This window comes from Marinoscillum furvescens DSM 4134 (genome assembly GCF_003386095.1).
Taxonomy (GTDB): Bacteria; Bacteroidota; Bacteroidia; order Cytophagales; family Cyclobacteriaceae; genus Marinoscillum; species Marinoscillum furvescens.
Window position 1 is genome coordinate 340598 of the sequence record NZ_QREG01000002.1, and the last position, 55625, is coordinate 396222.

General features: G+C 46.8%; 26 protein-coding genes (1 of these 26 cut by a window edge). 1 reads left to right on the forward strand and 25 read right to left on the reverse strand.

The genetic code is table 11. The features are described 5' to 3' along the window. The 11 genes in view from C7460_RS03790 to C7460_RS03840 are tightly spaced (at most 58 nt apart) and all read right to left on the reverse strand, a layout consistent with a single transcriptional unit that may run on beyond the window. On the reverse strand, positions 1 to 1292 hold the 5' portion of the coding sequence (locus tag C7460_RS03790; RefSeq protein ID WP_221409438.1) for a sulfatase. Its footprint begins 268 nt before the window's first position; only the first 1292 of its 1560 coding nucleotides appear in the window; its start codon is at positions 1290 to 1292; its stop codon lies beyond the left edge, outside the window. 1 nt (position 1293) lies between these two features. Next, the gene (locus tag C7460_RS03795; RefSeq protein WP_245986167.1) at positions 1294 to 4632 is read right to left on the reverse strand and encodes a DUF5107 domain-containing protein; all 3339 of its coding nucleotides are present in this window, start codon (positions 4630 to 4632) and stop codon (positions 1294 to 1296) included. Positions 4633 to 4676: 44 nt separating this feature from the next. Continuing rightward, positions 4677 to 6077, reverse strand: a complete 1401-nt coding sequence (locus C7460_RS03800; protein ID WP_115866742.1) for a sugar porter family MFS transporter — start codon at positions 6075 to 6077, stop codon at positions 4677 to 4679. An 11-nt stretch (positions 6078 to 6088) separates the two neighbouring features. Beyond that, positions 6089 to 7585 (reverse strand): sulfatase family protein, encoded by a 1497-nt coding sequence (locus tag C7460_RS03805; RefSeq protein ID WP_245986168.1) that lies wholly within the window; start codon positions 7583 to 7585, stop codon positions 6089 to 6091. Next, positions 7578 to 10355, reverse strand: a complete 2778-nt coding sequence (locus C7460_RS03810; RefSeq protein WP_115866744.1) for a sugar-binding domain-containing protein — start codon at positions 10353 to 10355, stop codon at positions 7578 to 7580. Before C7460_RS03810 ends, C7460_RS03805 begins: the two co-directional genes overlap by 8 nt. Positions 10356 to 10358: 3 nt before the next feature. Continuing rightward, a complete protein-coding gene (locus C7460_RS03815) occupies positions 10359 to 11900 on the reverse strand; it encodes a glycoside hydrolase (RefSeq protein WP_115866745.1) in 1542 nt (513 codons plus the stop codon). After that, the gene (locus C7460_RS03820) at positions 11901 to 13550 is read right to left on the reverse strand and encodes a glycoside hydrolase (protein WP_115866746.1); all 1650 of its coding nucleotides are present in this window, start codon (positions 13548 to 13550) and stop codon (positions 11901 to 11903) included. A gap of 6 nt (positions 13551 to 13556) precedes the next feature. Then, a complete protein-coding gene (locus C7460_RS03825; protein ID WP_221409439.1) occupies positions 13557 to 15122 on the reverse strand; it encodes a RagB/SusD family nutrient uptake outer membrane protein in 1566 nt (521 codons plus the stop codon). 58 nt (positions 15123 to 15180) lie between these two features. Then, positions 15181 to 18204 carry a SusC/RagA family TonB-linked outer membrane protein gene (locus C7460_RS03830; protein WP_170147873.1) on the reverse strand — a complete coding sequence of 1008 codons (3024 nt, stop codon included), beginning with the start codon at positions 18202 to 18204 and terminating at the stop codon, positions 15181 to 15183. Between the two features lie 5 nt (positions 18205 to 18209). Further along, on the reverse strand, positions 18210 to 19613 hold the full coding sequence (locus C7460_RS03835; protein WP_147302842.1) for a cadherin repeat domain-containing protein: 1404 nt from the start codon (positions 19611 to 19613) through the stop codon (positions 18210 to 18212). 23 nt (positions 19614 to 19636) lie between these two features. Then, positions 19637 to 21034 (reverse strand): hypothetical protein, encoded by a 1398-nt coding sequence (locus tag C7460_RS03840; RefSeq protein ID WP_147302843.1) that lies wholly within the window; start codon positions 21032 to 21034, stop codon positions 19637 to 19639. Positions 21035 to 21274: 240 nt separating this feature from the next. Between C7460_RS03840 and C7460_RS03845 the strand changes: the two genes are divergently transcribed. Next, the gene (locus C7460_RS03845; RefSeq protein ID WP_115866750.1) at positions 21275 to 22162 is read left to right on the forward strand and encodes an AraC family transcriptional regulator; all 888 of its coding nucleotides are present in this window, start codon (positions 21275 to 21277) and stop codon (positions 22160 to 22162) included. Positions 22163 to 22568: 406 nt separating this feature from the next. Here C7460_RS03845 and C7460_RS03850 read toward each other — a convergent pair whose 3' ends face one another. The 14 genes from C7460_RS03850 to C7460_RS03925 all read right to left on the reverse strand — a co-directional run bounded on the left by C7460_RS03850 (position 22569) and on the right by C7460_RS03925 (position 55030). Beyond that, positions 22569 to 25133 carry an RICIN domain-containing protein gene (locus tag C7460_RS03850; protein ID WP_115866751.1) on the reverse strand — a complete coding sequence of 855 codons (2565 nt, stop codon included), beginning with the start codon at positions 25131 to 25133 and terminating at the stop codon, positions 22569 to 22571. A gap of 1064 nt (positions 25134 to 26197) precedes the next feature. Next, positions 26198 to 27403 carry an McrC family protein gene (locus tag C7460_RS03855; protein WP_115866752.1) on the reverse strand — a complete coding sequence of 402 codons (1206 nt, stop codon included), beginning with the start codon at positions 27401 to 27403 and terminating at the stop codon, positions 26198 to 26200. A gap of 2 nt (positions 27404 to 27405) precedes the next feature. Continuing rightward, positions 27406 to 29529 carry a UvrD-helicase domain-containing protein gene (locus tag C7460_RS03860; RefSeq protein WP_245986169.1) on the reverse strand — a complete coding sequence of 708 codons (2124 nt, stop codon included), beginning with the start codon at positions 29527 to 29529 and terminating at the stop codon, positions 27406 to 27408. A 16-nt stretch (positions 29530 to 29545) separates the two neighbouring features. After that, entirely contained in the window at positions 29546 to 32128 is a 2583-nt protein-coding gene (locus C7460_RS23960; RefSeq protein ID WP_221409441.1) for an McrB family protein, read from the reverse strand. Between the two features lie 254 nt (positions 32129 to 32382). Further along, positions 32383 to 33942, reverse strand: coding sequence for a sulfatase (locus tag C7460_RS03870; protein ID WP_245986170.1), 1560 nt, complete (start codon positions 33940 to 33942; stop codon positions 32383 to 32385). Positions 33943 to 33987: 45 nt separating this feature from the next. Beyond that, positions 33988 to 35469: an arylsulfatase gene (locus tag C7460_RS03875; RefSeq protein WP_245986171.1), complete on the reverse strand. Its 1482-nt coding sequence runs from the start codon at positions 35467 to 35469 to the stop codon at positions 33988 to 33990. A gap of 103 nt (positions 35470 to 35572) precedes the next feature. After that, positions 35573 to 39625, reverse strand: coding sequence for a hybrid sensor histidine kinase/response regulator transcription factor (locus tag C7460_RS03880; RefSeq protein ID WP_115866755.1), 4053 nt, complete (start codon positions 39623 to 39625; stop codon positions 35573 to 35575). Between the two features lie 413 nt (positions 39626 to 40038). Next, a complete protein-coding gene (locus tag C7460_RS03890; protein ID WP_147302844.1) occupies positions 40039 to 41349 on the reverse strand; it encodes a hypothetical protein in 1311 nt (436 codons plus the stop codon). A gap of 19 nt (positions 41350 to 41368) precedes the next feature. Beyond that, positions 41369 to 42934 carry a RagB/SusD family nutrient uptake outer membrane protein gene (locus C7460_RS03895; RefSeq protein ID WP_170147874.1) on the reverse strand — a complete coding sequence of 522 codons (1566 nt, stop codon included), beginning with the start codon at positions 42932 to 42934 and terminating at the stop codon, positions 41369 to 41371. A gap of 11 nt (positions 42935 to 42945) precedes the next feature. Further along, positions 42946 to 46032, reverse strand: a complete 3087-nt coding sequence (locus C7460_RS03900; protein ID WP_170147875.1) for a SusC/RagA family TonB-linked outer membrane protein — start codon at positions 46030 to 46032, stop codon at positions 42946 to 42948. Between the two features lie 136 nt (positions 46033 to 46168). Then, positions 46169 to 48628, reverse strand: a complete 2460-nt coding sequence (locus C7460_RS03905; RefSeq protein WP_115866760.1) for a sugar-binding domain-containing protein — start codon at positions 48626 to 48628, stop codon at positions 46169 to 46171. A 92-nt stretch (positions 48629 to 48720) separates the two neighbouring features. Then, positions 48721 to 52035: a T9SS type A sorting domain-containing protein gene (locus C7460_RS03910; RefSeq protein WP_115866761.1), complete on the reverse strand. Its 3315-nt coding sequence runs from the start codon at positions 52033 to 52035 to the stop codon at positions 48721 to 48723. Between the two features lie 125 nt (positions 52036 to 52160). After that, positions 52161 to 53285: a glycoside hydrolase family protein gene (locus tag C7460_RS03915; RefSeq protein ID WP_115866762.1), complete on the reverse strand. Its 1125-nt coding sequence runs from the start codon at positions 53283 to 53285 to the stop codon at positions 52161 to 52163. Between the two features lie 1352 nt (positions 53286 to 54637). Further along, entirely contained in the window at positions 54638 to 55030 is a 393-nt protein-coding gene (locus C7460_RS03925) for a GxxExxY protein (protein ID WP_115866779.1), read from the reverse strand. Positions 55031 to 55625: the final 595 nt, after the last annotated feature.

Below are 55625 nucleotides of genomic sequence, written 5' to 3' on the forward strand. Positions count from 1 at the left end.
AAGTCATAAAGCTCCACCTCATCGGTTTCCCAGTAGTAAATAAGTTTATATTGTCCTTTACGCATCATAGAAACCGGATCTCCACCCTGATTGCCATAGTGAGGGTAATGCCAAACCAGTGGTCTATCTGCTATACTTTGCTCTTTCAGCACGGGCTCCAGATTTTCACCATTGAGTACTACCTCCTCAGGAATGGTCAAGCCAGCCAATGCTGCGATTGTGGGATAGAAATCCTGCCCAGAGGCCGGCACACTTGTTTTGCCGGGCTTGGCTCCCGGGGCTTTGATCAGGTAAGGCACGCGAATGCCTCCTTCCCAGTGGTAGCCTTTACCACCGCGGAGCGGTGCATTGCTAGTGGAGTAGGCATCACCGGATGCTACCCCGCCATTGTCTGAAGTGAAGACTACTATTGTGTTTTCCAACAAGCCCTGACGCTTTAGCTCTTCCATTACAATACCCACGGCATCATCCATGTGCTGTATGAGGCCAGCGTAGATGGCATTGTCCTGGATGGTCCGAATGGGAAGCCTGCGCTCCATCTCAAAACCGCTGGAGTCTAGTCCTTGAGCCAGGGCTTTGTCCCTGTACTTCTGCCAGTATTCCTGAGTAGTTTGAATAGGGCCGTGCACTGCATAAAACGACAGCATGGCAAAAAATGGCTCATCTTTCTTCGAGCGAATAAATGCAGCTGTTTCTTCCGCAAGTCGTTCACTTAAGTTTTCACCATCCGGGCCATCTTCAAGGTTCGGGTTTTTGTATGGTGAGAAATACCCTCCACGAGGGTTTCCATAATCCCATCCCCCTTTATTGATCTCAAAGCCATGATCTTCTGGCCATGATCCTTTGGAACCCAGGTGCCACTTTCCTGCAAAGAAAGTAGTGTACCCATTGCGCTGAAATAACTCCGGCAGGGTAAGCGCAGCAGTGTCCAAAGCATGAGCATAATCTGGCGGTAGTATGCGCGTATATGGATGTTTTTCACCCCATTGCTCTCCAGCTAAAGCTCCTATCCAGTCTGTAATCCCATGTACCGGAGTAGTTTGCCCGGTAAGGATACTGGCTCTGGACGGGCTGCAGACCTGTGCTGCGGCATATCCTTGCTCAAACACCATCGCCTGACTAGCTAGCTGATCGATATTCGGAGATTCATAATACGAAGAACCAGCATAACTCAAATCATGTGCGCCCAGGTCATCCGCCAGAATAAAGAGTACATTGGGTGCTTGCTTTTCCTGTGCACAGGAAATGGCCAGCACTGCAATACAAACAAGTACAAATAAGTTTTTCATCATTTCAATTTTGGTTGAGAAGCTGACCCGCAGAAACTTTTCCCTTCAGGTCTTTAGCCCCTACATGTGTAATACTCAATGCTAAAACTTTGTCGAGGTATGCATTGGCCTTTTCGAGGTTTTCCATCCCGATTTGTGCCAAAGCCATCAAATAATACGCATCCATATCACTCCGCTTTTGAATGTCGTCTTCAAAGACTAGCAACAACGGTAGTGAGGTAGCGAAATAATCGATTTTGGCTTCCTGCGAAAGCTTAGCTTTAGCAAATTTGTACATATCCTCAAGAATAGCACGTGCTTCCACACCTTTACCAAGAGCCTCCAGTGACAGTGCCTTATAATAGGTGAGTTCGGAAAAATCGCTGACTGCCATATCTATGAAATCACCCTGCTCCGCAGCACTCGCCGTGAAGCAACGCGTCGCCTCACTTTCATTGCCTAAGGCTCGGTGGGCCATACCCTTCCAGTAGTTGATATGTGCTACGGCCTGGAGCTCGTGGTACTTTTCTCCGAGGTTGTCTGGCGTATCGATCGACTGATTGAAATACTCCAACGCACGAGCAGGATCGTCTGACTGCAGTGCTTGCTGACCAAGGTTTAGGCAAGCATAGGTATACTGTCTTAGTACCTGGCCTTCCCCACCTTCCCATGGGTGAAAAGTCCGGCTCGTCATCAAATCAAGTGCTTTTTCCGACTGATCGGTATAGTTGTACAGTGCGGCTAGCTCTACACTAAAATCATCACGATTCAGCACTACCTCCTTTATTTCTTCTAAAGCTTTTAACCGCTCGGCAGGCTGCTCGTTATTCTTCTTACGCAGCTGATCATACTCAAACTGAATGCGCGCATCATCCGGAGCATAAGTTGCTGCCTGCTGATAATACTGCAGCGCTTTCTTGCCATCTTGATGTGCATTCCAATGAGCGATACCCAGATTTCGGTGCAGCGTAGGATACTTACTCCCGAGTGCCACGGCTTGCTCCCAAACAGTAATGGCATCCTCATGGCGCTTTACGTTGAAGTAAAAATTCCCAAGACCATGGGCCGCCATCGCGCAGCTTGGTTTATTGGATGAGATCCACTCCAGTAGCTGAAGTTCTGCAAGTCTGGATGGGAAAAAGTAATCAAAGGACTCTTTGGCAACTGTACTTAGCAATTCATCTCCTTTGGCCTCCTCACCGATGGCCAGGTAGCACCATGCCAGCACCACACGGGTCATTGCCGACTTGCCCATTGGGTTGGGCACTGCGCACTCCGGCACCTCGTTGGCATGATGAAGCTCCAATAGCTGTATGGCTCTTTCGAAATATCCCGCCTCCGCATATTCAAAGGCCAAATCAATGATGGTCTGTGCATCGTTTCGGCTGGAGCTCAAAAAGGTTTCAAAGCTGCCTTGCAGTACGCCCAACTCAAAGTTGGCCCACTGATCCAGCGGATCAATGACTAACAAATCTTCCAGTACTTGGATAGCGGTATCTTTTTTATCCATTGAAGACAATACCACCGCTTTCAAAATATGAGCACTGTTGTTTTGAGTATTCGTCACCAGGGCAGCATCCAAATGCTCCAGTGCGGTTTCAAAATCTTTTTTACGTGCATCCAGCTTGGCCAACATGTAGTAACTGGACGCCCTCCACTCATAGTTCCAGGTGGCTTTATAGAAGGACTTATAAGCTACTTCAAGTTCATTGAGGTAGTAGCTCGCCATCCCATGGTAGTAGTGTGCTTCGCCAGTAGATGGATTTGGATGATAGGTGGTCAATATTTCCATCGCCTGAGCCGCATATGTCTGCGCCTCCGCAAAAAGTCCCGCTTTAATCTTCACCTTACTCAGTGAAATGTGCGCGTTGTAATTACGTGGGTCTTTTTCAATGGCACGCTCCCAATAAGGTTCTGGATAGCGTGTAGGGTGACGATAAAGCTCCAGATGCTCTCCAATCTGATCCAGCTCCAGCGAGCTTTCCACTTCTTCTGGCTGCAAGGGTTCAAAGGCCTGATTTCTGTCGCGCACCTTTTCTACCTCCTCATGACGGTAGCTAATGAGCGTTTTGCCTGCCTCATTTAAGACGGTTATACTCAATTGCTTCTCCTCGCCCGCCTCGAATGACCTGTTGCTGATCCAGGGTTCGGATGGGCTAGTGGCTATGTTGTTGAGCTCTTCTACTTTGTCACCGATCTGAAGGATCACTTTCAAGCCTTCCAGCGGGCTACTGCTTGCCACACCTAGCTCCACCTGATTGCCCTGGACCGGTACCATTCGTACTGCCACGTCTTTATTGGCATTTTGTACGGGGCCAAGCTTTTTATAGCTCCACCAATACTGTGAGAAGGTTTTGGTTTCGAAAGGCAGCAAATAGGTAAAGTCTGGCTGGTTGTCAGTGTAAACACCCGCCATCAGCTCAAAGTATGGTCCGCCTTCATCGGTAAGCTCACGATCCCAGGCTCTGCCAAACTCATGATCTCCCCATGTCCATTGCTTTTTGCCCGGCGCTATGTGACGATTGGCCACATGGATGAAGCCACCTTCTGTTTTGGCATCATAGCCTCCGAAAAAGTCGTATTTCGTATCACAAACCATGTAGCTAGTCGGTACTGTGATGTTTTCATATTTACGTAAGTCATTTCTCCCCGGACGCTCGTGATAAGGAATGCCATAATAATGATTTTCGGCATAGGGGAAACTACTCATAGCGCGTACCGCGTGATCCGCTACGTAATGCACATCCGGTGGAAAGAAGCTTTGATAGTCCTCATGAACTTCTACGGCCACATTGGCCCACCACAAGAACGTCTGGGTAAGTGGGGTACGGTTAAAAAGTCGCCCTTTGAGCTCCACCAGAGCACTGCCCGGCTTTAGGCGAATGCCGTGCATGCCCTTTAGCCGGTACATGGGGTCGTACTCCGACATCCACACGGTGCTGGCTCCGTCTGCCTCCTTTTCTACATGCACATCGGTGGGTAGGTATGTGCCCGGACGATGGTGCTGTGGCCAGTTAAACTCCACGCCACCACTGATCCATGGGCCCGCCAAGCCTACTAAGGCCGGTTTGATGACCTCCTGTCGGTAGAAAAAGTCGTAATCATTGTTTGCCTTGTCCTGTGCTTCGAAAATGCGGCCACCGATCTCGGGCAACATTTTGAGTCGCACATATTCGTTTTCGAGCGTGGCAGTTTTGTAGGTCTTGGGTGTAGCCTGGTCATATACTTTATCGATAAAAGGCACGGGATAAACTTTGCCAGATGATCCCTGGTACACGCGCTTTTCAAAAAATACGGGATTGATTTCCGACTTACCTAGTTCGTAGGTTGGAATTGTTTGCTTGGAAATTGAGGATTTAACCATAACTATATTTTTCTGATTCTATCAATTCATTTTTTATTGTCGATCTACTTTTCAGTAGAGGCAAACTCATTTTCGATTTCTTCTAAGGATTTCCCTTTGGTCTCAGGCAATCGAGCTCTGATAAACAGAAAGCCTGCTATACAAATGATGCTGTACACCCAGAAAGTACCGAAGGCATTGAGTGCGGAGTTGAGTAAGGGGAAACTAAAAGTGAGCACGAAGGAGGCGATCCATAGGGATAATGTACCTATGGACATGGCTAGCCCCCGGACGCGATTGGGAAAAATCTCTGACAACACCACCCAGGTAACCGGGGCCAGTGACATGGCGTAGACGGCAATGGCTGCTACCACCAGTATAAGGATCGGCAGACCTGTCCAGCCCATGAAGTAGCTCAACCCTAGTACTGCATAAATTACGCCGAGACCGGCAGAGCCAATAAGCATGAGTTTCTTCCGCCCCCATCCATCGATGGTTTGCATGGCAACAAGTGTAAAGACCAGGTTTACGCTGCCTGTAATGACAATATTGAACAGCATGTCGCCTACACTGTAGCCGGCGCTGCTAAAAATTTCTTCTGCGTAATTAAAGATCACGTTGATACCGCACCACTGCTGAAAAACTGCCAGCACGATGCCCAGCACCATGATAGGCTTTACTTTGGGAGAAAACAGCTCGCGCCAGTGTACCGAATCATTTTGCTCTTTATAGGACGACTGAATACGCGCAAGCTCGGTACTGGCATAGTGCTCCCCTCCTACTTTGGTGAGTATGCCTTTGGCCGCCGCATGCTGCTGAAGTTTCACCAAAAAACGAGGGCTTTTCGGCACGGCAAACATGAGGAGAAAGAAAGCTCCTGCAGGCACCAGCTCGGCCCAAAACATCCAGCGCCAGCCAGTAATACCATTCCATGAAGCCAAGATCTCGGCATCCGTAGCTGCAGCCCCTACTGGATCAGCAATGAGGTAATTGGTGATCTGTGCCGCCAATATCCCGATGACAATTGTCAGCTGATTGATGGCTACAAATCGGCCCCGCAGTTCCGCTGGGGAGATCTCGGCGATATACATAGGTGAAAGCGTAGACGCCAGTCCGATACCCACTCCACCGATCAGTCGGTAGATGATAAACATCGTAAAATCATCGGTATATCCACTTCCAAAGGCTGAAACAATAAACAGAAATGCTGCTACAATCAGTGGGTTTTTGCGACCGTATTTATCAGAAACCGAGCCGGACAGCATGGCTCCACCTATACACCCTACGAGCGCACTACTCATAGCCCACCCTTGCAGGCCGGGAGAGTCCTTGATCTGAAAAAACAGTTCGTAGAAGGGCTTTGCCCCACCGATCACTACCCAATCATAACCAAAAAGAAGGCCACCCATCGCAGAGGTAAGGGCTAGCGCCAGAAGGTAGGAGATATTGTATTGCTGTTTTGCCATTCAAATAGTGCTTATTGTTCTGTATTCAGTAGTTCGTTGAGCTTTTTACTTAGTCTGGAAGTGACTTCCGGGTATTTTTCAGCCAGATTATTCGTTTCGTAAGGATCCTTGTCCAGGTCAAAAAGTTGTGCCGTAGGGTAAAATCCCGGATCCACGTATTTTTCACTGATCCAGCCCGGCACTGGACTGGGCTTAGCCTGTATGTACTTCCACTTACCATGACGAAGGCCAAACGTATAGGCCTCTTCCAGCAAGTACTCCCTGCCCCGCTCCGTCTCCCCTAGCCAGGCTGAGAGGTTGTCTTGGCTGTCGGTGGCGTCCTGCACATTTCCAGACACCAGCTTCCCAATTGATGCATAGAGATCCACCTGACTTAACAGTGCGGAGCTCACGCCAGGCTGTACTTTACCCGGCCAGCTCACGATGGTTGGCACTCGCGTGCCTCCTTCATAGACCGAATATTTCGTACCACGAAAAGGTCCTGCCGGCCGATGGTTGCCTACGAGCTCTCGGGCATAATCCAGATAGCCGTCATCGAGAATCGGGCCATTGTCGCTGGTGAAAATCACCATCGTATTTTCTGTCAGTTTTAGACTATCGAGCGTTTGTATGATCTGCCCTACGCACCAGTCCATCTGAGCAATCACATCACCCCGTGGCCCCATGCTACTGCTCTCCACAAACTGAATATTAGGTACTCTGGGCTGGTGAATGTCATGCAAAGAGAAATAGAGGAAAAAAGGCTTTTTGGCGTTTTTAGTGATAAACGCTTTTGACTTTCCAGTCAGAACAAAAGGAAACTGCTCATCTACCCATAATGCGGAGCGCCCTCCGCTTTGATAGCCGATGCGGCTATAGCCATTGATCACCGTACCGAGGTGGTAGCTCTCTGTGTGCTGCTTGAGCAACTCAGGATGCTCGCGTCCTACAGGAAAATCATCCAAAACATCCCGGTAGCTCACCGTAATCGGGTCTTTAGGGTCCAGGCCCACCACTTGTTGGTTTTCCAGGTACACACAAGGCACCCGGTCTCCAGTAGATGGGATCAAAAAGCTATAATCAAAACCGACCTCTTTTGGCCCAGGAGCCACTTTTCCGTTCCAGTCTACCTGACCGTCGCCCAGCCCAAGGTGCCATTTACCTACAACTCCGGTAGTGTAACCGGCTTCCTTCAGCATTTTGGGTAAGGTCCCTTTATCTGTTTCGATAATCAGTGGAGCGTCGCCCTGAAGTATGCCAGCCTTGCGGCGAAAAGAGTAACGGCCCGTCAATAAAGTATATCTGGAGGGCGTGCAGGTAGAAGCGCCGCAGTGCGCATCGGTAAAGTTGATACCGCGAGCAGCAAGGGCATCCACATTGGGGGTTTTCACACCGATGGCTCCATTGACACCAATATCTCCATAGCCCAAATCATCCACATAGATCAATACAATGTTGGGCTTTTGGCCGTAAGCCAGCAAGACTAATGGTGCCAGCAACATCAACAGTATCATTCGTTTACTACTCATCCGCTTCTGATTTCGTTAAGTCTCTTATTTGATCCAGTGTCACCTCCGCTTTTGGCTGAAAAGCCTCACTGCTCATGTATTGCTGCAAACTCCTGAGCAATTGCTTCGAGGACAGTTCTTCAGACTTGATCAGGTCTGCGCCACTCACCAAAAGGCTGCCTTTGCCCACCTTCACTTCAAAAAGGAGGGCCAGATCTCGATTTTCAAACCAGTCATCGATGATTCTAACGATGGGTTGGATATCTGCCTGAAGGGCATCCAAATTGATGGCTGATGCTCCGGTCATGGGGCCCCACCACTGCCAGTCGCTGTGTGGTCTGGTGGGAAATAAGTTCAGTGCTGCATGGTCCGGCTGAGCCAACACGCCCAGGGTATGCGGTTTTTGCCCGCTGGTATAGGCGGTATTCCAAAAGATGCTGGAAAAGCCCACACCTACATTGCCACCTGCCTCAGCACGAAGCATATTTGAAGGTATGCAGTAGAGCACTTTACCGCCTTTGCGTAGACGTTTTTCTACTTGTTTGTCCAGCACATTGGTCGTGTAGATCTTTTGCTCGGTTTCCAGAGCGGGGTACACCCAAAAATTCCATTCATTCGTTTTCTGGCCTATGGTAGCCGTGAGGGTAAGCTGCTGTGGGGATGTTATTTGGGCCAACTCCATTTGAGCACTGCCTACCGGCACCGCTAGCTTGCGATTAAATGGCTCAAGTGCAATGCTGCCCGTTGCCAGGACTTTATCTTGAGACGCCACCTGCCAGGTCACTACTCCTTCGATCGGCTGGCTACCGAAATGAGCCAGTTCCAGCGCTACATCAAACGTATCGGCATTGCTAAAGGTAAATCTCGGAAACCTTGCCAGCAGCACCGTGGTATCACAAAATGACCGAAACGCTGCAGCGGAAACGTAAGGCTTTGGCTCCCAGAAGGCATTGACCACCCCTACTGTGGCCGTACCCTGGCCGCTAAAGTCTTGCAACCCAAGCAACTGAAAACCGGCCATCTCCCGAGTGCGGAATGCTTTTTCCATATCGGCCTTGTATCCCAGCACCTGCAGTGCTCCTGAGGCTTTCAGGTAGTCATCACCAAGGTGACCGAGTCCTTTTGCTTTCAGGTCTTCCTGAAAAATCTCATAATTTTTGGCTTGCAGCACTCCGTCATAAAGCGGTATTTCATTGAAGTCTGGATAGGCACACCACTGGCCCATCTCATGGCTCACATAGGGCATGGCTATCGACTCGATCAGCTCATCGTAATCGTCGGTACTCTTTGGAGGCTGACTATTGATTGGGCTTTTGAGCCCAGCGCCCCAGTGCTGAATCCGTGGACCTGCATGATTATAAAAATCAGCATTGGGCACGAAAGGCCATCCCGCACCGCTGGTATAGAGCTTATCGGGATCATAACTTCTAAAATGATCGATGTAGTCCGCCAAATAGGCTTTTTGGTTTTTGCCACCAGGCTCATTGCCATAGGCCACCAGACAAAGCGATGGGTGATGGCCATAGGTATCCAGAATGTCTTTAGTCTCCTGATAAATGTACGCATCAATCGGAGCACCATCACCTACTGTAGAGGTAGGTGTATTGGCCCAGGAAGACGCCTCTACCTGCAAATACACGCCCATCTCATCTGCTGCCGCAAAGGCCGCCTCTGGCGGACACCACGAGTGGTAACGCACATGGTTGAGACCGTAATCCTGAACGGTCTGAAAAATTCGCTTCCATTCCTTTTTGTCAGTAGGAGGATATCCCGTCTTCGGAAAAATGGCACAATCCAGCGTGCCTCGCAGAAATATCGGCTGCCCATTGAGTGTAAACTGCCGACCTTGCCGGGTGATGCTTCGCATCCCAAAACGCATGGTTTTCGATACTTCGCTCCTAGGCACCGTAACCGTAAGTGTATAGAGATTCCGGCTAAACTCATCCCAAAGCTGAATTGGTTTTGGCAAGTCTATCGATTGCCAGCTGCTATCTGCCTGTAGCCTCTGATTAACCACTGTTTGTCCTGTAGGGTCACTGACGATGACATTCACGGCTGCATTTCCGGTGTTAGCAGCAAGCAGCACGCGTACAGCTCCATTTTTCACGTCGGGCCGCACTGTAGCATAGGTCAGGTGTTCTGCTGGGAGAGCAGTGAGCTCCATGCTTCCCACGATACCGTTCCAGTTGGTTTGTGTATTGTCCGTAAGGCTGTGTGCACTGTTGCCCACGTCCACACTGTCCTGTCGGTTGTCCACTTTGATGGTGATCACATGCGCGCCTTTTTCCAGATCCTTGAGTATAAACTCATGGGGAGTAGCCAGAGAGTTCTGCGCTCCTACTGCACGGTTATCGATCCAGACTTTGGTCTGCCAATGTGGTCTTTCTAAAAACAGTCGATAATCGCCAGCTGATGTCAGCGTGATTTCCCGCTGATACCAGGCAGCACCCACGTAGTGCTTTTTGGGCTGTAGCCAAAAGGGAATTTTAATGTTTTCAGGTGTTCGGTATTTGGCATATTTTGGAGCAAAATACCAGGAGCTATCCAATATCTCTCCTGTCCATTGGGTAGCGATGCCCACCTCATTGCCATAGCCCGACATAGGCAGGGAACCAGGTAAAGCGATGGAATGCGACTCAAAACGAGCGGCCTGCCATTGCTCCTGCTCGCCACGATCCAGCGAATCCAGGCGAACATTCCATGTGCCGGATAAATCATGGCTTTGGCCAAAGGACAGTCCATAAACCAGGCATGCAAAAATCAAAAGGGCGATATGTAAATGCTTATTCATTTATCAGTCAATAGTTCCTACTAATGTCACTACAGATCGGGCTGGAATTTGAAGTCGTTTTCTACCCGGGCGTACACTTTCAAGGTTTCGCTTATCGTCTGTTACATACATAGCTGTAGCCTGAAATCCCTGAGGGGCATCAACCGTGATCGTTGAGGTCTCATGATTGTTGATCACAATGACTGCATCGGAATTATCCTTGTAAGCAGAAACTTGCAAGGAATCGCTTGCACCTTCCAGATTTGCAGCAATGCGGACCATACCCGGACGGATAAAGCGCGCATAGTTGCCCATGGCCCAAAGCAGCTTGGACTCACGCACCTCTCCATCTTGTTTCATTCGGTCACGATTAAATAAATCATCGGGATCACCAGTATCCAGGTAGATCAGCCCGTCTTTGTAATCAAAGGTGGTAAGTGCGGTCCACCACTCCCAGCCCTGTGACTGAGCAACGGTAAGGTCTGAATGAATGACTCGCGCTACATAAAGCGCAGTGTTCATGCCCAGATCACGCTTATGGCCGGATCCTACTTCTGGAGATTCTTCCAGTATGCAAAACTCTGTCTGCAAATAGTTGAGGTCTGGATACTGTGCCAACTTGCTTTTGAGCTGTTCTCTGGTCTTTTGCTGGGTATCCAGCGGCCAGGTGGTAAAGTAGCTATGACCTGTAATGAAAGGACTCACACGTGGCAAATCTGCAAGGTACAAGGGTGAGTCAGGGTTGAAAAATGCATCAATCTGATCGCCACGAGCTTCATCACCATGCTCTTCAAACAAAAAGTCGATTTTGCCTGCTTCTCCAATTAAAAGCTCCGTTTCCAATCTGGATTTCTCCAAAGCTTTGGACAGGTAATTTACAAAGAGGTAAATGTCTTCGTTTGTGGCAGCCGTTCCTTCCTGACGCGGATTGGACCAGTCCCACTGTGGTTCGTTGAATGGGCTGAGGCAGTCAAATGCGATGCCTTGCTGATGGTAGTATTCGAGCACATCCACAAGGTAAGTCGCATAGTCGTCCAATTTTCCTGGCTTGATGTTCATGCGCGGATCTCCTCCTATGGAATACGCTTTTCCATTGATGGACATATGAACGGGCGCTGCTATGGAAAATCCCAGAAATTTTTCTACACCATGTCGTTTGGCCGCACGTAGAAACCAATCCTGACCTTTGTTTTTGGTCCAATCATAAGTGCCATCCGCATTTTGGAAACACTCCGACCGGCGCCATTCGTTTTGGATATCCGAGCTATCCCCCAGTTCGGTACTCCCCGAACCGATGTAATAACGCCATACGGACAAACCGATTCCTTTAGGGTTGCCTTTTGCGTCAAGCTCTTTGCTAAACAACAATTCTGCAATCTGCTCACGCTTATGTTCTGGCCAGTTTTCACCTACAAACTGCGTGCGCCAGGCATCAGATGCTCCAAAGCCATCTATAGGCTGAAACTCCTGAGTGGCGTCAATCACCAGTTGCTTTTGGGCAACGACCCCAAATGAAAGGGCCGTTGCAAAAAGTAACACCAAACCTAACCTCTTGCTTACCATCATTTACTTCAATTTTGCTACCACTGTGACTATTGATTTGGCTGGAACTTTAAGTTCATCTACCGCCACAGTAGCCGGAAACATGTCCTTACTTTGGGTAGTGGTGTAAGTAGTCACCTGATCTCCTTCGAATGCCAGGCCTTCCCCATAGTTCTCAAACTTGGGTGCTTCGTCCTTTTCACCATAGTTGATCATGACCATTACCAGCTCTTTGCTGTCCGGAGACAGGTAAGCGGAGGCCATCAAGTTGCGTGAAGCTTTTGCCTGAGTAGTGTACAAGCTGTTTTTGAGTTCTACACGCTGGTAGCCAGGGCGGATAAACCGGCTAAAATGGCCAAGTGTCCATGTCTGGCGAGAAATCTTAATAGTACCTGATGAAGAAGAGCGGTCTTTCACATCAGAAAGCCAGATAATCAGTCCAAATCGGTTGGCATGATCTCCCCAATCTGAAGCACTGCATGCTGTCCAAAAATTCCATCCCGTGGCATTGGCCAAAGCCACATCCCAGTGGATGATACGTGCCAGCCACAGCATGTAGTCAATCTCCTTCATGTTGTCTGGGTTGCGCCCTTCCTGGTAGGCGGAGCCGAGCAGGCTGTATTCTGTTTGCCAAAAATCTACACCTACTTGCTGAGTGCTTTGTAGTAGTGCAGTACGGTTTTGGATGGCTGCCTCCACCGAGCCATTGGACCAATAGCTATGTCCTACGATCAAAGGTGCTACGCTAGAGAGGCTACCAAGGTATTTGTCACTGGCTGGGTTCCAAAAGACATTGACCTGATCTGATGTAGCTGCATGTTTGGATATATAGCTGTGCATGACGGGAAGATCACCAGCTTCGGTCAGCAGCATTTTGGTACTTTGACCTTCGGCCTGAAACACGTCATTTACTGCTTTGGCCAGGTTATAAGCTTCCTCATTGGTACAGTAGCTACCCTCCTGCTTGGACTGCCCCACTTCGGCCTCCCAGGGCCACTGGGGCTCATTGATGATGCTCAGGTAGTCGATCGGAATACCTTGCTCCCGGTGGTAGTCCATAAACGTGTTGAGGTAATTGGCAAAGTCATCGTACTTATCTTCTTTCAGGTTGAGCCCCTGAACACCCGGAGTACGAAACGTGTAGCCGTTTTTGGTCATAAAATACGGTGGCGATGTAGACCATCCGGTAAAATACTCCACTCCGTATTCTTTGGCTTTTTTCATAAACCAGCGCGTACCTACCTGATTGTTTTCCCAATCATAGGTGCCGTCTGGCTGCAGGGCGCATTCGGTTTCCCGAAACCACCCATTGGCGGCAAAGCCACTGTTTTCCATGTTGGCGCTACCAGCGCCTACATTGATTCGCCACATGGAAAGCCCAATACCTTTGGGCTTCCCATTGGCATCAAAATCTCTGCTAAACAGCAGCTCAGCGATCATTTCACGATCGGCAGCTGGCCAGTTTTCTCCCAGAATCTCTGAGGACCAGCCATCCGATGCCCCAAAGTGGTGCATCGTTTGGTGCTTTTGTGATATATCGATGACAAACCCCTTTTCATCCTTGTCGCCACCTCCAAATTTCGGGTCATTGGGATCTGTAAAGTCATCGTCGCAGGCACTAAAAAGTGTTACCGCAACGATCACTGATAAAAACTTGAGCTGCTTAAAATTCATCTATGATTAGTAATTAGGGTTTTGTTCGATTCTGCCTTCTGTGAGTACGATTTCACTGTGGGGGATTGGCCACAGTATGTGCTTGTCTACATCAAATGTGGCGCCCTTGCTTTGCTTCTCGCGGAGGTTGCCCAGCTCAAATTCGTCGGTGCTCTCCTGAGTGTTGTACTTCACAAATGATCCTTCGGGTCCCATGACGGTAGCTATTCGTGGGACACCATTTACCTTTTGTCTGCGGAGGTCATAAAGTCTGTGCTGCTCGAGGGCCAACTCCAGTCGGCGCTCTTTCCAGATAGCATCTCTCAGGGCATCGCCAGTCAGAGACATATCCGTGGTGAGGTTCACCCGATCTCTTACCATCTTTAGTTTGGCAAGTGCCTCACCTTCATTGCCAGCAAAATGAGAGGCTTCTGCGTAGATCAAAAGCAAGTCTGCATAGCGCATCAGGATGTGGTTGAGCGGAAGGTTACGAGGACTGTATGGAGTCTCCCGGTATTCTGTAGGGATGTAGAATTTGCGGTTGATACGTGCAGACTTGTTTCGTGACAGTCCGGCATCAAACTCCGTCACCTCAGGATCACCATAGACCGGCTCACCGTGCTTGATGATGGTATTTCGCAGACGAATGTTGTCGCCTTCTTCCAGGTAAGCTTGCTCCAGGTTACTGGTAGGCACGCACCAGCTCCAGCCGCCATCTTCGCGTGATCCGGTAGTCACACCAAATACACCGCCAATTCGGAAAGTAGGATCTGACCTGTACTGCACTTCGAAGATCGACTCCACTCCATTGGGGTTGGTCACACTCCACACATCATCAAAACTGGTTTCCAGCTGATACTCACCAGAGGTGATGACCTCATTGGCCATATCCGCTGCTTCCTGCCATTTTTCCTGAAAGAGGTAAGCCTTTGCCAAATACGCCTGGGCTGCCCCTTTGGTAGCTCTTCCCAGATCTTTGGAAGCATATTCGCTTTTAAGCGGAAGCAATTCGGCAGCATCTATCAAATCCTGCTCAATCACAGCCCAAACTTCCGCCTCGGGCTGGCGTACATACTCTCGGATTTCTGATTTGAGGAGCTCATCAAACGTGGTGATAATGGGCACACCACCGAAGTTTTTGACCAGCTCAAAGTAGAAACGAGCACGAAGAAACTTAGCCTCCCCTTTGTAGCGGTTTTTGAGGTCTTCATCAAAATCCACATTGTCCATTTCCTGAATGATCAGGTTGCAGCGGGTGATTCCTCTAAACTGATAGTTCCAGAAATTCATAAAATAGGTAGAGCCCACATCCACATTGTCATAATGGGCAATGGTAAGGATGTCTGGACGAGACTGCTCGGTATTTCCTGCCCAGCAGTCATCTGTAGCCATGTCGGTAATCTGGCGAAAGAAGTTGATCTGCCACCAGTCGTTTTCCATGATGCCATCATAGGCACCGTTTACAAAAGCCTCTACCGACTCCTGGCTCGAAAAAATCTCAGTGAGCGTAGGCTTTGACCGCACTGGCTCATCCAAAAAGTCCTCACAGGCACTTAGCAGCACCACCGCAAATACGAAGAATAATTTTTTCATAATTGACATGTTTTTTAGTCTTAGATCTGATTTTTTCATTGGTCTTTTCATACTCAGATCAGAAGTTTAAGTCAAGGCCCAAAACGAACGTACGGCTCATTGGGTAGCGCCCGAAATCCATTCCATACCCATTGATAATGCCTCCGGAACTCACCTCAGGGTCAAAGCCGCTGTATTTGGTGATCGTAAACAGGTTTTGGCCTGACACGTAGAGTCTTATTTTGGCCGCATTCAGCGAATTGATGGTGTAGCCTACCTGTAGGTTTTTGAGGCGCGCATAGGAACCGTCCTCTACAAAATAATCCGAAGAGCGTTTGAAGTTGCCGTTTTGGTCCGTCACCGTAAGACGAGGGATGGTAGCATCTGGGTTGGATTCTGTCCATACCTCATCGATGAGTCCTTTGCGAACGTTGGTTTCGCCTGCACCTGAAGTCTGGAAGTACTTCATGTAGTTGTAGACGTCATTGCCTACAGAAGCATACCACTGCATGGTAAAGTCCAGGTTTTTATAGGTAGCAGAAACATTTAGGCCTGCATAAAAGTCAGGGAACGGATTACCAATGATGGTCAGGTCCTCCTCGTTGAGTTCGCCATCATTGTTTTGATCTACAAACTTCATATCTCCAGGCTGCGCTGCAGGCTGTACGAGCTTGCCATTGTCACTGGAGTGGCTGTTGATTTCGGTTTGATTTTGGAAAAGGCCATCGGTCTCATAGCCATAGAATAGCCCCACTACTTTGCCCAGCTCAGTGATCTTCAGGAAGCTGTTACCAAAGACTGCCTGTTTTTGAGCCAACAGCTGGTCATTACCAGGAGCAAGCGCTTTTGCACGGCTCTCGTTGGTGTTTAACGTAGCAAGAGCGCTCAACTGCCAATCACCTATTTTGTCATTATAACCCAGGGAAATATCTAATCCTTTCGATTCGAAGCTTCCTACATTTTGCATGATGTCACTAGGGCTTCCGGTATAGAGCGGAAGCGTGGTAGCAAAAAGCAGGTCTTTAGACTCCTTTACGTAGTAGTCTACCGAAAGTGTAAGTTTGTCATTCATGAATCCTGACTCTATTCCCACGTTGATATCCTGAACGGTTTCCCACTGCAGGTTTGAGTTACCAAACTGCGTGATTTGGTTGGTGATCACCCGATCCTCGTTTTCGCCAAATACATAGCTTCCGTCAGACACGAGGAAAAGGAATGCTGAAGATGGGATGTTTTGGTTTCCTACCTGCCCGAAACCGGCTTTAAGTTTTAGCCCAGAGACAAATGGCAGGTTGAAGAACGACTCGCTACTAATATCCCAGGCAGCAGATGCACTGAAGAAATTGGCCCACTGATTGGCTACAGGAAATCGCGAAGAACCGTCACGTCGGTACGAACCAGATATAAAGTAGCGCTGGTCGTAGTTATACATCACACGGCCCAGGTATGACATCAGCGAATTGGCATTCATATTGCCTTGGGCCTGAATGGACTCACCGGTGGTGGCATCCAGATAACGAAACTTTTCGTCGTTGAGGATGATATCAGAGCGACTGCCTCTGAGGTAATGCCCCTGGTAATATTCGGCAGTATACCCCACGGTCGCGTTTAATTTGTGTTTACCATAGGACTTTTCGAATTTGATCAGGTTGTTCCACACATAGCTAAAATTCTGATCAAAACGGGTAGCCACACTACTTTGTTGGTTTTCTTCCAGGTTGGGTTCAATTACAAACTTGGGATTGAACACCTCGTTTCGTGTCTGACCAAAATTCAAACCGATTCGTGAGGATACCGAAAGGAAGTCTGTAATATCGTACTCCAGGTTGGTATTGGAGAATACTCCAAAGAAATGCGTCTCATTGAATGAACGGTTCACAGCACCCACCGGATTCCAAACGTAATTGTTAGAGCGGGCATAGATGCTGTACTCGTTTCGGCCTTGGCGCTCGTCTATAGGAATGTATACAGGAGTAAGCGGGTCCATTCTTAGTGTGCTCCAAAACTGATTGGGTGTATTTTCCCAGTGCTCATAGCGCGGGTTGAAGTCCTGCTGCAAAAAGAGCTTGTCGCTGATAGAGTAATCAATGTTTACTCGTCCTGTAGCACGCTCCCAGTACCCTTTTTCAAGGTGTGACTTAGATTTATGGTAAGCAACACTCGATAGATAGTTAAGCTTTTCGCTACCTCCAGAAACCTGTAGGTTATAGTTTTCTACACTTGCATAATCCTTATACACTTCTTCCCACCAGTCTGTAGACTCAGTGATAGTGCTAAGGTCATAAGGTTCTGGCAAGCCATCATTTGCAGCTCTTTGGTTGACCACACGTGCATATTCATTGGCATCCGCCACTTCGGGCTTGTCCAGCCCTTTAAGTCCGTAGGATGCACTAAAAGTCACTTTTGCTTCTCCAGATTTTCCTCGCTTGGTATTGACAATAATGACACCATTAGATGCTCGCGTACCATAGATCGAAGTAGCTGATCCGTCTTTCAGGACCTGAATGTTCTCAATATCCGATGGGTTAAGAAAATTCAAATTAGACCCCTGAGGCAATGCTACCCCATCTACAACGATCAATGGAGCTGTACTGCGGTTGGTCACGATACCCCTGATCAAAATCTGTGGTGATGCGCCCGGGCCACCGCCTCCGCTGATCACTTGCACACCTGACGCAAGTCCCTGCATAGACTCTGACACATTGCCTACAGTCATTTTGGTAAGGTCTTCACCTTTTACCGTACTGATGGATGAAGTGATCTCCTTCTTGGTAGCGGTACCGTATCCGATCACCACCACTTCTTCCAGGTCCGTCACATCTTCTTCCAGATCCAAACTGATTTCAACCCTGCCTTTTGCGGCAATTCTTGTGGTCTTAAATCCTACCATGGATACCACTACCATAGGATCTTCTCCTTGCAGGTTTAGCGTATAGGTCCCTTCTATATCCGTGATGGTACCATTGGTGGTTCCTTCTTCCAGGATGGTGACACCCGGTAAAGGCTCACCATCTGCCGTGATTGTTCCGCTTATCTGCTGCTGTGCCCATGCCATGATGGTGCTGAGCATTGCAACAAGCGTCAATAGACTATTTCTTTTCATTTTCATCATTTTTTAGGAGTTAGGCGTACATAGTTGAGATGTGTATCAAAAATGAACTCATAGGTTCCTAATTGATCGTTGGTAAAGTTGAAATTGGTTCCTCCGTTGCGCACGGAAGCTTCTGGCTCCTCGCCATTGTCAAATCGCCAGAAATCGCTCCATCCGCTTTCATTGGCTCCGAGAATCATGCCTCCTTCATTGTCGCGGGACTCATCCTGATCGTAAAATTCCAGGTCAGCAGAGAATCTGTAAGGACTTGACTCGCTTTTGGTCAGTTTCTTACCGCTTTTAAAGTGCCAGCACTGGGTCACCGATGGATCTGCATTTTGCTCACAGGTGCTGGCTCCATTTACTTTTACCCCTGTGCCCATCACCATGGTGTAGGCATAGCTGCTGTCCTCCGGCGTATAGGTCTGAGCGGTATAGCTCATGTCGTCCAGGTTCACAGCAATCTCATAGTAGCCCACTTTCGACAATACGATAGGTGTCACCGAGGCATCTCCGGCTACAGCCAGCGTACCCGCTGCGTCTCCCGCTCCAATTGCGAGTGGAGCAAAGGAATCCTTTTGTGGAATAAAACGCACTTCCGTACCCGCAGCGGCATTGTAATAACGTGCCGTAAATGCTTTTCCTTCTAACTGTGCGTCGGTGGTAGCTTCCGTACGAACTGGCACACCCATAAGTGCTGCCTGCAGGTCTGCATCCGTAGCTACATCTGCGAGGTACATTTGCTCAAATGGCTCCTGAGCCACTACCGTTACTACCTCCGTAGTGGTATTGCCACTTACATCCGTTGCCACCACCTCAAAATCATAAATTCCGGCTTTCAGAAAATTGAGGTTTTGCTTGTACTGAAAGGATACTGCATTGATGACCACTTCATCGGAGAAAATTTCGTTTTTCACCGTAAGTGTGGCAATGTCCTCCGTGTCTTCGATTTTCAGGTCGAGTGTCACGTCGTTGCCATCTACCATAAAAACGATACCCGTGGTGGTATTATTGATAATGGCTGGTCCGTCCGTGTCCTTATTGAGCATCAGTTTCAGGGTATCTTGTACGGACACTCCGTTGGTATTGGTCACCGCCAGTACGATATCATGGCTTGTGCCTGATTCTGCTTCAGCAGGTACGTTTAGCTCATATTGCAAATCATAACTTGTGGCTCCAGCCACATCTATTTGTTCGTTGAGGTTCCAGGCAGCATACTGGATGCCGACCGTGCCCAACCCTACCGGGTCCGTAATAGAGGCTGACACCTGTGCAGTACCTCCTGGCAATGCTCTGGTAACTGCAGGGTTGACGATGCGAGCCTCAGAATCCGGGAGCTCAAAGCCTTCCTCCACGCAACCAAACGTGAGTGCAAGGAAGAAAAAGCCTAAAAGGGCATATATATTTCTTGATTCTTTCATTGTCTTAGTAGTTCTCGTGGTGCTTATTTTTTGATCTGGAATCGGTTGAGGTGGGTATCGAAAATCACCTGATAGGTACCGTGCTGATCGGCCGTATAGGTATAGTCCGTACCGCCATTTGGTACTGCTATAGACGGCTCCTCGGCGTTGAACCTCCAGAATGGGCTCCACCCGGCATCATTGGCATTGAGTATAAAGCCATTGCTTCCGCCATTGTCCTGATCTTTTAGGGTTACCTGACCGGTGAAGCGGTAAGGATTCTCAGGATCTTTGGTCAGGCGCTTACCAGAACCAAAGTGCCAGCACTGCTCTGTAGACGGGTCAGCGTTGCTACTGCACGTGCTTTGCCCTTCTACTTCTACTCCTGTACCGATCATCTGCACATAATCAAAAGTATCATCAGTAGGCTCATAGGCTGTAGTGGTGTAAGTCATCCCTATGAGGTTGATTTGAATTTCGTAGTATCCTTTCGCTGGAAGCGTGATCGGGTCTACTTCACCATTCGTACTCAGGGCAAGCGCTCCTTCTGCAGCTGCTCCAAAGACAAATGGCTCAAAGGAGCTCTTCTGAGGTACAAAACGAACAGCAGTACCGGCCGCAGGGCTATAGTATTTTACGGTAAAGATCTTTCCTTCCTCACCCTCATTGGTACTGTTTTCTGTAGGTAGCGGCACTCCAAATACATCAGCGGTCATGGCGTCCTCGGTTTCTACATCTGCCAAATACATGGCCGAGAAAGTAAGTGACTCTTCTACATTCGCACTAAGCGTAGTAGTGCTTACATTGCCCTTAGCATCAGCCGCTGTGATTTGAAACTTTACCGTTCCTGCAATGGCAAAATCCAGCTCTCGACTGAATGAATACTCATTGCCTGTAAGTTCGATAGACTCAAAAAGTCCTCCACCTACAACCTTTAGCGAAGCAAGGCCTGATGGGTCTGCAACATCAAAAGCAAGTGTAAACTCACTGCCTGGCCCGGCGATGTAAGTACCACCATCAGAGGGACTTGCTATTGTGACAGCAGGTGCATCATTGTCAGCCGAAAGGCTTACCTGCACGGTGGACCTGCTCATCATGCCGCCCTGGTTAGTCGCTTCTATGGTGAAATCGTGTGTGGAGTTGAGCTCTGCATTTGCAGGTACTGCAAACTCATATAAGAAGTCATATTGAGTAGGTACCTCCTCGAGAGTGATGACCTTACTCAGTGACCAGTTCAGATATTCTATTTTAACGCTGGTAATACCAGCAGGGTCCGAAATCAGACCACTCACGACCATTTGCTCTCCAGGCAAACTGGTCACAACTTCCTGCAAAGCCAGCGTAGGCTCAGAAGAAACGTCCGGGTTATCTTCGGTACATGCCTGCACGATTAGCAAGATCGAAGCCCCCAGTAACCAACATGTTTTTTTCAAATGTGACATAGACTTTTAGTTTGACTTTTACTCCTTTTAGTATTAGGTACCAATTATGGCAAACACCTCCACTTTACTAATTTAACCACTGTTAAATCATAAATATTTCAGTTTTCACCTGATCATGAATTCCAAAATTATGACATTGACAATCAATTGAAATGGAGAATAAAAGCAATAACATGGACAATAACCCAATTTTTTATTGTGAGATAAAGCCATTATTTTGACCAGCAAAATTCTCAGAACATGCAGAAAAACAGAGCACTAGGCAGTGGGTTTAAAGGTGAGAAAATAGTGGTAATCCCACGAGGAATGCTCCATATTCAAAATAACCGGGCACTCACCCACCACCTGTACATCACCGATATCGGGTACTTCCCAAAAGCTGTGTCTCACTACCGCAAGCGACCAGATGGCTGCCCGGAATACATTCTTATTTACTGCATAGAAGGTAAAGGTGGAATAAAGACGGGTAACCGAAATCATGAAATGTTGCCAAACAGTTTTTTTATCATCGAACGAGAAAAAGCCCACACTTACTTCTCCCACAAGACCCAGCCATGGACGATCTATTGGGTGCACTTTGCAGGCACTAGCGCAGACCATATCTACGAGCGGTTTATCGGGCTCAACCAGGGCAAGCCGGTTTCTATCCCCTACCAGCAAAACAAGATTTCGGAGTTTGAGTACATCATGGACACCTACAAGCTAGGCTTTACCGATCAGGTGTTCGAATACTCCAGTATGCTACTGCACAAACTCCTCGGTTCTTTCATTTACTACTCGCTCAAGTCCAACACACGAACCGAATCCAACAATGACGACCTGGTAAAGGACATCACTGAGTATCTCAATGAAAAAATATTCGAGTCCATTCGAATCGAAGACATAGAAAAGCGCTTTAGCAGATCATCTTCCACGTTATTTACACTTTTCAAGAACAAAACAGGCTACTCCCTCATCCACTTTTTCAACCTCATTAAAATACAAAAGGCCTGCGAGCTCATGAACCTCACAGACCTTTCGATCAAAGAAATAGGATACAAACTGGACTTTAGAGACCCCCTTTACTTTTCACGTGTTTTCAAAAAATACATGGGCACTTCACCGTCAGCTTATCGCAAAAGCCTTTGATCCCATCATCCGCTAGGCGTGAGTTCCTCAAGCACCCTGTATTTGGCATATTAAGTATTTCCTCGCTTTTTGAATTTAATCGTACTTTTGGCTTAGCCCAAAAGTACCGCAGCGGCGGACCGTCAAAAACCCAAGGCTGTGAAGTTTTTCGGGAATTCAAATCAAATTAGGGGGACAAAAATAAACTCAACCCTGCTGGAAGCAGGATCTCAAACAAATTTTTGTCTAATCCCACTAATTTGCTTTTAATTCCTATCCGAAAAAGCTTCAAGGCCGAAACTTTTTCTAATGAATTCTCATACTGGAACATCTATAATCAAGGGTGAAATTAGTTTTATTTGTTCCATTTGGACTTTTTAAAAATCTGACTCTAAAAGCGCAGAAGTCAAGAAAAGCGGTTTAACCGCTAGTCTTTCACAATGATTTTTCGGGTATCTACCTGGTCACCATTTCTGATTTCCAGCAAATACACACCTGACTTCAGCTCACCGATTGGCAACTTGAGGTCCGATACACCCACTACATGATGAAGCTGCTGACCAGTAATAGATAGCAGCCGTACTTCGCTTAGCAGGACAGGAGATTGCAGGTAAAGCCATTCGCTCGTAGGGTTGGGGTATACACTTACCTGATCCACCAGCTGCTCATCGTCACCAAGTCTGGATCCAGACACGGCCTCAAACGACCACTTGTAGTTGCTCAGCCCCAGGTACTCCCACTGAACCACATCGGCACCATTGCTCATACTGCTACCACTCACAGCCAGCGACTTAGACGTGGCATGCTTCGGAGTGATCCGATAAAGTCCTGTACCTGCAGATTCCAGCAAAAATTTCTGATTGGAAGCCTGCAAGTTGGTATACTGATCCACAGCAGCGCCATTGGTAGTGGCACCGCCGCTTACGGTGATAACTTTCTGATTGTAAATTGGCCTAAACTGATAGTAGCCGTCCAATCCTGCCGTCACTTCAAATTTCAAATTATCCTGATCGAGATATCCCCACTGCTCTATCAAAGCTCCATTGGTAGTAGACCACCCCGCCACCGACATGTATTTACCGGAGTGCTCCGCCTTGATCATATAAGTACCGTCAACCACTGGCGTACTGGGTGAGACCGCCTCAAACGACCAATAAAAGTTATCCGTGTCCAGGTCCGACCATTGCACCACATCAGCTCCATTAGCTGTACTTTCGCCAGACACAGCCAGATACTTACCGCTATTTTTATTCACCATCTTGTAATACCCACTCCCTACAGGTATTATCACAAAGCGCTGATGATCCTTACCTTCTTCGTTGAGCTGCTTTAGTAGTGCTCCATTTCCAGTGCCCGCTCCATCTATGGCCAGGGTCAGCTCATTGTACTTTGGCTTAATCACATAATCGAGCCCTACTTTTTTTACGGTAAACTTCAGGTTATCCTGATTCACGTAACTCCACTGCTCAATCACCGATCCGCTGGTAGAAGTAGCCCCTGTTACAGAAAAGTATTTACCGCTGTGCTTGGCCTTGATCATATAGAGACCATCCGCCAGCTGCGCCGGTGGTGTACTGACTGTCACATCCATCACAAAAGTAGTGATACTGTGCGCGGGAGCAGAATAGCTGAGCACGCTACTACTCACTGAAGTATTGCTCAGCGTCACGGCATCTTCCGTGGATGACGTACGAATGGTCTGTGCAGAGCTACCTACCGATGCAAAATCCGAAAGATCCAGCGACAATGAAGTGCTTGCCGAAGTGTTGTTCACAGCTACTACTACCAGCTCTGTACCCGTATTGTTAAGTGCTGCGAGCACGTCATCATTTCCTGTATGGACTATCTGGTAGCCCGGCTTAATGTATTTAGACATTTGCTTGCGCACAAAATAGGACTTTTCCCTAACAAGGGTCTGTGTAACAGTATCTAACGTATACAACCCCCATCGATAATCCGTACTCGCCGCTTGCCAGTCTACCCACGCTGAGGTATGCATGCGATTGATATCTAAAATAATGCGCTGCGCCATCACCAGGTGGTTTTCGATACCTGTAGCCGTAACACCTAGCGGACCTGACTCAGACTGCCAAAGCTTCAACCCACGGCTGTGGGCTTCTTCTGCTACTGCGGAGCGCTTATCACCCGCATAGCTGTGTGTATTGATCTGCGCTAGCTTATCAAACAGATTGTCCGTGTGCCGATAGTTTTGCAGTGTAGTTACGGTGTAATCCATACTGTACTCATCGGCAGCACTCACCCCACAGTAGGAGAGCATTCCTTTACTTTGAAGCTGATTGTAAAGCTCTACTATGAGCTCCCGCTGACGTGCCTGACTCACTACACAGCCCTCTTGTCTGCCGCCAAACTTCCAGTGCGTAGAGCTGGGCTCATTCAGGCCACTTACCGTGGAAAAGGTAATCCCCAATGAATCGTGATAGTACTCTACCACGTCAGTTAAAAAATCAGCAAAGTCATCCACCATAGCAGCACTGAGGTTTTCAGCACCGGATACTCCTCCGGCAGAGCAGCCACTTACCGTCATCCAATAGGGCGGTGAGTAAGCTATGGCCTCCAGCACGGCAGAGCTGTTGAGCTGCAAAATCTCCTGAAGCACCTTGCGCTGCGCACTATTGGCAGTCCAGTCATACGGGGAAGTACTGGAGGGCTTATAGCTGGTGATCTCACCACTGTCCCATCGAAAGTGATTGGCAGTGGTGCCACTATGTACTGCAGGATCATCGCCTCCATGGATGTTGTACCTAAAGATGTTCATATTAAGCTCATCACTACTGGTAAGCTCGTTGCTCACGGCCTGCACTACCGAATCGGGCCACGCACCTACAATGTTGGCCCACCAGGAGAGTGAGGTACCCCACCCATCGATGGTCTGGTAGCGAATGTCTGGATTTACTTTTACTGATTGTGCTTCACTTCCCACTGCGATTAGCAGCGCCAAAAGTGAATAAAGGATTCCTCTTAAACTTATCATACTCGTAGATTGGTTGTTCACGAGTAAAGCTTAAAAATCATTTTTTCAATGAAATGCACATTTATTTATAAATCATGCAATATTCTACAGCTCCGTTATTTATTAAAACCACATCTGATCGACCACCTACCACTGAGAATTATTGACACACGCTGAGGTCTGCGCATACAGTACTTCATGGGGATAACTCAACGACTGACACTAACATCCGTTTTTGAGCACAAGGTAGTCGCGTTCAGGTGGAAGGTTTCTGCCAGCCTCGCCGGAGGCGGGCGTTCACCCGGAAGGTCTCTGCGTTGACATGGTGGATAGTCGCGTTGAGGTGGAAGGTCTCCGCGATGACATGGTGGATTGACGCGTTGAGACGGAAGGTAGTCGCGTTCAGGCGGTGGAGAGCTGCCTGCCTCGCCGGCAGGCGGGCGTTCGGGTAGTGGATGTCTGCGTTCAAGGAGTGGACAGCTGCGGCCAGTTAGTCGAGGCGTGTGGTGAGGTAGTGAAGAGTTGTGTTGAGGTAGTGAAGAACCGCGTTCGAGTAATGGAAGCCTGCAGTGAGGGAGTGAAGAACCGCGTTCGGGTAGTGGAGGTCTGCGTTCAAGGAGTGGAGTACCGCGTTCAGGTAGTGAAAGCCTGAGGTGAAGTAGTGGAGGCTTGCGTTCGGATAGTGAAAGCCTGCGGTGAGGGAGTGGAAGCCTGCGTTAATAGGGAAGATAGTAGCGTTCAGGCGGAAGGTTTCTGCCTACCTCGCCGTATGGCGGGCGTTGACAGGGAAGGTAGCTATTGATCGTGTTACGACTGAAACCTAGTATCACACTACACGTGCGCCCCCAATCTTACGGTTACTGAGCCACCTAGGATAAGTGTTCTAACCTGATTTAGACCTATCGGATCAAGGTATTTAATCTATCAGCTCTTTTTAGTGCCGAGTGCAAAACCCTTTCCCCAGAGTGGCACCGTTAGAAACATGTCGCAAGCTGGAAAAGTGGCACAGTCTGAACCGCGGAGGGTAGGCCATAATCTTTTGCACAGATGCACCGAAAAGAGCAGCTTAGTTCGAACTGAAATATCTACAAAGAATCTGTCAACACTTTTGATATGGTTCGAGAATCATCTATTACATCAAAATACACCACTTGACATGTCAACTGACCAATATCTGAAATCACCTTTTGATATCTTCCTGGTGATGTTTTGGGACTCAAAGATGTTTGGGGGTAAACTAAAAACCCATTCTTAACTCCCCAATAGATATTATAAGCAAAGACTTGCCGAAGGTCTTCATCGGATGGCTGAGCATCATTCACAATCTTCCATTTAGCATCAAGAATATACTTTTTGCCTTTATGACTAACCACCATATCAGGCCGCATCAGTCGGGTTTCCCAGAACAGCATGGAATTTTGGTACTGCACTTTTATTCCAGATTTAAGTAGCTGTCTGTAGATATACTCTTCCCACAAATCATTCATATCAAAAAGCAAGGCAAACAGATCGTTGTTCCCACCCTTAATATCCGGAGAATAATTTAGGAGAATCATTTTGGCAATCTCCAATGCTTTATGATAAGGCTCTGATTTACGGTCAAGCTTCAATCTTTCGAATACTTGAGAGGTAACCTTTATTTTTTGCTGTTCTGGAAACTCAAAAACTATTCGATTGACTTCATCGACCAAAGATGAATGATTGACCATCCGTTTCACAACCACTAGGGCTTCATTCAGTATTTGATGGATCAGATGTTGTTGATCATAGACCTGATGCCTGGTATAGAATCGCTCTTTGTGAATGATATTCTTAGATAAATGTTGACCAAACAGTAGCGCTCCTTTCAGTGCAGTTAGATTTCCTTCCCTTTGCCTGTATTTTTTGATTAGCCCGCGCTGGATGAGGTGTCGCAATTGACTCAGATACTCGGCAAAATAAAGATGAAGGATTGAGTACTTGCGATAACGTAAAGACGCCTCAGAAATATAATCAAGCTTTAGGAATCGTGTTTCTCTGAGCATTTTGAGTAACACATCGTGCCACTGAGATTCAGTTCCTCTATCAGTTTTCGGAAGAATCTCTATTGTTAGGTCTTGAATTTGTATAACTCCTACATACTGTGAAAATTTAACCCCTGACCTGACTAAACTGTAATATTTTGATCCTCCTTTATTATCATGGTAGTCTACCATGGCTTTATAGTGCGACTCAGTAAACCTTTCTTCATGACCATCCAACCCTTCTTCGAATCGTAAAATTTTATGCTCATATATTCGAAGAACTTCCATATTTATATGTCAGACACTTTCGTTCCACAATATTTACAAAATTGAGAGTCACTCTCTATAGTGGAATCGCAATGATTACAGGTTAGCAACTTCTCCACAACCGGCTTAAAAGCCACACTCGTTTTATAGGTAAAATGTTCTGGTATTTCTTTCAGAAATGATGACTCATTTCCTCGCTCAGATAGCAAGAATAATTCATCCTTAGCCCTTGTGATCGCCACATAGAATAGTCTTCTTTCTTCCTCCATAAGAAAATCATGATGCGATTCCTTTATCACCTGATAAATACGATCCTCCATCCAGATATCAGGAAAACCTCCAAACCCTTCTGTGAGGCCTATAATGAAAACAGCCTTAGCCTCAAGCCCTTTTGACGCGTGAATTGTCTTTCCAGACACAAATAATTTTTCTTGCTTGAATCGCTCAAAATATGGGTCATACATTTTACTCCTACGATACAGGAACAAGATATCTTCTTTGGAATACCCCTTTTCCTCCTGCAGTCTTCTCACTTGATTAATAGCAAAGTCAATATTCTCATTTTCATTCTGACCTGTGTAGATATATACACGGCTATCAGATTTTTTAAAGGCCTCAATCTCCTTATCTACCTTAAATTGGTTGTGCTTGATCACTTCGTTGCTGGCACCTACTATATTTTGAGTGCTTCGATAGTTTATCGACATTTTGATAGTCTCAGCGTCTGGAAAGTGTTCCGAGAAATTCACAATGTAGTCCACATTGGATCCTCTAAACCCATAAATACTTTGCCAGTCATCACCCACACAAAACAATTGATTATTTTCTGTAAGGAGGTATCTAATTAATTCGACTTGTAGGTTGTTGACATCCTGAAATTCATCAACCAGAATGTATTGATATTGATTCTTGAACTTTTGCAGGATCTCAGATTGATTTTTGAACAAAGCAATCGTTCGGGTGATCATATCGTTGAAATCCAAGTAGGATTTATTGATATAATAAGCCTCAACCTGATCGATTAATGGCTTTGCCAATGTGTAAAAGTCTCGCACACGTTCGTGGGGATCTTTTAATGCTTCTTGATATACTTTGCTCGTTTCAAGATTTTCAACCTTCATCATATCAATGACCCTCATGGTCTGACGCAAAAAATCCCGTACTTCTTTGTGATAATATTTGAGTTCTTCCTCAAAGGATAGAGCGGCTGTGAAATGATAATTCGCCGGAAGTCTATTCTTGATAACCTTATCCAAATGTCGGTTGAATAGTGCCGAGTTATTTGTTTGATGTTCGAAAGTCTTGACAAGCAGCTTATTTCCTTTTTTAAATTGCCACTCCTTTTGTTCTGTTGGATGACTCTTTGCGCTTACGTGTTCTAGATATAGGTTCGCCTCAGGAATATAAAAGTCAGGTCGAAAGGAAAAATCGCTGATAGCCAATTCGGGTTCGTACTCAAATTTGATGCTGTGTCGGTACAGCCAGTCAGCAATATACTGCTCCGATTTGGAGCGAACCTTGGTATTGTTTAGGGTAGTGTAAAACTTCCCCTCTGGATGAAATCTAAGCTTATCACTTTTTTCTACATGAATTTTATCAATCATGTAATCCAAAACATACCTCTTAAAGTTTAAAAGATACTCATTGGACTGACATTGCTCTATTAACAGCTTATTGATGATCTCATAACTTGTTTCTGTGGCTGCATATTTACTCAGCTCCCCGTCCGTGGCCTTGGTATCACCTACAATTTTAAACTTATTATCAAACTCAAGTACGCCATAGTTCCTTAATATGAAATAACAAAGACTGTGAAAGGTCCTGACCGTCAGTTTATCAATCCATTTATATTCTTTAGTGTGGTAATAACGCTCCTTATCTTTTTCTTTCTTAGGTAGTCTTTTATCAGATAAGACCTCCGCATATCTACCACTTTCGTCAGCTGATAGTATCAGTCGATCCAGCATTTCATTAGCAGCATTCTTCGTAAACGTGATGGCAAGGATATTAGATGGGTTTACTCCTTTCTCTTCTATCAGGTATATCAGTTTCTGTAAGAGCGTTTTGGTCTTACCAGAACCTGCTCCGGCCAAAACTAATAAGCGCTTAGCCTCACTAACCACAGCCTCACGCTGCTGATCATTCAAGTGACTAAGGTCAGTTTTAGTCTCCTGCATGTCCAGCACCGTTTGATTTAACAGTAGAGTTAGAGACGTATATAGACCTGACGGCTTCCTTAAAAGTAATGCCTCCAACTGGTTCCCCTTCTCGGTAATCAACTATTGAGTAAATCGACTTCTCTTGTAGCATAGATTTGTCTTCCATGTCAAACTGAGCAAACCTCACCTTCTGCCCGGCTTTTTTCTCCACAAAGGCTTCACCTAACACCAACCCAATTTTCCCAAAGTCTCCATAAAAGTACACTTCTAAGAGCGGGATGATCTTATCATAAAAAATGGATTGCAGTTCAGCTTCACAGTCATCAGAACCAATTAATGAAAAGAAGTAGGAATGACCGATCATATGATCTTTATCGATCAAGAGCTCAATACGTTCGTTGATGGTTTTGAGTATAAGAGGTAAATCAATGTCAAGATTTAAACCCTCAAACTCCTTACTTCTAAGCAACTGAGGTTTTGGAGCCACTTCCTCAAACGCGAATCTTCTACGCAGTGCCGTATCCAGTGCTTCCACACTGCGATCTGCAGTATTCATAGTGCCTATGATGTATACATTAGCTGGAACCGAGAAACTATCTTTCGAATACGGTAATGTAACGGACAGAGCCTCCTTTTGACCGATTCGCTTTTCTGGCTCTATCAATGTTATTAGTTCACCGAAAATACTAGACACATTACCACGATTTATTTCATCTATGATAATCACATAGCGAGATGAAGTTAGCTCAGACTTCTCCGCGGAATAATGTAGTTCATCAATAAAATGTTTGCCTAATGCTTTTACATAGCTTGGCCAATCTAATGCTTCCCCGGTCAATAAATAATGCTCAAGCACATCCTTCTTAATCACACCAGGATAGGCTTTGTCCGTATTAGCATGAAACTTGATATTCCCCTTAGAGTTTCTGTAAACAGAAAATTCCCGAGATTGCTGAAGTGTCTCGAATATTTTTGGTTCTTCTGAATCTAATCCTTCAATAAATCCTTCATAGAGATGATCAAAATTGGATGATCTTACTTTTGACTTTTCAGCCTCAACACAAACTCTTTTGAAAACACCGTCTTCTATCGGGTAAGTGACTGTATCGCTTTCACCATCAGATTTTGGCTTGATACCCTCTACAAAATCCTCATAAGTAAAAGACTGATGAAAAGTGGTAAAGACGATTTGTCCCGTTGCGATATATTCTTGATACCGTGCTTTCAGGTTCCTACGATCTGGGTATTTCTCTACTGTTTGCTTCTGATCAAGCCTTTCAATGATCCCAACAGCCTTCGCCATAGTAGCATAGGTCTTCCCCGTACCAGGAGGACCGAATAGGATTTGGTTTAATGGTGCTTTAAAATCCATCTTTTCCCCAATTTCATTTTTTTTTGAATGAGCTATAACCTCCTCATTTTGTTGGTCCAACATTTGGTATAATATATCCTGAGCCAAAAGCAAATGATTTTCACCATCATACCAAGTTGAACCAACTTTTTCCTTCACCAAAGAAATCAACTCTAGATCTTGACTTATATGATTATCTATTAAATCATTTATAAGATTGAGATAATGCACGTATTTATAGTTCTTCTTCTTAGGCTTTACTCCTATCAATTTGCAATATTTCTTATAAAAAGAATCTTTGAATAAAGTATAGCGATCTGGGTCATGAAAAGTTAAGTAAGTTGCCACCGAACGTTCATCCTGATGATGTGGGAGTTTTTTTTCTATTCTCCTGTAAAGAACTAACGTTGATTCACAGAATTCTTTAATCCTATCAAACAACTCAACTTCTTCATTAAACAAATTCTCAAAACAAGACCGAAGTTCTTCTGGATGCTTCTTTGACATATTGTGCAGTGTGGCAATAGCCATAGCATACAAAAGGTTACTGAATTTAATCTTTTTAATCTCAGCTGAAAAATCTGTTCTTGAAGTATCAGGTCTTCCTTTAAATTGGTGTATCAATTCCCATTTGTAGAGCTCTCCTTTAAGACCTGTTTTGGAGATTCGTTTCTTATAATCAGATAGAAGGCTCTTAATTTCGTTATTATTTTGACCAGCAAAATTTTGCTGATAAGCTCTATCGAGGACCTGACTGAGTTTCTGCTCATCCAATGTTAACTCAAGCAATTCAGGTATATGCTTACTTCGATACTGCGATTTTTCCTGTGCTGAATAATATTCATTGACGGCATCTCTGAGTGTGTTTTTTATCAACTCAGAACTTGACGAAAAATGCTCAACAGGAATGTCGAGCAAAAGAAACCCCTTAGGTCTTTTGAAACTATATGCATTTACATTAGCCCTGTGCTTTAATTTATTGTAATCTCGCTCATGAATAAAAACTTGAAAAACACTAGAACTCCTGTTCTTCTTTAGGGCAAATAATGGAGCACTATTGAGGTCTACTGAAATTCTTCGAGTATTATCCAATCGAATGGTAAAGACAAAATGCTCATCTTCTGAAGTAATTTCTAAGTCTTTTACGAGTTCTCTTAAGAAAGAAAAGTATAGCTCAATAATCCCCTTATTATTGAATAATCGAAAGGCCCGATAAATTTTAGAATTGTCGATCATTTCAACCCTCCTGATTGTGTCTGACTTTTAAACAGCATTTGTGGCTTGAGAATTAGAATTCAAAACTTGAAGTTAATTTAAATCATTTGCAACGCAGAAAATGATATTCAAAAAAAATTAGACCAGAAAGAATTCATTTCGAACTCAATTGGGTCACTCAACAGTATAAAAAAAAATGCCCAACAGGATACCTGCGGACATTTTAGACTGATTACTCTCACTTGTCTCCAAACCATTACCTGCTGCCTCTTGGTTTAGTCTCGGGTCACTTCACTCTCCCACCAGTCTTCATTGGGCTGGTAATCATCTCTGAGCATATTTTTACGTCTTTTTTCAAGTTTTGGCTTGAGTACTGTTTCCTTTTTGATCGCATCCGCCTTTTCGAGTCCCAGATCAAAACCCTCCACGAGCTCAGGGTACTTTGCATCTCTTGCGCTTAGCCAGCCCAATAATAGCTCATCGAGCTCCCGGGTCTTTTCTGGCAAACTATCGCTTAGATCCACGACTTCCTGTGGATCATTGCCCAGGTGGTACAGCTGTGCAGCGTCGGTCTCCCAGTAGTGGATCAGCTTATAGTCACCCAGACGTACCATAGCCGCCGGGTCTCCTCCCTGATTGCTATAATGTGGGTAGTGCCAGTACAGCGGACGCTCGGGGAGCGTATCACCCGCCATCAGTGGCAGCAGACTGATACCATCCACCTCCTCGTCGATCATCGGGGCATTTACAGCTTCCATGAGCGTCGGATAGAAATCTACCCCACTTACAGGGTAGTCTATCGTTATCAGTTCTTGCTGTCCGGGCATCTTTATGAAATAAGGCTCGCGCACGCCACCTTCCCACTGGTAGCCTTTACCACCGCGCAGCGGCGCATTGCTCGTGCTGTAAGCATCACCAGAGGCTACTCCTCCATTATCCGAAGTGAAGACAATCACGGTGTTGTCCATAAGGCCCAGGCTATCGAGCGTTTCGAGCACTATGCCCACGGCACCATCCATGTGCTCCACCAGCCCTGCATAAACGGGGTTATCTTGATAGAGCCGAATCGGAAGACGCTTTTCCATACCAAAGCCCTCCTCGGCCACTCCTTGCATCAAGGCTTTGTTCTTATACTTTTCCCATTTTTCCCGGTTAGTTTGTATTGGTCCATGCACTGCATAGAAGGACAGCATAGCAAAAAAGGGTGATTCGCGCTTTTCCTTAATAAAATCAGCGGTAGCTCGTGCCAAATACGCACTAAGGTTGGTACCTGGCGCTACGTCTTCCTTGATGGCCGGATTGATAAATGGTGCAAAGTACCCACCTTTTGGACTCCCCGAATGATAGCCTCCTATATTGATATCAAACCCATGATCCTCTGGAGCAGAACCCTCACCACCGAGGTGCCACTTGCCAGCAAAAAACGTATGATACCCCTGATCGCGCATAGCTTCTGCCAGGGTATACCTGGCTGTATCCAACTGAGACTCATAATCTGACGGATAAGCACGGGTATACGGACGCTGCTCGTGCCACTCAGTACCAGATTTTGCTCCTATCCATTCGGTGATGCCGTGTGTCGCTGTAAAGCACCCGGTCATGATACTGGCGCGAGAAGGGCTACACACACGAGAGGCAGCATAGCCCTGCGTAAACACATGTGACGTGCTCGCCAGCCGATCAATATGAGGTGTTTCATAGTATTCGCTACCTGTAAAGCTTAGGTCGTGGTAACCCAGATCATCTACTAAAATGAACAATACATTGGGCCTTTGGGGCGCATCTACCGCACATGCCGTCATCAGAGCTATCAGTACCACTATGGAACACATCATGACCATTTTTTGGCACAATAGTTTCAGTGTTTTTCGCATGATTCGTTATTTCACCTGAAGGTAGGTTTTGTTTTTGAAATTAAACACCTGCGACTCTGTGCGGCTCTGCTTCATCAGCTCTGCCAGCTGAGCTGCTACTTCCGGATACTCATCTGCCACGTTATATTCCTCCCCGATATCTTCACTAAGATCATAGAGCTCTGGTGTGCTTTCGCGATCTTCGAACACATTGTACCTCACCGCCTTCCATTTTCCTTTGCGTATGGCCTGGCGTCCACCTTTTTCGTGAAACTCCCAGTAAAGGTATTCGTGCTTAGGCTGATTAGCTTGCCCCAGCAGCGTGGGCGCCATAGAGATTCCGTCCAGGTTCAGTGAATCATTGGCCTCCAGCCCTACCAAATCACGGAATGTAGGCAGAAAGTCCCAAAACGCTGAAACATGAGCTGATTTCGCTCCCGGGGTTATTTTGCCAGGCCAGCTAACAATTAGCGGCACCCGGATACCTCCCTCATATAAGTCCCGCTTGTAGCCTTTCAGTGGGCCATTGCTACTGAAGTAATTCGGGTCTGCACCCGCTTCACGATGCGGTCCATTGTCAGAGGTAAATACGATGATGGTACGATCTGCCATACCCAACGCTTCTACTTTGGCCAGAATCTCCCCCACCTGCCTGTCCAAAACATCCATCATAGCTACAAAGGCAGCATGTGCTTCCTCCTGAGACTCGTAAGGACCCTTGCGGTACTCCGGCCCATCATCCACTCCTTCGTATGCACGCTCCGGAAGGTATTTTCCCCGGTACTTATCCATCACCGAATCGGGAGCTATCATCTCCGCATGTGGAATAGCACTCGGATAAAACATAAAAAAGGGTTCGTCCTGGTGATTCTCCATAAACTGAAGCGCATGTTCATGGATGACCTCAGGCGCGTACGTTCCTTTTGACTTGCCGCTGTTTTCAGGCAGGCTATCTATGGACTCATTGTGCCGCAAAAAATAGGGATAATAATGATGCGCCAGCCGCTGACAGTTGTACCCATAAAACTCATCAAACCCCTGATTATTTGGATCACCCTCAGATCCCGGAAAACCTAGCCCCCACTTACCAAAAGCTCCGGTCTTGTACCCCGCACTCTTAAACACCTCAGCCAGCGTCACAAGGGAATCTGGCAACGGGTGCTGTCCTTCGGGCTGTATTTCTTTATTGCCTCTGATCGGGGTATGCCCGGTATGCATTCCCGTGAGGAGGGCACTGCGCGAGGGAGCGCAAACCGTGGCCCCGGAGTAGTGCTGCGAAAAGCGCATGCCCTGCTGCGCCAGTCTATCGATATTTGGAGTTTTGAAATGCTGCTGACCGTAGCAAGAAAGATCCCCATATCCCAGATCATCGGCCAATATGAAAATCACATTTGGCTTTGGGTGAGTTGACTCCTGGGGTGTACTACAGCCTACTATAGTCAGCCCCATCATCATAACGATAAACCATCCTAAGTGTGTTTGATTTTTACTTTGGTACATGTATCTCATTATCTTAAAAATTATGCTGGTAAATATCACAAGAACAGCAGTGATCAGGGAGGGCATAGCGCTCAGTTAGAGGGTGTAAAATCGTATTTATGTCACTATACACCTACAGTCCCGCCTTATGCGCCTTGTAATCACTTGGGTTTACCCCAAATAGCGCTTTGAATTTTTCACGGAAATATTTGGCGTCATTGATACCTACAGCAAAAGCGACCTGCCCGATGGACAGCTCATCCTGCAAGATAAGTTCAGCAGCACGGGACAGCCTTACATCCCGAATAAACTGGACGGCTGAACGGCCCGTAAGTTCCTTGATCCTTTTATAAAAAGCCGATTGGCTCATTCCTACCTGCCTGGTAAGTTCACTAACAGAAAAGTCCTCATTGGTCAGGTTTTCGAGCACAATTCTCCTAAGGTTTTCCAGAAACTGATACTCCGCACCAGGCAGCTCTACCAGAGCCGCATCTTGCTGCAAGCCCTGCAGGTAATAATTTTTATACTTGCTGCGGATGTCCAGTATACTATTGATTTTTCCGATCAGCAATCGAGGATTGAACGGCTTAGTGATATAATCCTGAGCGCCCGAGTCGATGCCCTGCACTTCATACAAGGTGGACGTGCGTGCCGTAAGCAGGATCACCGGAATGAACGAGCAGTTAGAATTAGCCCTGATTTTTAGCAACATTTCTATGCCATCCATTTTAGGCATCATCACATCGCTTACGATCAAATCCGGCAATAGTTCTTCGGCCAGTTTCAGGCCTATCTCACCATTTTTGGCATGTTTGGTACGAAAGCGCCCACGCAGACATTTCTGAATATAGGCTGCTACTTCCGGATTGTCTTCCACTACCAGAATTAGGGGCTTGTGGAGGTCCGGCCGGTTGGCTGCTGGTGCATTTTCCGTGTCGCCATCATTTTCCTGCAAATTCATGTAGGCATTGAGGTTTTCACTGTCGTGAAATTCTTCAATGAGCTGATCAGCGGTCAGGTGCGTGGTACCGAAAGGCATTTTGATCACGAAAGTTGAGCCGTGTCCTTCTTTGCTTTTTACAGAAATCTCACCCTTGTGTTGCTGTACAATGTTTTTGACCAGGGCTAGTCCAATTCCCGTACCTTGTATTTCCAGCTGGTTGAGCGCCCTGACCTGATAAAACCGATCAAAGACCTTTTGTAACTCCTCACTACTCATGCCCGCCCCAGTGTCGGATACGGATATTTGGAGAAAATTATCTTTGAGTTGCCCTGACTCATACACGGCCGCCTGGTGCTGATTACCCACTGTACGGACATCTACTCGGATTTCACCTCCCTGCTGAGTAAACTTATGAGCATTAGACATGAGGTTGGCCAACACGATTTCAAACTTATCTCGATCGAACGTCAGTTTGATATCATCTGACACTGATTCGAAGTTGAGTTCTATTCCTTTGCGTTGTGCTTCATTCCGGAACAATGCGCAGACTTCTTTGACAAAGCGAACGATATTACCTTCGGCGGCCTGAAGGTTAACTTTACCCGACTCATACCGCCTAAATTCCAAAATCTGATTCGTTAGCCGAAGCAAACGATCAACGTTTTTATGCACCACGAGCAAGTCGCTCTGGCTGCTACTATCTATGCTTTCTTTATTGATGATATCTTCAAGCGGACCTTTGATGAGAGTGAGTGGCGTCCTAATTTCATGAGAAATATTGGTAAACAACTTCAAGCGATCTTCGTTTTTCTGGTTTTCGATCTCCGAATCGGTCAGGTGCTTTTTTAAATCCGTTTGTTTGAAAATCAAATATCTGTAGGAGAGCAGGAGCAAAAAGAGAATGGCACCGTAAAGTATAAGTGCCCACCAGGTCAGGTACCAGGGTGGCAAAATCGTCACATACAGCTTCCTCACAGCACTCCAAAGCCCATCACCATTAGATGCTTTGGCATGTAAAGTGTATTGGCCCTCTTTGAGGTTGGCAAAGGTGATGTGACGGTTGGTGCTGGAGACCTCAACCCACTCCTCATTATAGCCCTCGAGCTTGTAGGCGTATTTATTTTTTTCGGGATTGCCGTGATGTACTGCCAGCATCGATATGGTGAATTCATTTTCTTCCGCTTCAAAAACCAATGCATCCATCTGGTTGAGGCTCACAGGTAAAATTACCCGATCGTTGACCTGCTGGCCTACGCCGACCTGGTGATTTAGAATACTCAACCGATCAAACATGAGCTGAGCAGGTATGGTATCCTGGCGAATTTCTGTTGGCTGGAAATAGTTGAGCCCATTTATCCCCCCAAAGAAAAGACGCCCCCCATTGCCCTTGTGTGCAGCACCTATTTTGAAGGAGTTGGACTGCAAGCCATCCTTGTAGTTGAAATTATTGAGCACAGCTCCTTGTATGGGATCAAACTTACTAAGCCCGCGTCCTGCCAGCCACAAATACCCTTCGTCATCTACCAGTATAGACTCTATATCATTGTCAGGCAAACCGTCTTGCACGGTATAGTATTCAAAAGCGACGACACCTGGTGAAGGATGGGTCATAACATTAAGTCCTCCACCTATCGTACCTACCCATAGCCTACCATCTGCAGATTGCACCATCGGCCAGGTATATTCAGAGCTGATGCTGGTACTATCATCAGGCACATGGGTGTGGTGAAACACCTCTACCGTTTCATCATTTAGGGTTACCACCTCGATCAATCCACTCTCTATCGTTCCGAGGTACATTTTCTCATTTATTCGGTCGGCAAACAGGTAGGTGATGTTTGCCGTGGGCAAGAGCTTATCCGACAGCACAAAACCCTGCTTATCGGCCTGCAGCAGAAACACTCCCTGATCAAAGCTACTCACCCACACCCGGTCGAAATGATCGACCGTAAGCCCGCTGATTTCATCACTTTCCACAGCCTGCACCGGATTGATTTGACTCCCCTCTTGCACGAAAAGGCCATGCCTGCGTGTTCCAATTAACAGCCGGCCATCAGGCAGCTGCATAAAGCAAGTAATGTGCCTGTTGGCAAGTACCGTTTCTTCGCGGTGGTCACCGGCGTGATACTTCTTTACCACAGACATCCCACGTCGAGTGCCTACCAGCAGGTCTTCACCCTGCTCATGAATGGCTGTGATATAATTATCCGCCAGGTCAAATCCATTTTGTTTGTTGATTTCGTAAAAGGGTTTGCTGGATAAGTGGGTATGGTAAACTCCTGCTCCGGAGGTGGCTATCCATAGCTCATTAAACCCGTCTAGCAACAAATCATTAATTCGGTTGGTATTGAGCTTGCGATCTTCGGTATAAAAAACCGGCTCCTCATAAGTTCCCGACTCATTTTTCTGAAAATAGGCTACTCCTCCTGCATAAAATGCCACCCAAATGCCTCCTACCTTATCCTGCACCACATCTGTAACCTGCCCAAAACTTGAAAAATCGAAAGGTAGCTCCATTTTAACTCCCTCCTCCATGATGCGAAAAATTCCCTGATCAGCACAGGCAAAAATGTAGCCTTCTGAATCATTGCTCATTCCATGAACCTGTCCCAGAAGTGCCTCAACCGGCTCAATCTCCTGTGAACCCATAGGATGGCGCAATACCTGGCCTTGAGTGGTGAGCATGAGTAGTGTATTTCCCAGTGCCCGGGTCTGTTGGATTTCCCAGGTATCTGGAAGCTGATCTACAACACTCAAAAAAATGCCGTTTGGTGCTTCAATGAGCTGGTAAATCTCATGAGCTACCGAGCGTACATAAAACTCATTGCTACCACCCTGAAATAGCTCCACCACAGGTACAGCTCTACCATCGAGGCGATAGACCATCCGAAACTGATCTGCAGGCACATCGTACAGGAAGACTTCATTGCTTTCAGAAATCAGAAACAGCTTTCCAGCACCATTGCTTCGAACCTTTTTGGTTCGGTTGTTTATGAGACTATTGGGGTTGCTAAAGTCATGTTTAAACACACTCAGCTCATACCCGTCGTACCGATTGAGGCCGCTATTGGTAGCGAGCCATATCAGCCCGTTTTCGTCTGCGCACACACTGCGAACATCACTGTGCGATAGGCCAGAGTTTACCGTAAGGTTTTTAAACTTCTTCGTTTGAGCCCACAGGGGAGCAAACGAAAGTAAGAGTAAACTAAGGATACTGATTGATTTGATGAAAACCCCCGCCATTGTGAAATTTTTAAAAATATCTCAATCTAAAGAAGCCAACAAACTAATCCCTAAAAAATAAATAGATATATTAAAAGAACACAAAAAACACTGATCACCACTCCAAAAATATACACCGAAATATTTACAATCCGGAGCTTCCTTTTGGAGTCTTGTTCATTGGGGGCTTGCCCGGAGTTGGGCAGCATTCGAAACAGGACATTTTTCATTTTACCATGGTTTTGTCCAACAGTGCTCCATAGATGTACCAGGCGGTATTTTCCCAGTGAAAATCCGAATCGCAGCACGAACTTTGGCGGCTACTTTTCTTACAAAAACATGTTGGGAGTGGTCGAAAAAGACTCCACTTTGTGCTAGAGTGGCTACCAGAAAGCACACTTCTGGTAGCCGACAATGCATAGTAGTCTTCTTTTTTATTGGGCAAATAAGCTTCTCCAGTCATTCGCCACACGGATGCCATCAAAGGCGGCCGCATGCTTATTCTGGTCACCAAGCAGAATGACTGCATTGATATTCACATCACCTCCTGCAGTATCTACCGCATATGGAGTTGCAGGCTCTGTAGTAAAGTCTTCACCTTCTTCAAACACGTACAAGTAAGCTTCCGAGTTGGACTGCTCAGCGGTAGGCTCCACTCCCTGATCGGCTTCCTCATTGTCTGTTTGCACCACTTTGAGCACTACCAGATAAGTAGCACCCAGTTCGCGAGCTTTCGCTCCTTCAGGTACTACCAGGTCTCCCCAGATTCCGCCAACTCCAATTCGCTTGTGCAAGCCGAAATAGTACTTTTGTACGTCATTTTCCACTACACCTTTGATGGCCATTTTAGCACCCCATTCGGATGCTACCGAAGACGCCTCACTCTGTGTATTGTCACCATCATAGATCACCTTGCCCAACGAAAGGTAGCGTCTCACACCTGTGGCAGCCTCTAGTTCATTCAGGGTGAAATTGAATGCGCAGTAGTACGTATTCGGCTTATAGGTCTGGTCATCCAGAGAGGTAGTCACATCCGACTCCAAAAAGCGCCTGGTCACATTGAGAAATGTGGTACCTGTTTCGCTATCCGTAGAGTTATCAAAAGTAAGTGAGCCACCTACCCCATTGCCCACAAATCCGGAAATGGTCTGATCCGCAGAAGCTTCTGTAAATGCCTGACCATTGCCATTTACCTGTATCCAGCTATCCATTATAAAGGCATTATTGAGGTTGTTATCCACTACCTTGAAGTTGTCAAAATCTTCGGCAAGAAGAAGGGTAGACACCTCATCATTTTCAATAAATACAGATATCCCTGCAGCACCAGAAAGGCTAATTTCACCAAGGGCTGTCGGTTTGATCACAATCAGTTTGTCATCATCTATGGCTTCATTGTCCACAGGAGCTATACTGAACGTGGCGGTTTGCTCGCCTTCCAAAACCTCCAGAGTCACCGATCCTGCCGAAGCATCGGGAGTGGAGGTATAATGCTCGCCGTACACTGCATTCTCAGAGGTTACCTCCAAGGTAATTGCGATGGTTTGCGTGGCAGGGATGTCCAGGTTGAGAGTAATAGACTGAGCTGCGCTATTTTCAGCTATGATCACTGAGGACTCATCAAACGAAACCGCTGAAGGATCCGGTGGTGCGGGTTGTTCGGATTCGCATCCGAGCAGTAGTCCTACACTTAGCGCAGCGATGGCCGACTTTAGGGGATTGAGTTTATTGAGCATATTCTTTTGCATTTTAGTTATGGTTTTCATTTTATTTTCCCCACTGAGGGTTAAGTTCTAATTCTGTAAAAGGTATGGGAAAGAGCAGTTGCTCCTGAGTGAGTGGCTGGTCTCCTGCTCTGGAGCTATAGCCGAAAGATGCCGTGACAAACTCTATGAATTTGTCATGCCGTATGAGGTCTTCGCGTCTTTTGCCTTCCAGGCCAAACTCCCAGCCGCGTTCTTGCAAAATGGCACTTCTAATAGCCGCCTGGTCTGCCGTTGGGAGCTCACCTTGGATGTCTCCCAGTCCGGCGCGATGACGCACCCTGTTGATTTTTTCAAAAACATCAGGAGAAGGCCCGTTCAGTTCATTGAGTGCTTCAGCCCAGGCTAGCAATACATCTGCATAGCGAAATACAGGCAGGTTGTTGTTGTGAAAGATGTCCGTATTTAAGTAAACATCCTCTGAATTTGCATCTGGATGTGGGTACTTATTGGAGAAATACAAGCGATCACTTCCACTGGCGCCTGGCCCCGGGTACCTCACGGTATCTGTACCGCTGATGTATCGGATCACATTTTTACCATCTGGGCCGGGAGATTTCACCGTGTCACCGAGATTAGCCGCCAAACTGCTCAACCAAAACTGCCTACAGCCCTCACTCCATCGGGCATCCGCTGAATCGTAAGAGAAAAAGAAGTCCCTTTCTAAATGCCACACCCCTCCAAAGCCACGCCAGTCGGTCTGAAAGTCATACATATACACAGCCATATCACACGAACCCGACGACAGCTCTCCGATGCTACCACGCCCAAACGGTGTGCCTGTAGCCATGACATTGAAGATCACTTCAGAATTGAAGGGCTGCCCCAGCTGCCAGAGCGTCATGAAATCAGGCTCAAGTGCATACCTATCCAGGGCCTCTATACGCTCTGCCGTAGTTACTACATCTTGCCATTCTTTTCGTCGGAGGTGGGTTTTGAGCTTGAGCATAAGCGCTGCTCCACGAGTGATAGCACCGGGGCGTGCATCAGGAGCTTCCACGGATAGTAACGATATGGCTATCTCCATCTCGTCCAAAATAAATTGCTCTATTTCCGCTATGGCGGTAAGTGGTGGTGCATCGGCCTGTCTAAAATCCGGACTAATAGTCAGCACCACATCTCCATACAACGAAGTGAGGTCATAGTAGCCAAGGGCTCGCAAGAAACGCAACTCACCTTCCACCTGATTGATGAAGTCTTCTTCAAAATCACCCTCCAGATTGGCCAGCAAGTTGTTTGCCCGAAAGATCATGGAGTAGATATCCGTATAGGTACCCCTAATGATGTTGTTGTTGGCATCTCCTTCGAAACTATCTAGCGGGCCAGGAAAATTAGTAGCTCTGATCTGGTCTGTGGGGATGTCTTGAAGGTAATAAAACAAGCGACCATAATAACCTCCGGGGCGCTGACCTAATAGTCCGGAATATACACCTGCCAGCGCGGAGTTGACATCTGAGGTGGTTTCCAGCGTGGCTGCTGTGGTCACAGAACTCAGCTCTTCGTCCAGAAAATCCTGGCACCCAGTCATCAGCATGGCAACTATACCTAAAAGATAGATTCGTAATTTCATGATCGTTAGCATTAAAAAGTGATCTTCAATGAACCAATGTAATTTCTGCTTTGGGGGTGGGCATTATAATCCAGCCCAAGTGCAGCATTCGACCCGCCGGTACTTAGCTCTGGATCAAACCCTTTGTATCCCGTGATGGTCAACATGTTTTGGGCTGTAGCCGAAAGTGTGAGCTCACTGATAAACGGGATATTGAACCGGTCGGTCACGGTATAGGATAAGGTGAGATTTTGTACCCGCAGGTACGAGGCATCCTCCACGAAAATATCGTTTACAAAAGAGCCGTGACGTGTATTTCCCCACGCAAATGATCGGGCAATGTCTGAATCACTGTTTACGACAGACCACCTGTTCTCTGCTGCTTTCCAAAAGATATTTTCACCCCGTGCTCTGTTCATATTCAGGCGATCTACATCCAGGGCTCCGGTGAGCTGTATGTCTAGTGATAGCGCCTTATAGGACAGTCGCGTGTTGAGCCCCACGATATATACCGGAAGCCCGCTGCCCAGCACCGTTCGGTCGTTTTCATCGATGATGCCGTTACCATCCAGGTCTTTAAACAAATAGTCGCCAGGTTCTGAGTTGGGCTGCAAGCCATCCGGTTGTAACTCAGGATCGTCTACCTGAAGTATCCGGTCGGCCTTGTACCCAAAAAAGGTGCTCACAGGGCGCCCCACGATGAGCAGGTTGTACGGATAAGTCTGTCCGCCAAACCCGGTATTACCATTAGCCAGCAAGGTATCAGCACCTCCCACGAGGCTTTCTACGTGGTTTTTATTGTAGCTAAAATTGGCATTTACTCTCAAGCTCAGGTCTCTGGCTACCTGCACATTTCCTACAATGCCCAGTTCTACACCATAGTTTCTGACAGAGCCATCCGTAACCGTTTGCACTTCAAATCCCGAATACAGCGAAACGGGCCGCTGGTAGATGAGGTTGTTGGTGAGTTTGTTGTAATAATCCAGAGTAAAGGTCCACTTATCATTCAGAATTGATGCATCCGCTCCTACATTGATCTGATCGGTTCGCTCCCATTGCAAGTCAGGGTTGGGGATATTTAATGGCGCCAGACCGATCACATCGTCTACACCATTGTAAGTATAGGTAGACCACAAAGACCCTAGCTTCGCCTGGCTGTCACCTTCCGAAATCCCGAGGAAATTCCCCGTTTGGCCCCAGCCTACACGAAGCTTTAGCGAAGAATGATCGGGCATAAAAGCCATAAAGGGCTCATTGGATAGCTTCCAACCTACTGCTGCAGAGGGAAACACACCCCAGCGATTGGCTTTCGGGAAAGGGGACGCCCCATCGCGACGTACGGATGCCGTAAACAAATATTTTTCTTTCAGGGAATAGTTGGCCCGTACCAGAAATGACATGATCTGCCAGGAAGTTTTCTGACTAACAGGTGTTCCAATCACATTACCTCCTCCCAGGTCATAAAAAGTGGTCCCTTCTGTCGCAAATCCACTCGCACTGGAGGTGTACCTTTCTACATCGTTTTCCTGAGTAGAGAAACCTGCCAGATAGGTCATCTTATCGGTGGCATTGATTTGCCACTTGTATTCGAGCAGGTGCTCCACCAGCGCATTGGTGCGCTGCAGTGTGGTTACAGTAGCTGCTCCCCCAAAGCCCTGGGCATCGGGTTCTCCTCCCTGCACATTGAAAGGTATAAACTCTCCCCTTCGTGAGGTCTCGAATGAAAATCCCGCATTTACTTTATATGTAAAGTTTTCAGTAAAGGAATATTCGGCAGAAGCGTTGGTGTAGATCGTGTATTTGCGGTCTTCTTTCACCACATCCAAAATATCGGGCAAGGGGTTTCGGGCCTGCCCCAGCTGCGCGGGCACATCTCCATAAGTACCATCTGCATTGTAGGCCGGTATCAATGGATTGGTATACAGTATCAGGCTTACCACCGAACTTCTATCATTGGCAGTACCGTTGAAATTGTGAAAATTAGCCCGTATGGCCGAGGCTTTTACGGAGGTATACAGCTTCAGCTTTTTTACAGCCTTGTTGGTAAGGGTCAGTGTCGCATTTACCCGATCAAAATTGGTGTTTTCTAATACGCCATCTCTGGTGGTATAGCCCAGTGATACATAGGAATTTGTCGTTTTAGTTCCGGTACTCAGGCTTAGGTTATGGTTTTGAAACACCGCATTTCTAAATGCCATATCTATCCAGTCTGTACCGCTGCCTATAGAGTCTAGCGCCTCACTGGAGTAAGGAGGGATATTACCATTTTCCAATGCAATTTCATTTTCTATGCGTGCCAGCGCACTGGCCGATGCATACTCAAAAGGTTTAATAATCTGCTGAAAACCTATTTGATTGGAATACTGAAAGGAAGCAGTGCCCTCGCGTCCTTCTTTGGTTGTGATCAAAACGACTCCATTGGCACCACGAACTCCATAGATTGCGGTGGCTGAGGCATCCTTCAGGATATCCATGCGTGCTATGTCATTGGGGTTGATGTTTAGCCCCACTCCTTCTGGTAATGGAAAGCCATCCACCACGTAAAGCGGTTCACTGGACAGGTTGATCGAGTTGCTTCCGCGAATACGCACTTTGGGGGTGGCATTAGGATCAGCGCCATTTGACTGCACCACGATCACGCCGGCTTGTTTGCCTTGCAGTGCCTGACCTGGGTCCATCACAATGCCTTTGTTGAAGTCCTTATTGGTAATAGACGAAACTGCTCCAGTCAGATCACTTTTCTTTTCGGTGCCATAGCCGATGACGACTACTTCCTCCAAAGATTCCACGTCCGTATCCAGGGAAATATTGATCAGGGATCGCCCATTTACTTTAACCTGGCGTTCCACAAAGCCTACATACGAAACCGTAAGTTCCGGATTATCAGAGGTAAGCTTGAGGGAGTAGTTTCCTTCTATATCTGTTACGGTTCCATTTTGTGTGCCCAGTTCCATTACTGTAGCACCGGGCAGGCCTTCTCCGGTATCGTCTGTCACCTGTCCGGAAACGATCTGTTGCGCCTGTGTCTTGGTCACCAGCAACAGGAAAATAACCTGAAGCAATACCTTACAGTGCTTGATACTTCCACTCGAAAACAAGCGGTGCAATCCTGGCTTCATATCTATTGCAACATTTATCATTGACTTATTCTATTTACTTTCTCAAACTTAGGTTTTTAGCAAGGCTGCCTTCAGGGGTATTTCTTCAATTGAAAGGAGGTATTTCTGCATTTTACCACTCTGAAGGCATGAAATGCTATAAATTCTCCGGTTGTACGCTGATCACGACAGTACCAGCTTCCAGCCCCGCTGATGAGGCAGTGATGGTCAGCTCCCCCGGCTCTGTTGTCGTCTGAACCAGCAGCATGCATTTTCCATTAAATGCTTTTCGCTGATTTGTTTTGTGAGGACTGAGGTCCAATATATCTCCATTTTCAACCCCAATGATTTTTCCCGGGCCAGCCACCTCAAAATGCACCAGGTGATTCGCATGAGGCACCTCTACTCCTTCACTATCGGTGATACTTGCTTCCACAATGATCACATCCGAATTGTTGGGCCTTGCTACTGATCGGTTTAAGCTCAACTGTACAGCTGCTGGCGCTCCGGCACTTCGATAGGTTTTAGAGAGCAACCTTCCCTCTGCAGTAGTGGCTTCCACACGTAGTTGTCCCTCTTCATAAGGTACCAGCCAGGTCAACTGAAGGTTATCGTCTATGTGTTTTTTACCCAGTGACACATCATTCAAAAAGAGCTCTGCCGACGCACAGTTGGTGTATACTACTACTGGGATTTCCACCCCTTCTTTGCCTGGGTGTGTCCAATGAGGCAACATATGGACCATGGGCTCATCTGCCCAAATGCTTTGGTATAAATAGTAACTATCGGTGGGAAATCCTGCCAAATCGATCACACCAAAGCTCATGGTGCGTGCGGGCCACCCAAACGACTCGCCGAGGTAATCGAAGCCTGTCCAGCGAAAAGCTCCTAAAAACCACGGTTTATCGCGGGTAGTTTTCCAGTAATCGCGAATGTTCATGCGCACCAGCGAATTATCATAAGATGACTGATAGGTCGGATTCGTACCCGAAAATACTTCCTCATCGGTAAGGTCTTCTACGTGATAGACTTTGTCTTTGACCTTCTCAAACGTACTGTTGTTTTTAATTTCCCAGGGAGCTGGAAAATCACGCACGCGGTACCAGGTTTTGCTACGATACACACCTCTCGTTTGGTAGGAGTGGGTGATTTCCGTACCGATGACGGGCACATCCGAATGGGACTGATGAAAGGATTCCAGCGCCCCTTTCAACTCGCCATGACCATTAAAGCCCGCTATATCTGTAGCTGTACCGGCATACCCTCTACCTTGTGTTACGGCTCTCGTCGGGTCCAGCGCTTTCACATGCTCTACCAGCATCTGTTGAGTTTCGGGCGTCCAGCCTATGACCTCATTGCCGATGCTCCACATAATCACACTCGGGTGATTTCGATCGCGCTTGATGAAAGTGGTAAGGTCCTTTTGCCACCACTCTTCAAAGTATAACCCATAGTCATAAGTTGCCTTTTCTTTTTCCCAGCCATCAAAGGCCTCATCCATCACCAAAAATCCCATAGAATCGCACATGGCATAAAACTCAGGAGCAAAAGGGTTGTGCGAAGTTCTAATTGCATTACATCCCATAGTTTTTAGCTTTTTGAGCCGATCATAGAGCACATCTACTGGCACGGCTGCACCTACTGGCCCTGCATCGTGGTGCATACAAACTCCTTTGAGGATGGTTTTTTTGTCATTCAAAAACAATCCTTCTGTAGAAATGTCCACCTTACGCACTCCGAAAGGAACGGCAACCTCATCTACCATCTGCTCGCCTTGTTGCACACGAATTTCGGCAGTGTATAGTGCTGGGTTCTCCACAGACCAAAGCGCTGGTTTTAGCAACTCGAAGGATACATCCATTTTAGCAGATGCCAAGGGAGTCTTCTCCTTACCGACCACTTTCCCTTCAGGGTTTAGCAATACTACGGAGGCTACTAAATCTTCGAAATGTGGATCTCCGGCTACTTCTACCTCCACCGACACCTCTGCCTGCTGAGCGCTCACCGCTGGTGTCTTGATAAACACTCCCCCTGTAGGTATGTAAGTGGTATTGGTAACAAGCAGGTTTACATGACGATAGATACCCGAACCCGTATACCACCGCCCTGTAGGAGCACGTTCGTGATCTACCTTTACCGCTATGGTATTCTTACCGGTTGTTAGGTGAGGTGTGAGGTCATATTCGAATCCAAGATATCCATTGGGATAAAACCCCAGTTTGTAGCCATTGATCCATACGGTGGAGTTGAGGTATACTCCATCGAATTGGATGACCACTCGTTTACCCTTCCAATTGGGGTCATAATCGAAGGTTTTCCGGTACCAACCAATTCCTGTAGGTAAAAAAGTTCCTGCAATACCCGCCGGATTTAGGCTATCATACCTTCCCTCTATACTCCAGTCGTGTGGCACATGAAGCTGGCGCCAGGAGGCATCTTCAAACCCCGGATTACTCGCATCCGGAAAATCACCTAACGCAAATTTCCATTGAAAATCGAAGGGCACCTTAGTCCTACCTGGGTGGATTTCAGACTGAGCACAAGCTGTGAAAACTAGTGCAGAAAGTATAAAAAAAGCGATGTGGTACATGCGCTTATACCTATTGAAACTTTGCATGTTTAAATACCTGGTTTGATCAACTGTGTGGCTATTTGTGAAAAAATAAGAGAGCCATCCAAATAATCCTGGAGGCTCTCTATGCCAATTTATTATTCTATGATGAATTTAAAGTTATGAGCGCTACCACCCTGCTTGAATGTAAGCATATACACTCCCTTGCCTAGGTTTTCGGTCTCAAGATATATCAGTCCTTGCTCCGGTTTTTCCTGCATTCGGCAGTCCATAATACGTCCATTAAGATCCAGCACGGCTATTTCGTATGGGTCCACCCCATTACCCAAAGTGAGCATAATTTTATCCCCCTGCTTTACGGGATTCGGGTAAAATGATAGTAAGTTGGGGCTCCCCTCATTGCCAGCGAGTCTGGCACCTGCACTCACTTCATTAAATTTCCATGAGGTTTTGGAATCCAGGCTCGTTTCTGGCACTGAAAATACTTCCAATTTATCCGAATCTCCATTCCAGGTGATGTCAGTAGCTCTCAGGTAGTAGCCCGTGCCTTTGTTTTTTAACCTAAAGGTATCTCCAGCTACCATAACGACTTCCCATTGCACAAAATCATCAACATTAGTAGTGGGAACCAGTCGGGTAGCATATCCGGCTACTCCTTCTTTGGTTTCCACTTCCGAGACAGATTGTAGTCGCTTGGGACTCCCTTTCCCTTCTATAAAGTAAAAATTCGCTCCCGATACCGGCACCATTTTCCATTGCACCCAATCTCCGGTCCATTGATCCAGTCCAACATGAAGATCAGTGGCACTCGCCGCAGCAGCTCCAGGCGATGGGTCTGTAGTAGATGCCTGCTGTAGCCGTGGTGAACCGATAGCTGAAGTATTGTCGATATATGTCCATGAAATGGGCACAGCACCAAGCGTGTCAATCTTCCACTTGGCCCACGGACCGTTTGAGCTTGTAGGTCCCCCGTGGACGTAGTATGCTGGCAAACTGCTGTTTTGCACTTGATCTGTAGCTCTCACATAGTTGCCAAATTCATGATTTTCGATGTAACACTCATCATTACCAGCTTCTTTGAGCCTCCATCTTTTCCAGCTCCCATCTGTGGTAGAGCTGACCGTACGCAATGCCAATCCAGTGGTATTGCCAATCTGGTCAGTGATGTCGGTCAGCTGAAGGAGGTTTCCATTTTCAGACTGCAAGTTATACCATCCAGATACGGTACTTGGTACAAACTCCCATTTGGTATAGGCACTACCTACAGCCTCATCAATCAAGCGCACTTCATCTTTCGCGGCATCCGTAGGATCCGGCAGGGTGGTCCATTCCAGGTAGCCTCCAAGAGACTCGTTTTTTATCGTCACAAAACCAGATGGAGGGGTATCACATGCCTGCCCAACGGGCAAGCCCCCTGCATACAGTTTCACCGTTTTTGCTGTGAGCGGTTCCAAACTAAAACTCACCTTAAGGTTTGCCGAATCGAGTGTGAGATCTGGATTACTAAGGAGCGTATCTATTCTGATGGCATTTCTATTCGTAGGACTATTGACCGCATAAATGCTATCTGATCGCAGTACCGTCACCAACGCACTGGCAGTATCAAAAGCTACCGTTGGTAGGTTATTGACGGTAAACTCCGGTGTATAGACGGTTGTTCCCGAAGGGTTAATAGCAGTAAGGAAGACATATTCACCACCTTCATCGCGCGAGGCATAGGCGATGTATTTCGGCATGGGCTTAGACACGAAAGTATTGACCGATGTAAGGTTACGGTGTTTCATTGATACCGTAGGTATACTATTGGCCGTAGACTGCAGCGCTATTTTGCCCGTATGCCTGATAAAAAACTCCTGAGCCACTCCCATGGAGGTGGTAAATACGCTATCGGGCTGGGCAGCCCCACTATACGAATGACTTTTGATCGAATGCGCCTGGTTGGTCATAGAAGTTTTATTGAACACCGTAACAGGATGATTGGTATGTCTCCCAAATCGAATGGTCATCCGTTCACTCTCTATCACCTGCTGTAGCGCCCCTAGTATGGTATATTCTCTCTGATGCTGGGTTACCCCTTGCGCATCAGTAACAGATATATTGGCTCCGGGACCAAAATCTAGTGTGGCATGCTCGCCTACGATGATTTCCGTACCGTTCGGTATATGTGTCACTCGCTCTTTGAGATACTCCGCATAAGAAAAATACGCCTTACCCATAAATTCTGTAATGATATCTCCATCAGCCAGGCCATTCGTTGCATTCTGCAAACTGAACCCTCCATGTATCTGTTCGGCATCTTTTTGCGTGGTATTCAGTTCCCCGCCATCACTGATTACAATATTGGGGTCGATGTTTTTTAGGGCATTGTGCAAATGAAGGTAGCCATCGTGTGGCCCCGAGGTGTAGTCCATAAAGACGTTGACATTGGCTGGGATTTTTTTTCCATTTACCCCGTCGCCAAACATGATGAGTCCATCAGATTTTCTAAATACAAACTTCTTGTCATTTGGACCAAAAGCAGACCAAATGGCAGGATCAGCAGGATCAGTAGTATCTGCAATAAATACAGGTTCGTAAACTTCGTAGTTGGCACTATTCGAATAGTCTGTACCCACTTTGGCATTGCCTACCGTATGAATCGGAGGAAACAAAGCATAGAAAACTTCGTGACGCACTCCATCCGATTTAAACGTACCGGGAGCATTTTGCTGGCTTTTATTGACCCATCCGCGACCTTTATGTGCTTTTTGGTTCGTAAATACTACATTACCTCCATTGAGGCCTTTGTCTTTTCTGTTGACATTATCATCCAGATTGAACCCATCACTGGTAAACTGATACCAAATCAAGTGTTCATCACCACCTAATTCGTTACCAATCTCTACTACCGGCACTTCCACTGGCGCCAACCCAAGGCTGTCTCTTACAGCACCCCAATAAACACCATTTCCATCCAGGTCCTGTGAAGGACCTGCTGTAAGGTATTCGTACAAATCCAGGTGATGCTGCGTGTTGTAGTTGGGACTGAATACAGGAACGATCGTCGCTCCAGCTAAGTGTGCCATTTTGATCGCCTCATTTACTCCAAACTGGACACTGGGGTTATCGGGCTCTCCAGTTGGAGTAGATGGATAATTTCTCCACATCAGCACCAATTGCTGTGGGCGCTCATCTACAGGTGCTATCGTCTTTTTCCAATCAAACAGGTCAGACACTGTACCTCCAGGAAAACGGATGTTTTCGAACCCAGCCTGCTCAATAAGCGCCGCAAACTGTGGAGATAGTTCTCCATTTACCAAATGGCCTTCATCTTCAGATATATAATGCCAAACGAGGTTTTCGCCGGTATTGGCACGCTCGGTAAGCTCCGAAGTAAAGTCATAAGTGACCTGTGCATGCAGGTAAGCCGCACAAACAAAGGCTAGTAATAGTAGTACAAGTTTCTTCATCATTCAATCTTTTGGTTTACCCAAAGGGACCTAAAAGCCCTAAAATATCTACTGGGTATTTATCCAAAAACGAGGGGGTAAAATAGTATCTGCGTACAAAAAGCACTTCAATCAGCATTTTTCGAGGTTTATTGCTTGGCATCCGTGGTAATCAGCGGAACTGCAATATTCCCGTTTACGCCCTTGTCGGCCACAGCCACGTAAAGCATCACCGGACGACCCGACCGGTCTGTGAGTACCCGAGGCTGCTCTAAACGCTCCGGCTTCCAGATCTCGCCATTGGTCAGGGTAAACTCTTTTTTCATTAACACCGGCTGGGAAGCCCGCTGCCAGTCCATTCCGTCTACAGAAGTAAACATGGCCAGCGCCCGTTGCCCTAGTACATGACAGACCATGTAGTAGCACTTGGCCCGCTGGTCGTACCACATGGATGCATCCTCGGTACGCTTCTCGGCGTACACGGGTTGATTATTAAACTGAAAAGGTCCATCTGGGCGTTTGGCTCGCCCGACGAATTGAATCTGATGATATTTTCCTTTGCGTGCATCATCTGATTTCATAATCATGAGGTATTGTCCATCCTGGTAGACCACCGTGGGATTGTCCGTGATGTTGCTACACCTTTCACAATCTTCAGGAACAGCCACAGGGCTCGCCACCCGCACAAATGGCCCGTTGGGATGCTCAGCTATAGCCAGACCCAGACGCTGCGTATTGCGGATAAGGTCCCAGTTATCCCTGTTGTCCAGCCATGACTGAGATGGGTAAGGGCTACCCGGATATTCGGGAAATTTGCCACGAAGGTCACAAGATTGATAATAAAGCAGCAGTTTACCTTCAGCCATCACCGCAAATTGACTGTGAACATCTACAATGTCCCACCCTTGCTCATTACGGTTTGAAAGCACTACACTTACATCTTCGAAAGGCCCCTCGGGGTTTTCTGAAACGGCATGGACTGATTCCGAATTAGTCAGCCAGCGCTTATGATTCCCCAGCCAGCGCGAATAATAGGCGTGATACAGACCATCCTCCCATTGTATGACCGAACGATCCCAAATTCTGTAGTTTTCATCCACAAGGACATTGGCTCTTCGTCTCCGTTCCAGAAATGCCATCTTCACATCAGGGTCTAGCGGTTGGGGGATAATCTGTAGTGACTCACCTCCTGACCGGGCATCCGAAAACTGTGCAGCAGATGGCTGTATGATGAATACCACAAGCAATAGACAAATTGGCACAAGCTTTTTCATGTATTCCTAATTATTTATATGAATGTCTAACGACAAGTTACACCCACTTTCAGATGGCCTTGTAAAGTAGCTTTGCCGATTACATGACTCACTTAGCAGCACACTACCAGAAAATATCAACTGAAAACTAGCGCTCAAAATCGCAATTCAAGCAACAAAGCACACGGAGATACGCCTTCCAGGTATCCCCTTAAAAAAATACTAAGGCAAAGGTGAGAAGTATAGCGCTTCATCTAGTGGGTAAAGTAATTGAAAAAAGGGTGTAAAGTCGTATTTATGCCATTGTACACCTAGAGTGCCGCCTGGTGTGCCTTGTAATCACCTGGGGGCGGATGCTCATAAATTGTTTGCCGAGATTCAATGCACTTATGCGCGACTATCGCCAGGGCAAGCTTTTATGCTCGTTTGTAATTTTACACTCCTCCAGTACTCAAACCTGCCTATGCCGGCAGACATGGCAGGCTTCTGTGTTGACGTGGGGGAAAGTTGCCTGCCTCGCCGGTCCGTGGCGTTTTGGCGAAAGGTTCCTGCGTTGAGACGGAAGGTAGTCGCGTTCAGGCGGAAGGTCTCTGCGTTGACAGGGAAGATAGTTGCGTAGAAGCGGAAGGTAGTCGCGTTAAGACGAAAGGTAGTCGCGTTGATGTGGGGAATAGTTGCGTTCACCCGGAAGGTAGTCGCGTTTAGGTGGAAGGTAGTTGCGTTCACCCGGAAGCTAGTTGCGTTGAGGTGGAAGATTCCTGTGTTGACATGGTGGATAGTCGCGTTGAGGTGGAAGGCAGTCGCGCTCAGGCGGTGGAGGCCTGCGTTCGTACGGAAGGTTTCTGCGTTGACAGGGAAGGTAGTTGCGTTAAGACGGAAGGCAGTCGCGTTCAGGCGGAAGGTTTCTACCTGCCTCGCCGGTAGGCGGGCGGTGAGGTAGTGAACAGCTACCTACCTCGCCGAAAGGCGGGGGTTGTACTTCATGGCCATCTTTTAAAACCTAACCTACAATGATATTGTGGTTTCAGTGGTGTTGTACATCAAGAAGCCCGCTCTAGAAGCATCAGTACCAAAAAAAATGCCCAACAGGATACCTGCGGGCATTTTAGGCTTGCCTCTCTTTCTATCACCTCATCAAACCATCTAAGGAGGCAAGCCACTTCACTATGAAAAACCTGTAGCAAAGATGCCGCCCACCCGAACCATTAGCGAAGATTACTCGATGTACCAGCCAGCTTTCACGCCTAATGGCTACTATAGACGATAAACACGAGAATTTAGAGACAAATCCCGAAGTTCCTATTGTAAGCTTCCCTCCTTGTCAGAATCACTGATTAGCACGGATTATTGGATAGCACGGATTAATGACTACTTCATAGTACAAGACGTTTAAAGGTTAGACTTTTACGGCCAAAGTTGATCAGCAGTCCTACCTCCGGCTTGTATGCTTTGAGATAATTCAATGCTTGAGCCAGATGCACGTCTTGAAGCTCGATAACAGCTTTGAGCTCTACCAAAACTTTTCCCTCCACCACAAAGTCTGCTCTTCTCGTAACAATAGGATCAGGCAGGTCCTTATAAAATATGTCTTGTTCGATCTCCCGCTCAAACTCCAATTTACGCTGAGCCATTTCCCATGCCAAGGCACGTTGATAAATCACTTCCCACAGCGGCGGACCATGAAATCCATTAACCAAAAATCCATGCACGTCAAATGCAGCGCCAATTATCTTCTCTGATATGTCTTTATATTTCAGTTCAGCCATTTGAATCCGGGAACGGGTATTCATTCTCCAGATATGAGAAGTTAGATGTAGTCAATCAATTCATTTGTTGGTAATGAATAGCTAAATCTAGCACATTGCCGTAAAAAGTCATAAAGCCACATAAAAGTTGACTTAATTAGGACTGTTAACCTCTAAATTCTTTTTAAGCACTTTCAACTGGTAAACCGTCTAATCCCAAACAAGTACAAAGTCCTTTTTGTACTTCCCCTAAACTCAAAACTTGCAAACAATGCTCAAGAGACTTTCAGTACCTGAGGACGGACCGGGCAGACGTTCTGTCGAACCGGCACTCCTTGCGGGACAATTCAAAGCAATTAATCCCTACTATCGACAAGTCAAGCATTATCTAAAGACATAAACGAAAAAAGCCTCTTGAACTTCGTTCAAGAGGCTTTCAGTACCTGAGGCCGGACCGGGCAGACGTTCTGTCGAACCGGCACTCCTTGCATAATAATTTACAGCACCCTACTATCAGCAAAATCGAGTAGAGCAAAGTAAAGGAGACTTTTAGACCTTCGGAAACCCGGAAAGGATTTCTTCTTTACTTCAGCCCTCTCACACCACCGTACGTACG

What these genes read in the sequence shown, in the direction of transcription:
- C7460_RS03795 (WP_245986167.1), bottom strand. Translation starts at nt 4,632, where the DNA reads ATGGTTAAATCCTCAATTTCCAAGCAAACAATTCCAACCTACGAACTA.
- C7460_RS03800 (WP_115866742.1), bottom strand. Translation starts at nt 6,077, where the DNA reads ATGGCAAAACAGCAATACAATATCTCCTACCTTCTGGCGCTAGCCCTT.
- C7460_RS03805 (WP_245986168.1), bottom strand. Translation starts at nt 7,585, where the DNA reads ATGAGTAGTAAACGAATGATACTGTTGATGTTGCTGGCACCATTAGTC.
- C7460_RS03810 (WP_115866744.1), bottom strand. Translation starts at nt 10,355, where the DNA reads ATGAATAAGCATTTACATATCGCCCTTTTGATTTTTGCATGCCTGGTT.
- C7460_RS03815 (WP_115866745.1), bottom strand. Translation starts at nt 11,900, where the DNA reads ATGATGGTAAGCAAGAGGTTAGGTTTGGTGTTACTTTTTGCAACGGCC.
- C7460_RS03820 (WP_115866746.1), bottom strand. Translation starts at nt 13,550, where the DNA reads ATGAATTTTAAGCAGCTCAAGTTTTTATCAGTGATCGTTGCGGTAACA.
- C7460_RS03825 (WP_221409439.1), bottom strand. Translation starts at nt 15,122, where the DNA reads ATGAAAAAATTATTCTTCGTATTTGCGGTGGTGCTGCTAAGTGCCTGT.
- C7460_RS03830 (WP_170147873.1), bottom strand. Translation starts at nt 18,204, where the DNA reads ATGAAAAGAAATAGTCTATTGACGCTTGTTGCAATGCTCAGCACCATC.
- C7460_RS03835 (WP_147302842.1), bottom strand. Translation starts at nt 19,613, where the DNA reads ATGAAAGAATCAAGAAATATATATGCCCTTTTAGGCTTTTTCTTCCTT.
- C7460_RS03840 (WP_147302843.1), bottom strand. Translation starts at nt 21,034, where the DNA reads ATGTCACATTTGAAAAAAACATGTTGGTTACTGGGGGCTTCGATCTTG.
- C7460_RS03845 (WP_115866750.1), top strand. Translation starts at nt 21,275, where the DNA reads ATGCAGAAAAACAGAGCACTAGGCAGTGGGTTTAAAGGTGAGAAAATA.
- C7460_RS03850 (WP_115866751.1), bottom strand. Translation starts at nt 25,133, where the DNA reads ATGATAAGTTTAAGAGGAATCCTTTATTCACTTTTGGCGCTGCTAATC.
- C7460_RS03855 (WP_115866752.1), bottom strand. Translation starts at nt 27,403, where the DNA reads ATGGAAGTTCTTCGAATATATGAGCATAAAATTTTACGATTCGAAGAA.
- C7460_RS23960 (WP_221409441.1), bottom strand. Translation starts at nt 32,128, where the DNA reads ATGATCGACAATTCTAAAATTTATCGGGCCTTTCGATTATTCAATAAT.
- C7460_RS03870 (WP_245986170.1), bottom strand. Translation starts at nt 33,942, where the DNA reads ATGATGTGTTCCATAGTGGTACTGATAGCTCTGATGACGGCATGTGCG.
- C7460_RS03875 (WP_245986171.1), bottom strand. Translation starts at nt 35,469, where the DNA reads ATGAGATACATGTACCAAAGTAAAAATCAAACACACTTAGGATGGTTT.
- C7460_RS03880 (WP_115866755.1), bottom strand. Translation starts at nt 39,625, where the DNA reads ATGGCGGGGGTTTTCATCAAATCAATCAGTATCCTTAGTTTACTCTTA.
- C7460_RS03890 (WP_147302844.1), bottom strand. Translation starts at nt 41,349, where the DNA reads ATGCAAAAGAATATGCTCAATAAACTCAATCCCCTAAAGTCGGCCATC.
- C7460_RS03895 (WP_170147874.1), bottom strand. Translation starts at nt 42,934, where the DNA reads ATGAAATTACGAATCTATCTTTTAGGTATAGTTGCCATGCTGATGACT.
- C7460_RS03900 (WP_170147875.1), bottom strand. Translation starts at nt 46,032, where the DNA reads ATGAAGCCAGGATTGCACCGCTTGTTTTCGAGTGGAAGTATCAAGCAC.
- C7460_RS03905 (WP_115866760.1), bottom strand. Translation starts at nt 48,628, where the DNA reads ATGCAAAGTTTCAATAGGTATAAGCGCATGTACCACATCGCTTTTTTT.
- C7460_RS03910 (WP_115866761.1), bottom strand. Translation starts at nt 52,035, where the DNA reads ATGATGAAGAAACTTGTACTACTATTACTAGCCTTTGTTTGTGCGGCT.
- C7460_RS03915 (WP_115866762.1), bottom strand. Translation starts at nt 53,285, where the DNA reads ATGAAAAAGCTTGTGCCAATTTGTCTATTGCTTGTGGTATTCATCATA.
- C7460_RS03925 (WP_115866779.1), bottom strand. Translation starts at nt 55,030, where the DNA reads ATGGCTGAACTGAAATATAAAGACATATCAGAGAAGATAATTGGCGCT.